Genomic DNA, 56193 nt, shown 5'->3' with positions numbered 1-56193 from the left:
CACAACGTTGTCAAGGCGGCTTTTGCTGGACTCAAGTCGCTTCGCAGCCCAGAAGAGATCATGGCACGCCGTGGCATGACCGACTAGTAGTGCTCTTAAATCAGCAAGGAGAACTGATATGTCGCAGGATCTTAAAATTACTCTGGTAAAGAGCCATATTGGCACACCAGCTAGCCAGCGCGCCGTTTTGAACGGGATGGGGCTGAACAAAATGAACAAATCAGTAGTGCTTAAAGATACTCCGGAAATAAGAGGGATGATCCGCAAAGTCTCCCACATGGTAAACGTAACAGAGTAATTTCCCTTGAGGTGCATACATGGAATTGAACAGTTTAAAACCTGCGATTGGTGCTAGTAAAAATAGAAAAAGAATTGGCCGGGGGCCTGGTTCAGGTCATGGCAAAACAGCGACCAAAGGGCATAAGGGACAGAAGGCAAGAAGCGGCGGGAGTATAAAAGCTGGGTTCGAAGGCGGTCAGATGCCAATGCATCGCCGCTTGCCGAAACGTGGCTTCACGCCACTTACCCGCAAAGATTACGCGATCGTGAATCTTGGGCAGTTAGATATATTTGAGTCGGCAAGTAGTGTTGATGCTGCAGCGCTTTTGAAGAGCGGTCTAATCAGCGGTGTGCGCGACGGCATAAAAGTTCTTGCAACGGGTGACCTCACAAAGGCCTTGACGATAAAAGCTCATAAATTCAGCGCTGCTGCTAAGGAAAAGATTCTGGCTGCGGGCGGTACTGTCGAGGAGATATAATCTTGCTCGAAGCCTTCCAGAACATATTCAAAATACCTGAGCTGAAGAAGCGCGTATTGTTTTCTCTGGGGATGCTTGCGGTGTACCGTGTAGGGTGTCATATCCCGACACCTGGTATAGACGGGCAGGCGCTGTCGCATTTTTTCAAACAGGCTCAGGGGACACTTCTCGGCCTGTTTGATATGTTTTCAGGCGGCGCATTGGAAAAATTGACCGTCTTTGCACTTGGTATCATGCCGTACATCTCTTCCTCGATTATTTTTCAGCTTCTTACGGTCGTTGTTCCTGCCATTGAAAAACTCTCCAAAGAAGGTGAAGCTGGTCGCAAGAAAATTATCCAGTATACCCGCTACGGCACTATAGTACTGAGCGTTGTCCAGGCTTCCGGTATTGCTGTCGGGTTGGAAAGTATGCGTGGTCCTGCCGGTGAACTGGTAGTTCCGAATCCTGGATGGGGATTTCGTATTATGACAGTTATTACTCTGACGGCTGGGACCGCATTTATAATGTGGCTTGGTGAGCAAATGTCAGAGAAGGGGATTGGTAACGGCATTTCCCTTATCATCTTTGCGGGTATTGTTGCACGCATCCCTGTTGCATTGATCAACAGTACACGACTGTTGAAGTCAGGGCAAATTTCACTCTTTGTCCTTCTATTTGTTGCTGCACTCATGTTTCTCGTTATAGCTGCTGTTGTGTTCGTGGAGAGGGGGCAACGGCGCGTACCGATACATTATGCGAAGCGTGTAGTCGGACTAAAGACTTTTGGGGCGCAGACATCACACCTGCCGCTCAAGGTAAACATGGCGGGAGTAATACCTCCTATTTTTGCTTCGTCAATTATAATGTTCCCTGCAACTATCGGTAATTTCATCAATGTCCCATGGGTACAGAACGCTGCAAAGAGTTTGACGCCAGGGAACTGGGCATACAATTTATTATATGTTGCTTTCATAGTCTTTTTCTGTTATTTCTATACGGCTGTGACTTTTAACCCAGTGGATGTTGCTGAGAACGTGAAAAAGCACGGCGGATATATACCGGGGATTCGGCCTGGCAAAGAGACGTCAGACTATCTGGATCGTGTGTTGACCAAGTTAACATTCGCCGGGTCTATCTATATTTCACTGGTGTGTGTACTCCCGTCAATACTGATCGGTAAATTCAATCTTCCATTTTATTTTGGCGGTACAGCACTCCTCATAGCAGTTGGGGTCGGTATGGATACTGTTTCGCAGATAGAATCGCACCTCATCACAAGAAGTTATGAAGGTTTCATGAAGGGTGTTAAGATCAAAGGAAGACGGTAGTTGAGGACAGTGTGGTATGAATATTATCCTGTTGGGACCTCCGGGCGCCGGTAAGGGAACCCAGGCAAAGATACTTGCAAAAAAATTCAAGATTCCTCAGATTTCCACAGGCGACATACTACGTGGTGCGGTCAAAGACCAGACACCTATGGGGATAAAAGCCAAAGGTTTTATGGATGCAGGTGCTCTTGTCCCCGATAGTGTCGTGGTCGGCATTGTAGAGGAGCGCTTGGCAAAAGAAGACTGCTTCGATGGCTTCATTCTCGACGGGTTTCCCCGGACGGTTGCACAGGCGGACGCCTTAAAAGAAATGCTTGTTTCTCATGGTAAAGCCGTTGAGCACGTTATTTCTGTCGATGTTAACAAGGAAGAGCTGTTGCAACGCATTACCGGTCGACGGACATGTAAGGGGTGCGGCAGGGGATACCATACTGTCTTTGACCCGCCCAGGGTTGATGACAAATGCGATGAGTGCGGTGATGGGCTCTATCAGCGCGACGATGACAGCGAAGAGACAATGCGAAAACGGCTGGATGTTTACGAGGAGCAGACGGCGCCACTAGTGACCTATTATAGCAATGAATCTCTCCTCAGGAGCATACGGGGGACAGGTTCCATAGAAGAAATACAGCAGGCCATTCTGAGAATACTTGAAGGCGTGCGGGAGTGATAATCCTGAAATCTCCGCAGGAGATTGACAGGATGCGGGTTCCCTGTAGGATCGTTGCGGAGATTCTCGAACTGCTCAGGCAGGAGATACGGCCCGGTGTTACAAGTTTGACATTGAACGATCTTGCAGAACGAGAAACAAGAAAGCGCGGTGCGTTGCCCGCTTTCAAGGGGTACAGCGGTTATCCCTATACTCTCTGTTGTTCTCTTAATGATCAGGTTGTTCACGGCATGCCTAGCAATCGCGAGCTAGCACAAGGGGATATACTAAGTATTGATTTTGGCGTTGTTTATGACGGTTATTATGGGGACGCAGCTATCACCGTGCCCCTTGGGGAAGTGTCAGATAGCGCCAGGCGACTCATAGAAGTTACCGAAGCTTCGCTCTGTAACGCCGTCGCGGCAGCTACACCCGACAATAGGCTATTCGACATATCTCACGCAGTGCAAAGTTATGTGGAGGCAAGAGGTTTTTCAGTAGTCAGAGAGTTTGTTGGTCACGGTATTGGTAAAAACCTTCATGAAAGCCCTCAAGTCCCTAATTTTGGTTTACCAGGTAGGGGTGTAAAGCTTAAACCAGGGATGGTTCTTGCGATTGAACCGATGATTAACGAACGTGGTCCTGATGTGAAAGTTCTGAAGGACGGTTGGACAGCGATTACCTGTGATGGTGGTTTATCCGCCCATTTTGAGCACACGGTGGCAATTACTGAGCACGGTCCAGATATTCTGACAAAGCTTTAGTTTTTCTAGATACGAGGAAGCGAAAGGATAAACCATGAAGGTAAGAGCATCAGTTAAAAAAATCTGTGACAAATGCAAGATTATCAAGCGCAAGGGTATTGTCAGGGTGATATGTGACATTCCCAAGCATTCCCAGAGACAGGGCTAAGAAGTAATAACACTCAGGAGGAGCGGGCATTGGCACGTATCGCGGGCATAGACCTACCTAGGAACAAACGGATTGAGATCGCCTTGACCTATATTTATGGTATAGGGCGATCTATGGCGCAAAAAATTCTTACTGAATCCGGTGTGGATATGAACACCAGAACAGACAATCTTACCGAGGCAGAAGTTGCCCGGATTAGAGAGAATATTGACAAAAATGTCAAGGTCGAGGGAGACCTGCGCCGTGATATTTCCATGAACATCAAACGGCTCATGGATCTTGGTTGCTACCGTGGTCTGCGTCATCGCAAAGGATTGCCGGTACGCGGACAGCGGACCAAGACCAATGCCAGAACAAGAAAAGGGCCGGCCAGAACGGTCGCTGGCAAGAAGAAATAGAACAAGTGATCTGGAGGAATAATGGCTAGCCCTGCAAAAAAAGTCGTCAAGAAGAAAAAGGAACGCAAGAATATCCCCAGTGGAGTGGCGCACATCCAGGCCACTTTCAACAATACCATTATTACCATAACCGATCCGGTCGGTAATGTGGTCGCGTGGTCTACTGCCGGAAGCAAGGGATTCAAGGGCTCTCGTAAAAGCACCCCGTTTGCTGCCCAGATGGCTGCCGAGGATTGTGCCAAGAAGGCACAGGAACACGGGATGAGAAGTGTGGAAGTGTATGTTAAAGGTCCTGGATCCGGCAGGGAGTCTGCTCTCAGAGCTCTGCAGGCAGCAGGTTTCAGCATAAGCTTTATTCGCGACGTTACCCCCATTCCTCACAATGGTTGTCGTCCGCCAAAGAGAAGAAGAGTTTAATAGTAAGCTAACAATAGTTAAGGAGGTCTTCATTGGCTAGATATACAGGACCCTCCTGCCGTCTGTGCAGAAGGGAAAACATGGAGCTGTTTCTGAAGGGTGAGCGCTGCTATACTGACAAGTGCGCCATCAAGAGGAGAAATTATCCGCCGGGCCAGCACGGACAAGGGCGGTCGAAGGTTTCCGCTTATGGTGTTCAGTTGCGTGAAAAGCAGAAGGTTCGTCGCATTTACGGGATACTGGAAAAACAATTCCGCTCCTATTTCGAGAAGGCAGACCGTATGAAGGGGGTAACGGGTGAAAACCTCCTTTCCCTCTTGGAGCGAAGACTCGATAATATCGTGTACCGGTCAGGTTTTGCCACCTCAAGAATTGAAGCACGTCAGCTGGTGCGGCACGGCCACTTTACTCTTAATGGCAGGAAAGTGAATATCCCTTCCATTCAGGTAAAGGTTGGTGATGTCCTTGAGTTGCGCGAGAAGAGTCGTAAGGTTGCCTCCATAAATGAATCCCTGGAAGGAGTGGTACGGCGGGGTATCCCGCAGTGGCTGGAACTGGATAAGGATGCTTATAAAGGTATGGTTAAATCCCTGCCGGTGCGGGAAGACATAACTATGCCGATCCAGGAGCAATTGATTGTCGAGCTCTATTCCAAGTAAAGGCTAACTACACCCGACAGGGAGGCACTACATGTATAAAAACTGGCGCGACCTGATCAGACCCAAAAAGCTGCAGGTTGAAGCGGATACGCTTACTAATACGTACGGAAAATTTTACGCTGAGCCATTTGAACGTGGATTCGGTACGACGCTCGGCAACTCTCTGCGCAGGGTGCTGCTTTCTTCTCTGCAGGGTGCTGCCATTACCTCCGTTAAGGTGAAGGGGGTACTCCACGAATTTTCCGCCATTCCGGGGGTTACCGAAGACGTTACGGATATCATTCTCAATCTTAAAAGCGTACGTTTCAAGATGCATGGACAGGAACCCCGCACCATCAGAGTCATCCACAAAGGGGAAGGAATTATAACAGCAGGCGATATCATTACTGATTCCAATGTTGAGGTGCTCAACGCCGATCATCACATCGCGACCTGTTCAAAGGATGCGAACCTGGAAATGGAAATGGTAGTAAAAATGGGGCGTGGGTATGTACCCGCAGACCGCAACCGTGATGAAAAGGCGTCGGTTGGTACGATACCGATCGATTCCATATTTTCACCGATCCAGAAGGTTAATTTCACGGTTACTAACGCTCGCGTTGGGCAAATCACTGATTATGACAAACTCACCCTAGAAATATGGACAGATGGTAGTGTCAAACCCGATGATGCGATAGCCTATGCTGCCAAGATACTCAAGGAGCAGTTGACCATCTTTATCAATTTTGACGAAGAATCGGAACCGTCTGAAGAGGGAGAACCCCTTGAGGAGCGTGAGAAGTTCAACGAAAATCTGTATCGCTCCGTTGACGAACTTGAACTTTCGGTGCGTTCCGCAAACTGTCTCAAGAATGCCGGTATCAAGCTGATTGGCGAGCTGGTTTCGCGGAGCGAAGCAGAAATGCTCAAAACTCAGAATTTCGGCCGTAAATCGCTCAACGAGATAAAGGATATTCTTGCGGATATGGGTCTTACGCTGGGTATGAAGCTGGAAGGTTTCCCCGATCCGGAAATCATGCGCCGACTCCGTGGAGACCGTAAAGAGGAAGAGTAATCCGCAAGGCTAAAAGAGAAAGGAACCCGTAGTCATGCGTCACAATAATGCAGGCAGAAGGTTGGGGAGAACAACAAGTCACAGAGTAGCCATGTTTCGTAACATGGTGACTTCGTTCCTCAATCATGAAAAAATTACGACCACCGATGCCAAGGCAAAGGAGCTCCGCAGCATCGCAGAGAAGATGATCACCCTCGGCAAGAAGGGTGATCTACATGCTATGCGTCAGGCAGCTGCCTATATCAGGGACAAGAAGGTGGTGACAAAGCTGTTTACGACCATAGCCCCTCGCTACAAAGAACGCCCCGGTGGCTATACCCGTATCATCAAGCTGGGAATCCGCCCCGGCGACAATGCTCCGGTTTCCATCATCGAGCTGGTCGAAGAAGAGCTAAAGGCAAAAAGCGAATCGAAGCCGGCTAAAAAGACTACCGCTAAGAAGGCTGCCCCTAAGCCTGCTCCGGCCGCAACTGTTCAGGCAGATGTGCTGAGTTCAGAACCGGTTGCGGAAGAAACACTCAAAACCCATGTTGTCGAGGGTGATGAAGCCTGTGAGGCAAAAGCAGATTAGTTAACATGATACACATGAAATCGTAAAGGCGAGGGGAACCTCGCCTTTTTCGTGGGCGCAAGCGGATTTTTAACAACTGTAGCTTGCTGCCAGGTCTCAGAGCAGTATCGACAGGGGCCGAACTAGCCGAATTTCCTCCGGGCTAACGAAAGCCTGGTAGGCGAGTGCTTCGACCCCACTCTTTACGGCCAGCCGAAGCAGTCTTCCATATTCAGGATCGATGGCGTCTGCAGGGCTCACCGTCTGGCAGTCTCCCCGTTGCACCACGAAGAAGATGACCCCCCGCGACCCATTCCGAACCACCTCCATAAGCTCCCGTAGATGCTTCTGACCCCGCGTTGTAACTGCATCGGGGAACAAGGCCTTATCACCTTCCCTCAGCGTCACGTTCTTCACTTCCACGTAGCAACATCCGCTTGAGCCACTCAACAGGAGATCTATCCGGCTGTTTTTCCCATAGGGAACTTCAGGCCTGATGGTGGTATACCCCTGCAACTCCTTTACAACTCCAGATTCGATTGCCTCACGCACGAGCCTGTTGGGGAGGCCGGTGTTGATGCCGACCCAATACCCATGGACAAAAACCAATTCCCACGTGTATTTGAGTTTTCGTGACGGATTATCGCTGCAGGAGAGAAGCACTGGACTGTCCAGGGTCTTGCACCCCAGCATGCTGCCGGAATTGGGGCAGTGGGCGATGACTGCCTCGCCACTGTCCAACTGTACGTCGGCAAGAAATCGCTGGTAGCGTTTGAGAAGACGGCCGGGGAAAAGGGTGGTGGGAAGTTGCATGGGTGAGTTGTAGCATGCGGCTGGCGTGTAAGCAACCTCAAACGATACTGAAAAGAGCTAAATTCTCACGACATGGACTGCGCAGGAGATGCATGGGTCGTAGGCGCGCACGAGCATTTCCAGCTGTCGTTTCAGTTCCGATTCGTCAGTTCCGGTAAGTGCAGAAGCGAGAGCGTAGAGGTCTCGCTCCATGGCAGCCTGGTTGATGGCGGTAGGGGTGACAATGTCAGCCGCAATGCAGATGCCGCGATTATCAAGCTCGTATCTGTGGATCAGTACGCCGCGCGGTGCTTCCAGGGCTGCCGTGCCGATACCCTCATGAATGTGTAAAGGTGCCCGTGGTTCACACGTTGCCGGATGATCGAGAAGAGTGTCGATGAGAGCTATACTTTGTTCCACGGAGTGGATCAGTTCAACCCCCTGCGCCAGAACATTAGCCGATATCGGTGCGCCAAGAAGTTGGGAGCGGGCATCGAAGAATGCCTGGGCGCTTCGCGAAGAGAGTTGGATCCCCAGGTTGAGACGGGATAGTGCTCCTACTGCCACGATCTCTCCTCCGGCACGACTCTGCTTGGCGTAGGAGTGGGGGACAACCTGTTCCGGAAGGAGTTCACGGTACCTTGTGATGTCGGTGCCCTGGCCGTTACTGGTGACAAGCTGTTTTACCGGTGATGATTCCGAGTCGTCACTCTGGACCGCCAGGTAGGTGGGAGGCGTGAAATTGGCCGGATGCAGGTGAGTGGGGCATGTAGCGAACAGTTCGCAGGCCTTAACCGCATCGGGAAGTACCTCCAGCAGTTCATCCCTGAGTCTCTTCAACTCGTCCCGGGCAGGACGCTTTCCCATCCCTCCCGGGACGAGATTGGCGGGATGGATGAGCCTTCCGCCGACGAGTTCCTGGATGCGGTTGCCTGCAGCCTTGATACGAAGTCCGGTCTTGAATTCTGCAGGGGCTTTTGTCGCCAGTTCGGCAAAACCGGCACTGTCAAAGTAATCGGGGAGGACGAGACAGAACAGATGCAGGCTGTGGCTTTCGATCTGTCCCCCTGCAACTATCAGTTCACGGTAAAGGGCGGTCGGTTCGGATATCCCGATGCAGAGTGCGGCCTCGATGGCTTGAAGAGAGGTTACCCGGTGCACTGACGAGCAGATGGAGCAGATTCGGCAGATGATCTCCGGCAGTTCATCGTACGGCTTCCCCACCAGGAGAGCCTCGAAAAGCCTCGGTGATTCGATAAGGTTGAGCTGGACCGATTCGACCTGGCGTCCGGCAATGGAAACCTTCACCGTCCCATGCCCTTCGACCCTGCTGAGCGGCTTTATCTCAAGAACGTTGCCCATAGTCCCACTCCGGGTAAAAGCGTCGCATACGACGTATCACTTCCTCCCGAGATATCCCCTTCTCCAGGAGTACCTCAAGTTCCGACGCCACGTTTGCTTCCGTTACCGGCCCCCTGCATCCCTCACATTTGATGGAGACTGCCGGACAGCGGGCGTTGCATCCGGCCTGGGTAATGGGACCAAGGCATGGTTCTCCCCGTTCGATAAGGAGACAGAGGCATTCCCGGTTGCGGCATTCGGTGCAGACAGGGTATTGGGGAAATACCGGCAAGGTCCCATGGAGAAGAGCCGCAAGGGTTGTCAGCAGTTCGTGTTTTTCCGGCGGGCAGCCGTTAATGGAGAAGTCGACGGTGACAAAACGGTGAAGGGGGCAAGGGTTGAAACTTCCTGTGGGCCCAGCTCCCTTGCCATAGACGGATTCAGTCATTGCCTCGCGGGAAAGGTGGTTGTTCATGGCGGCAACCCCGCCCCAGCATGCACAGGTGCCGAAGGCGACCAGGATGCGGCTCCGGCTCCTGAGTTTGACCAGTGTTTCCAGGTCGTCTGGTGTGGAAACTGACCCTTCGACGAGGGCTGCGGAAAATTCTCCCCCAATATCGTGTCTGCTGCTCCCCATGGGGAAGTAGGTGAAATCGAAACGCTCGGCGAGGGTTGGGAGTTCTGCCTCGCAGTTGAGGAGGGTCAGCTGGCAGCCGAAACAGGCGGTCAGTCCCGCTATGGCAAGGGTTGGTCGGGTCATAGGGCACCGGGGATGTCTTTGATGTCCCGGTAACGGAAGACCGGTCCGTCGCAACAGCAGAAAAGCTGGCCGATGGCGCAATGGCAACAGATGCCGACGCCACACTTCATCCGCCGTTCCAGTGACAGATAGATGTCATCTCCAGCTACGCCGGCCTGGAGAAGCTCGTCGATGGTGCAGCGGTAGAGTGCCGGCGGACCGCAGACGGCGGCACAGGAGAGGCTCGATTCCAACCGCACCCCCTTGAGCAGGGTCGGGAGCAGGCCGACATTGCATGCCGGTTCTTCCTGGCCGGTATCAGACAGGAAATCGACGGTCAATAGCAGGCGCAGTGAGCCAGTGGCGGCCAAGTCCAGAAGTTCGTCCTTGAAGAGCATGACGGCCGGTTCCCGCGCTCCGTACATGAGGGTGAGGGAGCGAATGTCGGAACGATGGCGCAGAAGATGGAAGAGGAGGGACCGGAGCGGCGCTATACCGAGCCCACCCGCGAGGAGCAGGACGTCTTTACCTGCCATTTCGTCGACGGGAAAACCGTTACCTAACGGTCCGCGAATGCCGAGTCGGTCTCCCACCCTGCTCTGGTGAAGAAGCGATGTGACATGACCGAAACGGCGCACGCACAGCTCCATGGTCCCATCCTCTGCAGGAAGGTCTGCAGGAGAGATGGGAACTTCGCCGCCGCCCGGTACTGACAGCTGGATAAACTGGCCCGGGATGAAGGGGAAAGCCTTGTCGTCATCCAATTGGAGGCGAAACAGGGAGGTGTCGGCGGTCAACTGCCGAATGGTCTGAATACGGGCGGGAATCGGGACAGAGTTGAGTTCAGGCGCAGACATCGTCGCCCTCCGCGAACAGCTCCGTCAGGTCAATTGCCACCGGGCATACTTCCCGGCAGCGGCCACAGCCGACACAGGCGGGTACTCCCGCCAATGCGCCGAACCCCAGGTATTTGTGCAGGTAGCGGTAGTGGAAGCGTTCCCGGCGGGTAGGGCGAAAGTTATGGCCTCCAGCCACCTCGCCGTGGGCCCGGAACAGGCAATTGTCCCACTCCCGGAGCCGGTCGGCGGTCATTTCGTCAAGGGCACCATTTTCCAGGACGTCGAAGCAGTAACAGGTCGGGCAGCAGACCGAACAGGCGCCGCAGGAAAGGCAACGTGCGGCAAAGCTTTCCCAGAGAGGGCTGTCGGGAAATGTTCTGCCGGTTACTGCCACGTCATTGAGCCGACTCATCATCCGGCTCTCGACAGGCGGTGGAGGAGCTGCTTCAGTTTTCGTCAGCAGCGGTTCGAGACCGGCAAGCATCCTCTTCCCCTTGGATGTTTCAGTGCTGACCAGGAAACCGTGCTCTATACGCTGGAGGAACAGGTCGGCATTGTGGGGAGCTTTTACAGGGGAGGCGCAGAAACAGAATGCATCCGGTTCGCAGGAGAGGCCGACCAGTGTGATTGCATCCCGGTAGCGACGATAGAGCTGGTCGGGGCGATCCCCCATGAACACGCGATCCAGATAGTCAATCCCTTGCAGGTCGCAGGGGTGTACTCCGAACAGGACGAGCTGCGGTGCAGGTCCAGTGGGCAAGGTGTAGCCGGTTGCAGTGGCGTAGTTCAGGATGGTCTGACGGGGGGGGATAAGGTATTTCTTGGGGGGGATGAGGGTGCGTCGGTAGTCGAGAAGCAGACCTTCTATACCGGCCTGGATTGGGCCGAAAACATCTACTCCGTCGGAGGTCCGGGTCGGTCCGTGAAGTGCCCCATATTGGGTGAGACAATCAAGGAATTGCCCCAGGGCGTTGTCTGCAAGGAAATGCTGCTCCACATCCGTCTCCTCGTCCATACTGGGTAAAGTTTAGCATGGTGAGGGGTGGTGGCAAGGCACAAAAAAGGGAGCTCATGGCTCCCTTTTTGTTGATATGGCGGGCGGCATGGGATTCGAACCCACGACCCCAGGCTTCGGAGGCCTGTACTCTATCCAACTGAGCTAACCGCCCGCGAACTATCTTTTCTACACTATTTCATCCTGTAACTCAAGACTAATCTTCCGTGCTTCCTGAAATGGCTTAGCCTCCATAGCTCTGTCAATTGGGAAAAAGTTCTGCTACAATCGAAAAAAATGACGGAGTTCCCATGCGCCGGTTCTATTCATTCGTAATATTCAGTGCTATTGTACTCTCCTTGACCCGACCGGCTGCAGCAGCAAATTATCAGGTCGAGAAGGTTGCCGATGGGGTATATGCCGCCATTGCCGTGCCGGGTGGGAAGGCGGCCAGCAATGCCATGATCATCATAACCAAGTACCAGGTGCTTCTGGCCGGTGCCCATTTTGTCCCCGAGGGGATCAAAGAGCTCCTGGCCGAGATCGCCCGGCTGACTCCCCTTCCTCTTCGCTACGTGCTTCTGACCCACCATCATAAGGGGTTCAATTTCATTGATTTCGATCTGCCGAAAAACGCGGAAATCGTCACTTCCTGGCAGACCTGGCAGTCGTTGAAAAATGAGTACCGTGAACTCCCCAACCCGGTCACGTTCTTCGACAAGGGGCTGACCCTGCAGCGGAACGGCGTTACCATTGTTCTCAGTAACACCGGGTTCGGCCACAGCGAGGGAGATGTGTTCGTCTATATGCCCGGTCCCGGGGTGCTGTTCACGTCGGATCTGGTTTACAACGATGTAATCGGCTACATGGGGGATGGCCATTTGCGGGAGTGGGCCGCCATCCTGGAGATACTGGGGTCACTGGGAGCAAGGACCGTCATCCCGGGGCTCGGCAAGGTTACCGATAGCACGGGAATCGAACGTTTTACCCGATTTTACCGTGAGTTCACGACGGAAGTGCTCCGCTATGTGGAGAAGGGGGCAACCCTTGCCCAGGTCAAGAGGGATTTCCGGCTTGCCGGCTATGAACACCTTCCCGGATACAAGACGTTCATCGATGTGAATCTTGAACGGGCATACCAGGAATTGCGCGAGAAGTAACCCGAATCAGTGTGTCAGCGAACCGTAAAGAGGTATCATGATTTCCTTGCGGGCCGGGTTGTCGGTGGTGATTGTCAGGTAGCCGCTCAGGAACCGATCCTCTGAACGTGGCGTGACGGTTACGGCCAGAGTGGTCGTTTCTCCCGGCTTCAGCTTGGTTTTGCCCGTCTTTATCGTCACTTGTGAAAGCGGGGATTTCACCGCCGTTAACTTTACAGCTTTACCACCCTGATTTGATACGGTGACGACCATCTCCTTGCTCACCGTCGGTTTTACCGTGCCGAAATTGAGCTGGCGAGGGGTCACGACGACTTCTTCTGCCACGCTTCCCTTGAGAGTGAGGGTAGTAACCGGTTTCTGCGGATCATTCGTTTCAAGATAAATGAGTTTGCTGATATTGCCGCCGAATGTGCTGGAGTCGAAAGTTACCTTCAGTTCGCTGCCTCCTCCCGGGAGTAAGGTTTTGGTCGTAACGTTCGCAGCGGTACAACCGCACGAAGTCCTGACACGAACCACGTTCAGGGGAGCATCTCCTCTGTTACGGAATTTGAAGATATGGTCGACTTTTTTCCCCTGCACCACGGTGCCAAAATCGTGGACGGGCTGGTCGACTGCCAGGTCCGGTGCGGCGAGGGCAGCGCTTGCGAAGCATAAGGAGATGGTAATAACGGTGAGGAGACGAATGGTTTTCATTGCTGTTCCTTTCAGTGGGTATGGGACCTCCAAATTATATAGCATAAGGCGGCAAAGGGGCCAGAATAAATTGACACGGGTACCCCTTTCTGTTATAGAAAAAACTGGTAATTTCAAGGTTGAAGCGGGTTTGTGAGGCTACTATGGATGCGGAACTGCAACTGGTATATTCCTCTGACCAGATTGCAGCGTCAGTTGAGAAGCTGGCACAGCGCATCGGACGGGATTACGCTGGCGAAGAACTGGTGCTGGTTGTCGTGCTCAAGGGGGCACTGTTCTTTGCTGCCGATCTTGCCCGTAGTATAGGGCTTCCACTCAGTATGGAGTTCGTCAAGCTGAAAAGCTACAGCGGAACCTCGTCAACGGGGACAGTTGTCATAACGAAAGACCTTGATGAACCCATTGCCGGGAAACACGTTCTGGTGGTGGAAGATATTGTCGATACCGGCCTGACCCTGCAGTTTCTCCTCGGCTACTTGAGCGATCAGGGAGCGCGCAGTGTTAAGATCTGCACCCTGCTCGACAAGAGTGGGCGACGTCAGGTTGAGGTGACCCCTGATTATGTAGGTATCTCCTGTGAGAACAGGTTCCTCGTCGGCTACGGTCTCGATTTTGACGAACGATACCGTGAACTGCCGGCCATTTATGAACTCATTTCCTAAATCTCCCCTGTGGAGGACACAATGATTGTCCAATGTGACCACTGTAATACCAGGTTCAAGCTGGATGACGCCAAGGTCAAGCCGGGCGGGGTCAAGGTCCGCTGTTCCAAATGCAAGGAAATCTTCCTGGTAAAGAGGGATGAGCCCGTTGAAGAGCCCGCAGCCGATTCCATGTTGGCTGGCGGTGTTTCTGCATCAGCCCCGTCTTCCCTTCAGCAACAAGATGTGTCCTCAACCCCGGCCAGCGAGGCACCGTCCGGCGCTGAGCAGGCGTCGGCAGGAGATTTATCCTCCGAGGGTTTCGCGTTTCCGGGTGAAGAACCGTCGTCTTTCGACCAATCCTTCACAGACCAGGCACCACCTTCGACGGAGACGTCTGCAACCAGTATGGACTTCGACGAATTCTCCCTTTCCGAAGAGTCGGCAGCACCGAAAGCGGAATTTGCTCCTTCTGCCGACGAAGGGCCCGATTTTGGAGAGGTTGCGTTTGATCAGCAGGTACCGGAAGAGGTATCGGCAGCTCAGCAAATGGCATCCGGCGATTTCGAGTTCGGTGAAACCCCCTTTTCCGAGGAGCCGGCTGTTCCGCATGGTGGACCTGCTACCGAATCCGCGTCCGATAGTATTGATTTCAGTGAGTTCGATTTCAGTTCCGAAGAACCGGCATATTCACCGACGCCGCCGGAGCCGGAACCATCTTCAACTTCCGACTTCGACTTTGCGTTTGCTGCCGACGAGCCGTCGCCGACAGCTGGCGGGATGACGCCTCCCCTCCAGGAGGAGGATTTAAGCGGTGGGATTGCCGAGGACTCCTTTAGTTTCGGAACCGGGGCAGAGCAGGCCGTTCCGGAGCCGTCTTTGGAAGGCTTCCCTGCCAGTTTTGACGAAGATTCCGCCCTGGAGCAGGGTGCAGCAGACAAGGAACTGCAGCCGGCCGCGAACGATTTCTCCGACGCCTTCGGGAGTCCTGAGGAGAGTGAACTTACCTCCCCGCCGGCGCAGGATCAGCTGTTCAGTTTCGAATCGGACGTCCCGGAAGTGGGAGAACCTGCTGGCGCGACCAAGAAAGCGGCAGAAATGGAGCCGCTTGATTTTGGCGATATCGACTTCGGGGGGCACGCCGAGAAATCTCCGCCTCCGAAAAGAGAGGGCGTAAGCTGGGAAATGCCCGTAGCGGCGACCGCCGTCGCGGCAGGTGCTGCAGTTGTTGCGGCGGGAGCTCTCCATGCAAAGGGAGGAGTTCCCGCAGCTGACGAGGACCTCCCCCCCCTTTCCATCGCTTCCCGTCGCAAAGGCTCCTCGATCGTTTCGATTGTGCTGATTGCCATTGTCGTGTTGATGGTAGTCGCTATCGCTGGACTCGGTTTCTATGTGTACCAGGAGGGGCCGGTTGCGCTCAAGAAAGTTGGACTGGGGTTCATGGCCGACTGGTTCGGTATGGAAAGCAAGGAAGCGGGCGCAATTGCCATCCGCAACACGTCGGCGAGCTTCGTTATGAACAAGGAAGCGGGCGAACTGTTTGTCATCACCGGCGAGGCGCTCAACGCCTACAAGAAACCGCGGGCTTCCATCCAGGTTAAAGTTGCCGTGTTCGGAAACAAGGGAGAGGTCTTGGTGCAGCGGACCGCGTACTGCGGAAACCCCCTCACCAAGGAGCAGTTGGCGACTCTTCCCATGGCCAAGATAGAGGCCGCCATGAACAACCAGTTTGGCGACTCCCTTGCAAATCTTGGTGTCGAGCCGGGCAAGTCGATACCCTTTGTGGCGGTGTTCAAGGACCTCCCCAAGAATGCCGGTGAGTTTGGTGTGGAAGTGGTTAACTCGACGGTCGCCAGTAAATAGTGACGGTAAAATCTTCTTCTCGAAACTGACTTCATCCCGGGGCCGGCATTTATGCCGGCCTTTTCCGTTTCCGGACACAAACTGCGGGGCCAGAATGTCATGAAATCAAAGAGAAGTTTTGCAGGGACAAGGTAAGTGAGCGATACAAAGGGTTTTTGTCGAGAAAAATTTGGGGGTGATGGGGAAGGGACCTGGCGTGGGTGAAAAAAATCGGCCGGCGTCGGTCAATGACCGGACGCCGGCAGAACAGAAACAGCTGAATAATACTGATTAGGCATGGATTGCATTTACGGGGCAGGTATCCACACAGGCGCCGCAGTCAATGCAGGTATCCGCATCGATTTTGCGCTTGTCACCAGCTTCGCTGATGGCGTTCACCGGGCAGGATTCGTCGCATGCACCACAGTTAATGCACTCTTCGGTAATGGTATGAGCCAAAGTATTCACCTCCTTTTTCTTGATTTGTGAATAATTAGTTGAAACTCTTAACTAGCACACACCATTGGAAATGTCCAGCAGAAAGGTATACAGAAAAAGTGTTGAAAACATCTTGAATTGACACTAATACTACGGTATTATAAAAAACAGTTTTATTTGTGATAAATTTTCTGTCGATAATTTTTACCGCTACCTAAAAATCTGATAGCGGTAATTGATTTTCTGAGACTACAGGTCAGGAGGAATACATGGATATTCTAGCTCTCAACTGCGGGAGTTCCTCGGTCAAGTACCAGTTGTTTGACTGGGAGAAGAAAGTGGTCATCGCCAAGGGGATGGTGGAGCGGGTTATTATTGGCGACTCCTTCATCATGCATGAAGTCCCGGGGCGCGAGACCTACCGTGAAGAGTCCGAGTGCCCTGACCACCAGGTGGCTATCGACTTGATCATCCGGACCCTGACCGACCCGGTCCATGGTGTGCTTAAAGACATCAACCAGATATCTGCCATCGGTCACCGTGTCGTGCACGGCGGGGAGAAATTCACCTGCTCCGTCATGATCGATGAAAAAGTATTGGATGCGGTCAAGGAAGTGCAGCATCTGGCCCCGCTCCATAATCCTCCCAATATCGCGGGAATAGAGGCCGCCCAGGCCCTTCTCCCCAGCGTGCCGCACGTGGCGATTTTCGACACCGCTTTCCACCAGACCATGCCGGAGCATGCCTACCTCTATCCGCTCCCTTACGACTGGTATGAGAAGTTCGGCGTGCGCCGCTACGGTTTCCACGGCACCTCCCACCTCTACGTCTCCAAGCGGGCGGCGGTGCTCCTCGGCAAGTCTCCCAAGGAGTGCAACATCATCACCATGCACATCGGCAACGGTGTCTCCCACTGCGCCATCAAAAACGGCATTTCGGTGGATACCAGCATGGGGCTTACTCCGCTGGAAGGGGCAGTCATGGGGACCCGCTGCGGCGACATCGATCCTGCCATCCCCGCCTTCATGATGCAGAAGGAAAACCTCTCCGCCAAGGAAATCGACAGTATCCTCAACAAGAAGAGCGGGGTGCTCGGCATCACCGGCCGGTTCACCGACCGCCGCGACGTTATCGAGCACGCCAACAACGGCGACAAGCTCTGCAAGCTGGCCCTCGACATCGAGGCCTATCGGCTGCGCAAGTACATCGGTTCCTACATGGCTGCCATCGGCCGGCTCGATGCGGTGGTCTTCACCGCCGGCGTCGGCGAGATGGGGTGGCCGATCCGTGAGCGGACTATCGAAGGGCTGGAGCACCTGGGGATCAAGCTGGACAAGGAGCGGAACAAGTCGGCCATGACCCGCAAACGGGAGACCCTCATTACCACCGACGACTCGCCGGTCAAGGTCTATGTCATCCCCACCGATGAGGAACTGGTCTTCACGGAAGACGTGGCCGCCATCCTGGCCGGTACCTACACCGACCACATGCAGTTCGAGTATTCCTTTTCCCGATCGGATTTCGTCAGAAAATAGGACTCACGGAGTAAAACGTATAAAGGCCGACGGTAGCGTTACCGGCGGCCTTTTTGTTTGTCTGATGTGTGGTGTCACCGTTCCGCCAGGGCCAACCTCATTCCCAGCGACGCGAAGACCCCGGCGGTTAGCCAATCGAAGTACTTGGCGATGCGGGGACGGGTCAGGATGAAGCTGCCGATGCTCCCCGCAAAATAGCCGATAAGGGAGAAAATGATTACCGCCTGCACCATGAAGATCAGCCCCAGGAGCAGCATCTGGAATGGGACATGATCGGTGCCGGTGGTGACGAACTGGGGGAGGAACGCCAGGAAGAACATGGCCACCTTCGGATTGAGGACGTTCATGATGAAGCCCCGCTTGAACAGGGCGGCGGCAGGGCGGTCGTCGGCCGCGGAGAGCCTGACGGAGGAGCGTTCTTTCAAGGTCTTCCAGGCCAGGTAGAGGAGGTAGGCAGCGCCGGCGTACTTGACGACATTGAAGGCGACTACCGACGAGTAGAACACCGCCGAGATGCCGAACGCCGCTGCCGTCGTGTGCACGCTGATGCCGCTGCACATGCCGAGGGCGGTCACGATGGCCGGCTTCCTTCCCCGGGCGATCCCCTGGGTCATGACGAAGATGTTGTCCGGGCCGGGGGCCAGGGTCAGGGCGACGGATGCGCCCAGGAAGTAGAGCAGGGTGGATAGGGTCATGGGGGGCCTTTCTTAGAGAGTGATGAGTTAGGGCGAGGCAGCTTGTCTGCTGCCGCTGGTGGTTCGGCAAAGCTCCTATGGAGAACTCCCTCGTCAAGTCTGCCGTCCAGAGCTTACCATGGTTACCGTCATTCACGCCTTCTTGACGAACTCCGATTTCAACTGCATAGCGCCGATGCCGTCGATCTTGCAGTCGATATCGTGGTCTCCCGAGACAATGCGGATGTTCCTGACCTTGGTGCCGACCTTGACCACCGACGACGATCCCTTGATTTTCAGGTCCTTGATGACGGTCACCGAGTCGCCGTCATTGAGCACATTGCCAAAGGCGTCACGCACGACACTGTCAGCCTCCGTGCCCTCCGCTGCAAACTTTGCCCACTCATGGGCGCATTCTGGGCAGACGTACATCTCTCCGTCTTCGTAGGTATATTCCGAACTACATGAGGGGCATTTGGGCAGGGTTGTCATGTGGTGTCCTTTGCATGGTTGGTAACGGTGTTGCGGGCTATGCCGCATATGTCATATCTTCTTTTTTGAGATTTCATTCGGGAGATGATTTCTTTGCGAACGTTTGTAATCTTTCTGGCTGTAGGTGTCAAGGTGGATATGGGAGGTGGGATATGGTGAGATGTATCCCGGAAACGCAAAGAGCCGACAGCTTCCGCTGCCGGCTCTTCCTGCATCTATACTCGCTAGAGTCTTACCCCTGCGCCTGGACCGCCGTGATGGCGACGACGTTGACGATGTCCTCGACGGAGCAACCGCGGGAGAGGTCGTTGACCGGCTTGGCGAGTCCCTGGATGATGGGGCCGACCGCTTCGGCACCGGCTACTCGCTCCACCAGTTTGTAGGCGATGTTGCCGGCGTCCAGATCGGGGAAGATGAGGACATTGGCCTTCCCCGCCACCGGGCTCCCCGGCGCCTTCTTCTCGCCCACTTTCGGGAGGAGGGCGGCGTCCGCCTGGAGTTCTCCGTCGATCTGGAGGGCCGGGTCGATCCCCTTGGCGATTTCCACCGCCTTCAGCACCTTGTCCACGTCGGCGTGGCTGGCGCTCCCCTTGGTGGAGAAGGAAAGCATCCCCACCCGTGCCGGCACGTCGAGGAAAGACTTGCAGTTGCGGGCGGTTGCCACGGCGATCTCCGCCAGTGCCTGGGCATCCGGGTTGGGATTGACCGCGCAGTCGGCGAACAGAATGATGCCGTTCTCGCCGAAGCTGGGGGTCTTGGTGATCATGAGGAAGAAGGAGGAAACGGTCTTGATGCCGGGGGCGGTGCCGACGGTCTGGAAGGCGGCCTTGAGGACGTTGCCGGTGGTGCCGGTGGCACCGGCCACTTCACCCCCCGCATCTCCCTCCCTGACCATCATCCCCGCGTAGTAGAGGTTGTCAGGGGCGGTCAGGGTCTTTTCCGCCTCTTCCCGGGTCATCCCCTTGCTCTTGCGCAGTTCCACGAAGGCGTCGACGTAGGCCCCGAGTTTCGGGGACGTGGCCGGCTCCAGAATCTCCACGCCGGCGAGGTTGACCCCTTTTGCCTGGGCAGCACTCTGTACGGCCCCGGGATTGCCGAGAATGACGATCTTCGCCAGTCCCTGTTCCGTCACCTGCTGGGCGGCGAACAGCATCCGCTCATCGTAACTTTCCGGCAGGACCACCGTCTGCAGACTCTTCTTTGCCTTCGTCTTGATCTGTTCAACCAGATGCATGCCATCCTCCTTGGAAGTAGTTATGCCAATTCCACATCAAGGAGCTATCTGCGTTGGCTCGTCTTCGGCTCCTCTACGTACTGTCTGTACGCCTGCGTCGCCTCAATCCTCGCCGCCTTGATTTCATCCTTGATCTGAAATTGGTATGTTCACAACGTCGTCATCGACTGTTCACCGCGTCTGTTCGTGACCGTCTCCGACAATGACGCGGTTATTGTTTCTCATGTGTAAAACAAGATTATATTTTAGTGTATGTACCGCCACGGGTCAATAAAAAAAGCCCGGAAAAGCGCGCCGGGCCTTATTTTACTTGTGGTAAAAATTTTATAATATTGCGAAACAGTGGAGTCGTCAGGCAGTTTCTGCTACGGGTTGCCCATCTCGAACTGCCGGTCCAGCAGGATTACTTCCAGTGGGGTGCCGGTGGGGAAACGGTCCCCTTCCGGCGGTAGCAGGGCAAGTCCATTGGCATGGACGAGTGTTTTGAGGATGCCGGTGTTCTGGTCTCCGGACGGCTGGATGAGGTAACCGTCATCGGCCTTTTCCACTCGCACCCGGATGAAATGGAGCCGTCCCGGTTTCTTCTTCACTTCGTCCTGGAGAAGCGCCGAAACGGTCGGCTTGATGACCCCCCCGTGCCCCATCATCCGGAGCAGGGCAGGGCGGACGAACAACTCGAAGGTGACGAGGCTCGCCACCGGGTTGCCGGGGAGGGAGAAGACCGGCTTGCCGTCCTTGAGCCCGAAGGCGGTTGGGCGTCCCGGCTTGATGTCCACTTTCCAGAAGAGCTGCTTCACCCCGAGCTCCGCCAGCACGTCCCGCACCAGGTCCCGGTCACCGGCCGAAACTCCTGCCGATGTTATGAGCAGATCGGCCTGGAGACCCTCTTTCAGCTTCTCCCTGTGGCTCGTCAAGTCGTCACGGGCGATGCCGATGATGACCGGTTCTGCCCCTGCTTCCTGCACCGCCGCCGCCAGGGCGAGGGTGTTACTGTTGATAATCTGACCCGGCGCCAGAGGCTCTCCCGGCTCCACCAACTCGTCCCCCGTGGAGACGATTGCCACCCGTGGCCGGCGATGGACTGGCACGAGGAGGCGACTGCAGGAGGCGAGCATGCTGATCTCGGCCGGCCGGATCAGGGTGCCGGCCGGGATGACGGGCTCGCCACCCGTCACGTCCTCTCCCCGGTAACGAATATGCTGCCCTTTCTTGACCGGTTCGATGAGGGTGACTCGATCGTCCGCCGGGTCGGTCTCCTCAATGGGGATGATGGCGTCGGCGCCGGGAGGGATGGGGGCACCGGTCATGATCCGGATGGCGCTACCGACCGCCAGCGGTATTGTGCCCGACTCGCCGGCCGGCAGAAAGCCGGTCACGGGAAGGGTTGCGCCCGGCCGGCAGTCGGCGGCCCTGACGGCAAAGCCGTCCATGGCCGAATTGTCCCAGAGTGGTATGTCCCATGGTGCGATGATGTCTTCCGCGAGCAGGCGCCCGACAGCCTGGTTCAGCATGACCCGTTCGCTTCCGAGGGGTGAGATGTTGTCGAGAATGATGGACCGCGCTTCCGCAAAAGTTGTCATGGTTTTCCCCGTAAGATGATGTGCTGTACTGTCGTTACCTTGTACCCGAAGAAACCGTGGCGGTCAACTCCCGATGTCCTTCCCCGGGGGATCCTGGCTTAGCGGGAGGAGGACCCGGAAAGTGGTGCCGCTGTCGACCCGGCTCGTCACCTCGATGGTCCCGTGATGTTCCTTGACGATGCCGTAGGAGACCGACAGCCCCAGCCCGGTCCCCTCGGGACGGGTGGTGAAGAAGGGGTTGAATATCTTTTCCAGATCGGCGGAGGGGATTCCCCTGCCGGTGTCCCGCACCTCTACCCCCAGTCTCGCGTCATCGGCCGGTTCCGTTGTCACGGTCAGGGTTCCCCCCTCCGGCATGGACTGGATGGCGTTGAGGATGAGATTGGTGAAGACCTGGCGCAGCTGCTCCTCGTCCCCCTGCACCTCCGGCAGGGATGGGACCAGCTCCTGCCGGACCGTGATCCGTTCCAGAGGGACCTGGTGTCCAACCTGGCGCAGGATCTCCGCCAGGACCTGGTTGATATCCACGCGTCCGAGGCGCTTGCGCTCCTGGCGGGCGAACTGGAGGAGGCCGCCGACGATCCGCTCCATCCGGACCACCTGTTGGGCGATGGTGTCCACCTCTTCCCGGGAGGAGTCGTCAGGGGGGATGCCCATCTGCAACAGTTCCGTGTTTCCCCGTATGATGGCGAGGGGGTTGTTGATCTCGTGGGCCACCCCCGAGGCGAGGATGCCGATGTCCGCCAGCTTGGCGGCCCGTACCAGCTCTTCCTGGGTCCTGACGAGGAGTAAATTCTTTTCTTCCAGCTGGGCGGTCCGCTCCCGTACCTTTTGTTCCAGGTCCCGGTTGAGGGTGCCGATCTCTTCCTCCCGCTGGGCCAGAGCCCGGGTCATCTCGTTGAATTCCGCCGCCAGGTCGCCGACCTCGTCCCGGGACGTCACGGTCAGGCGCAGGTCACGCTCGCCGGTGGTGACGCGCCGGGCCATGGTCTCCAGTTCACGGATGGGGCGTGCCAGCCGTGAACCTATGAACCACGATACCGCCAGCCCGAGGAGAGTTCCCATGAGAAGGACGCTGCTGAAGAGGAGACTCATGCTCAACTTGGTGGCGGTGGCGGGTTTCTCCAGCATGCCGGTGTAAATGGCGCCTATGGGGACCCCTTCCGGGGAGAGGATCGGCTCGTAAGCGGAAAAGTACCAGTCGTTGACTACGAAGGCCCGGCTGAACCATTTCTTCCCCCCCAGAATGACACGATTGTAGACCTCTTCCGACATTCTGGTGCCGATGGCCCGTTCGCCGCTGGTGGTCTGGACGTTCGTGGCGATGCGCAGGTCGTGCAGGAAGATGGTGGCGCTTCCCACATCCTGACCCTTGTATTTGTTCCCTTCGTAGACGGTCTTCTTGATCCTGTCCACCAGGGTATTGTCGTTGTTGAGGAGGACGCCGCCGTAGAGTGCCCCGAGTATGTTGCCGGCTTCATCCCTGACCGGTGCAGCGGCCGCCATCAGCATGCCTGCCCGCTCAATGTCCGTGTCGTTCGGCCGTGCATGGGGTGTGGCCACGACTTTGATGGCGACCTGTCGGGAAAGCTCTTCCCCTTCCCGTGCCATCTCGGCGGGGGGGATGACAATGGTGCCGGTCAGCACCTCTCCTTTGAGGGCTCGTGCCACAAGAGGGTCGCGGGAGCGGTCGTCTCCCCGTGCCTGCGGATTGCTTGACCGGAAAAGGACCACGCCGTTTGCGTCAACTACGGTGAGGATGTGGAGGTTTTCGTTCTTCCTGAGCGGGCCAAGGAGGGTGGACAGGTTCGGCAGGTCGTTTCTGGCGAGGGCTCCGGCCGTGTAAGGGGCGCTGGCAGTGAACTTGACCACGTCGCGGATGTGGTCGAGTTCGTGGTTGTAAATCTCCCGTGCCGAATTGAGATCATTGCGCACCTTCTGCCGGGCCTGGTCGGTAATCCTGTTGTTCATGATGATGATGCCGGTCAGCCAGCAGCTGATGATGGCAACGGACAGGGGGAGGAGGGTTGCGACGGTCAGCTTCAGCTTGATGGGAAAACGGAGGCCCGGCATCAGGCGTCATCCCCGTCCGGTTGCCAGCCGGCCGGCCGGGCGAAGGAAAGACCGTACTCAACGATCTTCCGGTCCAGGGTCTTGCGCGAAATGCCGAGCAGTTCGGCGCTCCGACTCTTGTGAAAGCCGGTGCTGGCCAGTATCCGCTCGATATGTTCCCGTTCCAGGGTTTCCAGGGAGACCAGGCGGGTAGGGGGGGGCGGGGCAGTGGGCAGGATGTCGGCAGATCTGACCGGCAGGACGTCGGCAGTGATCAGGTTCCCCCGTGCCAGGATCACGGCGCGTTCCATGACGTTTTCCAGTTCCCGGACGTTGCCGGGCCATTGATACTCAACGAGGAGCTGCAGGGCGTGTTCGCCGATGCCGGCGATCTCTTTCTGCATGCGCCGGGCATATTTCCGGAGGAAATGGAGAGCGAGCGGCTCGATATCCTCCTTCCTTTCCCTGAGTGGCGGGAGGTTGATGGTGATGACGTTGAGCCGGTAGTAGAGGTCCTCCCGGAAACGTCCTTCCCGGACCTCCTTTTCAAGGTCCTTGTTGGTGGCGGCCACGAAGCGGATATCCACCTGCTTCGGCCTGGTGGCGCCGACCGGGATGAAGTCCCGCTCCTGGATGACCCGCAGGAGCTTGGCCTGCACGGCCGGGCTGATGTCGCCGATCTCGTCCAGGAACAGGGTTCCGCCGTCGGCCTCCTCTAGAAGCCCCTTCTGTGCCGTGACGGCGCCGGTGAAGGCCCCTCGCACATGGCCGAAGAGCTGGCTTTCCAGGAGGGTATCGGTGAGGGCAGCGCAGTTCAGGGAGAGGAAGCGTTGCCCTTTGCGGGTGCTGTTGTCGTGGACGGTGCCGGCGATCAGTTCCTTGCCCGTCCCCGATTCCCCCAGGATCATGATGTTGGCGGAACTCGCCGCCACCCGCAGGGTGAGGTCGTACACCTCCCGGAACTTCTGACTCGTGAAGACGATATGCTCGGGCATGCCGGGGCGATTTAGTTCCTCCTTGAGCACCTGGTTTTCCCGCCGGAGCATCTCCCTCTCCAGGGCGTTGTCGATGACGCTGAGAATCTTCTCCTTGGGGAACGGCTTGGTCACGTAATCGTAGGCGCCGAGTTTGATCGCCTCCACCGCCGCATCGATGGTGCCGTAGGCGGTCATGATTACCACCGGCAGGGCCGGCCGGAGCTCCTTCACCCGTTTGAGCACCTGGATGCCGTCCATGTCGGGCATCCGCACATCCTGGAGAAGGAGGTCGGCGTCATCCGTCGTGCCTCCCGCCAGGCGTCCGAGGAGGCCTGCACCATCGCCGAAGGTCTCGACCCGGAGACCGCGGGCCGCGAATATCTTCTGCAGGTACCGGCAGATACCCGCTTCATCGTCGCAGATCAGAATGTTTGCAGATGCCATAGAGGCAGACTCCTTAGGTACTCGTCAATTGTGGCCAAAATGATACATTGTGTGACAAAAGGAATCAAGTGGCTTTGGCGGACTTTTTTTACCGATTTTGCCGATTCGGACAAACGGTACCTCATTCCGGCGTGTTACAGCCGGCTCCCCCATCGCCGTCTGTACGCGGAGAATTGGCACGACTGTTGCCGTATACGCCACGGATATGAATTTGCGAGGAGGTGCTATGAAGAAGAAAGAAACCGATCTGTTGTGCGCGGGGGTGACGCGCCGAGATTTCATCAAGACCTGCGTGACGGCGACCGCCATGATGGGGCTGCCGTTTGCCATGCACACGCGCATTGCCGAGGCTGTGGAAACCAACAAGAATCCTGCAGTTATCTGGCTTCACTTCCAGGAATGCACCGGTTGCTCCGAGTCGCTGCTCCGCTCGAGCCATCCTACCGTGGCATCTCTCATTCTCGATATGATATCGCTGGACTACCACGAGACCCTTATGGCCGGTTCCGGCCACCAAGCGGAGAAGTCGCTCCACGACTCCATGCAGGCCAACAAGGGTAAATACCTGCTGGTGGTGGAGGGGGCGATCCCGACAAAGGACAATGGCATCTACTGCAAGGTGGCGGGGAAGACCGCCATCGAGTCCTTGCACCATGCTGCCGAAGGGGCGGCGGCGATCATTACCGTCGGCACCTGCGCCGGTTACGGCGGCATCCAGTCGGTCGCCCCCAACCCGACCGGCGCCGTGGGGGTGCGAGATATCATCAAGGACAAGCCGATCATCAATATTCCCGGCTGCCCCCCCAACCCCTACAATTTCCTCTCCACCGTGATGTACTACCTCACCTTCAACCGGCTTCCGGACCTGGACTCCCTGGGACGGCCGAAGTTCGCTTACGGCCGGAAGATTCACGAACACTGCGAGCGGCGCCCTCACTTCGACGCCGGCCGCTTTGCCAAGGCCTACGGCGACGCAACCCATGCCGAGGGATACTGCCTCTACAAGCTGGGGTGCAAGGGGCCGGAGACCTTCGCCAACTGTTCGGTACAGAGGTTCAACGACGTGGGGGCCTGGCCGGTTTCCGTGGGGCACCCTTGCATCGGCTGCACCGAGCCGGATATTCTCTTCAAACTGCCGATTGCCGAGAAGGTGCAGATCCACGAGCCGACGCCGCCGGACACCTACGCGCCGGTCAACCTGCGCGACAAGGGGAAAGGTGCCGACCCGCTGACCACTGGCATCCTCGGTCTGGCCGCCGGCGCGGCACTGGGGGCAGGGGCCATGATGGCCAAGAAGCTTCCCAAGGACGGTCCCGCCGAGGAGGACAAGCATGAAAAGTCAGAGTAGGCGCGATTTTTTCAAGCTCCTCGGCCTCGGGGGGGCGACCCTCCTGGCGAGCAGCGTGCCGGCCATGGGGTCCGAAAAGGGGGGGGCCAACAACGAGGCTCTCGGCATGCTCTACGACGCCACCATGTGCGTCGGCTGCAAGGCGTGCATGGCGACCTGCAAGCGGGTCAACGGCGATTACGGCAGCCTCTCCTATGAACGGGCCTCCTTCGACCCGGACGGCCTCTGGGATGCCCCCCAGGATCTTTCAGGAAGCACCCGCACCCTGATCAAGCTCTGCAAGGAGTCGGACAGCCGCTGGTCCTACGTCAAGTATTCCTGCATGCACTGCCAGAAGCCGTCCTGCGTCTCCGTCTGTCCGGTGAGCGCCATGACCAAGGACAAGGTGACCGGCGTGGTGGACTACAACAAGGATACCTGCATCGGTTGCCGCTACTGCCAGGTGGCCTGCTCCTTCACCATCCCCAAGTTCCAGTGGGAGAAAACCCTTCCCCAGATCGTCAAGTGCGATCTCTGCAGGAACACCAACCTGCGGGAGAAGGGGATCACCGCCTGTGCCGAGGTCTGCCCCGTGGGGGCAATCACCTTCGGCAAGCGGAAGGACCTCCTGGCGATTGCCCACGACCGCCTCCAGGACAATCCCGGTCGCTATATCCACCACGTCTACGGCGAGCATGAGCTGGGGGGGACCAACCACCTCTACCTGTCGGCGCTTTCCTTTGAAAAGCTCGGCCTGCCCACCCTGCCGGACAACGCCCCGGCGGAGTTCTCGGAAAAGATCCAGCACACCATCTACAAGGGGTTTGTGGCGCCGGTGGCGCTCTATTCCACACTCTGCTTCATCGCCCTGAAGAACCAGAAGGGGCAGGAGAAGAACGGACACAAGGAGGATGGTGAATAATGGCCGGTCATCACGATGAATTCATCAGGCTGGAGGGAAAGATCTTCACCAAGTCCTTCTTCGTCCTGCTCACCCTGGTTATTATCGGTTTCTACTACATCGGCGTCCGCTACGTGAAGGGGATCGGCGCTGTCTCCAACATGTCCGACGGCTATCCCTGGGGGATATGGATCGCCTACGACGTGGCGACGGGGACCGCCATCGCCTGCGGCGGCTATGCCATGGCGATCCTGATCTACATCCGCAACCATTGGAAGTTCCACCCCCTCATCCGCTCCGCGCTCTTGACGAGCCTGTTCGGCTACTGTCTGGCCGGTTTCTCGGTCATGGTGGACCTGGGGCGCTACTGGAACTCCTACGGTTTCTTCATGCCGGCCCGCTGGCAGATCAACTCCGCCATGTTCGAGGTGGCCCTCTGCGTCATGGCCTACTCCACGGTGCTTGTCATCGAGTTTCTGCCGGCGGTGCTCTGGTCCCTGGAGAACAGCCGGGGGGAGACGCTCCGCAAGGTGTCCGCCTGGCTCCATCCCCGCCTGGTGCCTGACGAAGCGAAGCTGGCGTCGGGGCTGGAATGGGTGCGGGCGGCAGCAGCCTGGCTCCGGCCAAGGCTCGACAAGGTGCTGGTCTTCTTCATCGTACTCGGCATAACCCTGCCGACCATGCACCAGTCGTCCCTCGGTTCGCTGCTTCTCATCGCCGCCACCAAGCTCAACCCGCTCTGGCATACCGGCTTCCTGCCACTCCTGTTCCTCATCAACTGTATCTACATTGGCTACGCCATCGTCATCATGGAGTCGATCATATCTTCGTATGCCTTCAAACGTGAGATCGAATACAACGAGCTGGCCGGTCTTTCCCGGATTATCCCCTGGCTCACGGTTATCTGGCTGTCGGTGCGGATCGGCGACCTGGTCCATCGGGGGCAGATCGTTAATGCCCTTAAGTTCGACTTCTACTCCTGTTTCTTCCTGCTGGAGTTCTGCCTGGTGGCCGGTGGCTCCATGATCCTCTTCAGCCGGCGGATGCGTCGTTCACCCCGCTGGCTCTTCATCACCGCCACCATGATCATCCTGGGGGGGGGGCTCTATCGCTTCAACGTCTACCTCATCGGCTTCAACCCTGGTCAGGGGTGGCATTACTTCCCCTCCTTTGCCGAAGTGATGATCACCGTTGGCGTAATCGCCCTGGAAATCCTCGGCTACCAAGTGCTCGTGAAGGTCTTCCCGGTCCTTCCCAACCCGCATAAGCACGGAGCCAACGGCCATGCCCAGGAGCCGGTCGGCCTCCCGCCGGGGGCGGTGCCGCAGGGGAAGTAGTCCGGGACCCGGGACTGGGGACCGGTAACACCTTTTTCATAATCAAAAATTCTGTTTCTAAGGAGCATATATGTCCAAACGCATTACGCTAGACCCCATCACCCGCATCGAGGGGCATCTCCGCATCGACGTGGAGGTGAATGGCGGGCAGGTCTCCAAGGCCTGGTCGTCGGCCCAGATGTGGCGCGGCATCGAAACGATCCTCAAGGGGAAGGACCCCCAGGACGCTTGGAGCTTCGCCCAGCGCTTCTGTGGCGTCTGCACCACGGTTCACGCCATCTCCTCCATCCGCTCGGTGGAGAACGCCCTCAATGTGGAAGTGCCCCTCAACGCCCAGTACATCCGGAACATCATGATCGCCCAGCACTCGGTGCAGGACCATATCGTCCATTTCTACCATCTCTCGGCCCTGGATTGGGTGGATATCGTCGCCGCCCTGAAGGCGGACCCGAAGAAGACTGCCCAGCTCGCCCAGAGTATCTCCGACTGGCCGGGGAACAGCGAGAAGGAATTCCGGGCGGTACAGGAGAAGCTGAAGGCGTTCGTGGCGGGAGGGAAGCTCGGCATCTTCGCCTCCGGCTACTGGGGGCACCCGGCCATGAAACTCCCCCCGGAGGCGAACCTGATGGCGGTGGCCCACTACCTCAAGGCCTTGGATTACCAACGAAAGGCGGCCCAGGCGGTGGCGATCCTCGGCGGAAAGAACCCCCACATCCAGAACCTAGTGGTGGGTGGGGTGGCGACTGCCGTCAACCTGGAGAACATGGCGACCCTCAACATGGAGCGGATCGTCTATCTGCGGACCCTCATGGAAGAGACCCGGGACTTCGTGCAGAAGGTCTACTACCCGGACATGGTGGCCATTGCCTCTGCCTACAAGGAGTGGTTCAAGTATGGCGCCGGCGTGACCAACTACCTGGCGGTCCCCGAATTCCCCGAGGATACGAAAAACACCAAATTCACCCTGAACGGCGGGACCATCATGGGGGGGAATCTGGCGAGTTTCAAGGCGATCACCACTCACCAGGACCCCTACCTGATCAACAACATCAGCGAGGGGGTGGCCCACGCCTGGTACGAAGGGGCGGGTACCCATCATCCCTGGGAAGGGGAGACCAAACCCGAATACACCGATTTCCAGGAGAACGGCAAGTACAGCTGGTGCAAGTCCCCCCGTTTCGAGGGGAAGCCGGTTCAGGTCGGGCCGCCGGCCCAGCTGCTGGCCGCTTACGCCGGCGGCAACGCCCGGGTGAAAAAGCTGGTGGATGCCACCTGCGCCAAGATCGGCGTGCCGGTCAGCGCAATCCACTCTACCATGGGGCGTCTCGGAGCCCGGGCCATCCGTGCCCATCTCCTGGCGGACATTTCCCTGGAGCAGTTGGACAAGCTGGTGGCCAACCTGGGCAAAGGGGACAAGACCTATGCCAACCACACTGAGATCCCCAAGGGGGAGTACAAGGGGGTCGGGTTCCACGAGGCGCCCCGCGGTGCTCTGTCCCACTGGATGGTGATCGACAACAAGAAGATAAAGAACTACCAGGCGGTTGTCCCTTCCACCTGGAACGCGTCACCCCGCGACGAGAAAGGGGTCATGGGTCCCTACGAGGCGTCCCTGGTGGGGAACCCGGTCGCCCAGGAAGATATGCCACTGGAGGTACTCCGCACTATCCACTCCTTCGATCCCTGCATTGCCTGCGCGGTGCATACGATTGATCCGGCGGGGAAAGAGATTACGAAAATCAAGGTACTGTAGGGTCGTTTATAGGACCTATGGGACCTATACGTCCTATAACTGGCTATCCACGAGGTAACACTATGAAAACACTTATATTCGGCGCCGGCAATCTCCTCCTCTCCGACGAGGGGTTCGGCGTCCACTGTCTCCGCTATCTCCAGGAACATTTCGTCTTTCCCGACAGCGTGGAGCTCTATGACGGGGGAACCCTCGGCATCATGGTTACCCATAAGTTCGAGGAGGCGGAGCAGGTCTACATCCTCGATACGGTGGAGGCGGAGGGGGGGCCGGGAGAGGTCTTTCGCTTCAACCTGGACGACATAATGCTGAGTCGGCTGCCGGTCAAGCTCTCACCCCACCAGATCGGCATTCAGGAGATGCTCCTCATCAGCGAGATGCGCGGCTTTTGTCCCGAACGGCTGACCCTGTTCGGGGTGATCCCCGATTCGCTGGATGCGGGGCACGAACTGTCCCCCCTCCTGCATGACCGTCTGGAGCAGGTCGCTGGCCAGCTGGTGGAGGAACTCCGGGCAAGCGGGGTGGATGTGCGGGAGCAGTCTCTGGCAGCGTAGGGCATTCGGGTAGGGGCGGGCCTTGCTTCCGCCCGGATGGGCACCCGCAAGGGGCGCCCCTACATCAATTCAATGAGGAGAATGGATATGTTTGGAATCGGCATGCCGGAATTGGTTATTATAATGGTCATCATGCTGGTGGTCGTTGGCCCGGGAAAACTTCCCCAACTGGGGCAAGCCCTGGGGAGCGGCATCAGGAACTTCAAGAAGGCGAGCAGCGGCGAGGACGTGGTGCAGCTCAACGAAAAAAGCCAGTAGCGATTTACTCCGTATGATCGCCCCTAACGGCCTGCTGCATCTGCGGCGGGCTTTTTTGCGTTTCAGAAAGGAGGTGACGTTCCAGCCGTGGACAATGTGGTTGTACTGGCAATAGCCATACCTTTCTGATATAGTTTTGCCCATACTGACAATGACCACGGAGGCTGCGATGGCGACGACATTTGATGAATATCTGGCGCAGGGGATATCCTGTCTGGAGGCGGGGGATCATGGGGGAGCGGCTGCGGCGTTTGGTAGCTGCATCCAGTTGGAGCCATCTAACCCGGAGGGGCACTTCAACCTGGGAGATGCCCTATCCGCCGCAGAGAAGCCGGAAGAGGCAATAGTGGCATACGAGAAGGGGCTCAAACTCGCACCGGAGGATACGGATGCGCTCACCGCCCTCGGCGATATCTATTTCGAACTGGGTCGCCACAAGGAGGCCCTCAAGGTCTACAAGCGGATTACCGAGATTGCGCCCAAGGAAGCGGACGGCTACGTGAACATCGGGCTGGTGTACAACAGCATGGAACGGGGCGAAGATGCCATCAAGGCATACAACAAAGCGCTGGAGATCGATCCCACCAACGTCTTTGCCTACAATGCCCTGGGGGACGCATGGTACGGGCTGGGTGACCGGGAGAAGGCCGTCGCCACCTACCGGAAGGGGATCGAAATCGACCCGGAGGACGCGGCAGCCCGTTTCAACCTGGGCGAACTGTACTACGACCTGGGTGATTTCGACGAGGCGGAGAAGGAGTGCCTGGAGGCGATCCGTCTCGACCCTCATTTCACGCTGGCCTACCTCACCCTTGGCAGCCTCTATATGGACCAGGAACACGTGAAGGATGCCATCAAGTACCTGGAACTCTACCTGAAGATGGAAACCTCCCCCCAGGCCGCCGAGATGGTGGCGGAGGTAAAGGCGGTGGTGGAAGGGTTGAAGGAAGAGTTGAAGGGCTAGGGTAAAGAAAACGAAAGGGGGCTGGTCATCCAGTCCCCTCTATTTATGTACGTGTCATCAGGGCGGAGGAACAGCTAGTCCACCACATTCCCCCTGGTCTCGACATCGAAAATTTCGATCATCGATTTCGGTGTGTAGGGGCAGGTCCTGACCCCTCCCTTGGTATCCCATTCGATGAGCGGTTCCCCTGATTTCTGGGTCTTCATGATCCGTTTCCCACAGACGCCTTCCAACCGTTCCCACATCTGCTCCGTAGTAAGCAGTTCGTATCCCCCCACTTCCCTGTTCTGTCCTGCATTTTCGAGGAACCGATCGATGAGGTCGTAGTCGAGGAAGTCCTCTTCTTTCCGCCACCAGCTGATAAACTGCGTGTCGGACGTACGTTCGTTCCTGATGTTCTTGGCGATCTCGGTGGTTGTCATGGGATCCCTCCCCCTTTCCTGCTGACTGTTGGGTGTTTTACCTGCTATAATTATATCCCCGTTTTTGGAGTACCGCAACTTCCGGCAGTGGCATGCCCAACCGCTACAGGTGCGGAACGAGAGAGAAATGATGCCCATCGGCAGCCTAAGAGGGGAGTTGTCTCATGTACGGAAAAAATTGCATGGCTCCTTTGCATGTGAGATATTCGGGGATATAGTTAAGGCACGACATCAAAAGGAGGAGAGGCAATGGCTGACAACGAAAACAAGGTAGCGGCAGGCGCGCTCATGCTGGTGGCTGGCGGGGTAATCGGGGCGGGGCTTGCTCTGCTGTTCGCACCCCAGTCCGGGAAAAAGACCCGGAAGGATATTACCCGCTACGCCAAGAAGGTAAAGCATAAGACGGAAGACATTGTGGATGATTTCTCCGACACCATTTCGGATATGGTGGATACGGTCGGAGAAAAGGCTGCCGACATCCTCGACAAGGGGAAAGACATGGCCTACGATGCGAAGAAGGACCTCCTTAAGGCGATCGAAGAGGGGCAGGCCCGACTGGAAAAGCAGCGGGTCAAGTTGTCGAAGATCATCGGCTGATCCCCCCCGATTCACTGCTACGTGCACGCCCCGCCCGGTTTATCCCGGCGGGGCTTTTTATTTTACGTGGAGATGAACTTCAGCTCTTATCCCCCCCAATACCCCTTAGCTGGGAGGAGCAACCGTTATTCCCCGCCCTCTCGGGTAGGCGCAGGGTGGAGAAAGGAAAATTCAGGGTGAAGACGGTCCTGCAACCGAAATATCCCCGTACCAGGCGTTCACTTCGTCCTTCGTGTCGTCCGTGTCGGTCATGATGGCGATGCCTCCGATTGGGGGTGGGTCTTCGCCGAAAACCTTGCGGTAATCCTCAAAAATGTTTCGTTCTTCGCTTATCCACTGCCCGGCCTTTTCGTCTCCCGATTCGACCGCCACGATAATGGCATTGGAGGTATAGGGGCTTGGTGTTGAGGAACCTTTCGGCATTTTGTGTGCCCACACATAGCTGATGGTCCGCATCCGCCAGAAAAAGGTGCGCGGAAAGATTACATAGACTCGCGCGGCAAAGTCATCCCCGGCTTTCTTCGTGACGTCTTCATGTTTGAGGGTGTGTTCCACTTTCCAGGACCAGCGAAGGAGGGGGTATTGCTTCAGGTCGAGCACTATTTTTTTTACGAGTCCGGAGGCTGAGTTGCGGCTGTGGGCCTTGAGAACCTTCTTTTCCCCGTCCGTGACCTTCGAATATTCGGTCTTCCCCGAGAAGGTTTTGTCGCTCCATCCAGTCAGGTCTCCAGCGCTGAAGTTGCCGATGGTCAACTCGGCAGCCTGGCAATAATCGGCTGTGCTTACCAGCATGAAAAACATCACGATTCTGCGCATGGATTGAGTCCTTTGGGCGTCGATTGAAGGGGGTGTACCGTCAACAAATGGCATGGACGGCCAGTGTTCAACTATACCATGAAATGTCCGTGATGGGTGGATGGCGCCAGCGCAATCTCTGGTATAGTTATGCTGGAAGGCAACGACAGTGGTGGAATGGATGAGTGATGAAAGGCACTGATTTCCGGGGCGATGGCAATGCCGTCGTGCACCGGCATGTGAATGTGGATAGGCGAGGGCTTCCCCTTGACGGGGGAGAGCGCTTCAATCGGTTGATCTTCGCCACCAGTCCCTATCTCCTCCAGCATGCCGAGAACCCGGTGGACTGGTACTCGTGGGGGGATGAGGCGTTTGCCAGGGCTGCGGCGGAAGATAAGCCGATCTTTCTTTCCATCGGCTATGCCACTTGCCACTGGTGCCATGTCATGGCTCACGAATCCTTCGAGGACCCCGATGTGGCGGCGGTCATCAACCGACATTTCGTGGCGATCAAGGTGGACCGTGAAGAGCGGCCGGACATCGATGACCGGTACATGACTGTCTCCCAGATGATGACCGGCAGCGGTGGCTGGCCCCTCACTATCGTCATGACTCCTGACCGGCGGCCGTTCTTCGCCGCTACCTATATCCCTAAAACACCACGGCAGGGGATGCCGGGGGTGATCGAACTCCTGGAGAAGCTGGCGGAGCTCTGGCGCACGGGGCGGGACCGGATCGAGGAGAGTTGCGCATCGGTCATGGTGGCACTGACCCGGCTCGGCGGTCCATCCCCCGCTGAACTGCCGGGAGATGGCGTGCTGGCGGAGGCATATGGGCAATTGCGCCAGATGTACGACGAGACCTGGGGCGGATTCGGGACCGCTCCCAAGTTCCCCATGCCCCATTACCTCCAGTTCCTGCTCCGCATCTGGCGGAGCACCGGCGATGCCACCCCGCTCGCCATGGTCACGGCGACCCTTGCCCGTATCCGGCAGGGCGGCATCTTCGACCAGATCGGCTTTGGGCTCCACCGTTACAGCGTCGATCGGCAGTGGCTGGTCCCCCATTTTGAGAAGATGCTCTATGACCAGGCCATGGTAACCCTTGCCTGCATCGAGACATTCCAGGCCACCGGCGGCCGGGATTTCCTAAAGATGGCGGAAGAGATTGCCAGCTTTGTTCTGGCGGAGATGACCGGGCCTGGAGGGGGATTTTACGCGGCCCAGGATGCGGATACGGAAGGGGAGGAGGGGAAGTACTACGTCTGGACCCCTGCCGAGATCGGAGCGGTTCTGGGGGATGACGCCCCTCTCTGCTGCCGGCTGTTCGGTGTCACGGAGTCGGGAAATTTCGAGGAGCGAAATATCCTCAACCTCCCGCTTTCCCTGGAGGAATCAGCCCGACGGGAAGGGGTGAACTCGGACCTGCTGGCGGCTGACCTGGCAAGGTGGCGGGAGCGGCTCCTGGCGGCCCGGAACGAACGAGTCATACCGTTCCGGGATGAAAAGGTGCTGACCGCCTGGAACGGTCTCATGATTACCGCCCTGGCACGGCTTTATGGGGCGACCGGCGAGGTCCGCTGGCGTGTGGCGGCGGAACGGGCATCGGACTTCATCCGGTCGCGACTTATGGACGGCAATGGCCGTCTGTTCCGTAGTTACCACGGGGGGCGGGGAGACGTTCCCGGTTTTCTTGAGGATTATGCGGCGTTTGTCTCAGGGCTAATCGCTCTTTACGAAGTGACCCTTGCCTCGGACTACCCTGAGGAAGCGGTCCAGGTTAGCCGGCAGATGCTGTCACTCTTCCGGGACCCAGGATCAGGTGGACTGTTCGATACGGGGAGCGACGCGGAGGCGGCGCTCGGGCGAAGCGTGAATCCCTACGATGGCGTCACCCCATCCGGGACCTCCCTGGCAGCCCTGAACCTCCTCAGGCTAGGGGTGATTACCGACGCCAACGACCTGGCCGCGGCGGGGGAGGCGGTTCTTCGCTCCGCCATGGGAAAGGCGATCCGCCAGCCGGTGGGCTACCTTTGCCTACTCATGGCATACGACTACCTGCTCGGCCCCACCGTAGAGATCATTCTGGCCGGGGACCGCGACGACCCGGAGATGCTGGCCATGCTTAGGGTCATCGGTCGTTGTTTCATCCCCCGACTGCTGCTGCGTCACGTAGCAGGTGACCCGTCGTTCAGGGAACTGGATGGACGAGTAACGGCTTACGTCTGTGCGAAAGAGGCCTGCCGGCCGCCGGTGACGGGAGCAGAGGCTTTGAGGCGGCTGCTGGACGAGGTCGTCTGACAGCGATCAGGGGACGTAGACCGTGTACCCCCGCGGTGGCGCTTCCACCTCCACCCATCCCTCGCTGCCGGTTGTCTGCTGCCTTGGTTCGCCGAGCGAATCCTTTCCACGCCAGGCCCGGGGGTGCAGGGTCGTTTCGTTCCACCGGGTACGGACCCATTTTTTTTGCCATTCCCTACCGTTGTTCAGGACGAAGACAAGCCCCGGCTGTCGGTTGAACCCCTCCCGCTCCATGACGTAGAGAGTGTCGTCCAAGTGGAGGGTCGTCGTGTTTCCGCCGGCATATCCCTCGTGCACCCGGACAAGTGCCTCAATGCCGCTGGCTTCACCCGTCAGGCCGAGGCCATACCGGTAGTAATCCTTCCAGTAGACGCAGGGGTATCCTTCGTGAGTCAGGATGACGGCGTAGGCAAGCATCTTGTCGTTGGCAATTTCCGGTTGTTCGTCGCGGAAATCGTGGTTGTCGACGAAGGTCACCGCCTCGAATGGGCGATCCTCCATGAGGGTCCCGCCGGCGACCAGGTTCCGGAGGCTGTAACCGTAGCTGTCGCAGAGATCTTTCAGCCGGTACCGCAGCGGAAAGTCGAAGGCTCCCGCCTGGTGGGGGGACCAGGGGTTGACCGAGTCGAGCCACCGGTCAATGGAAAAATCATCATCCCAGCACTCTCCCACCCCGAAGATCGTGACCGGCTCTCCTCCCCGTTTGTACTCCATGTCATGGATCGCCCGGATGATCCAGCCGCTGAACCCCTTGACGAAGTCGTAGCGGAAGCCGTCGTACCCAACATCCTCCACGAGCCAGCGGGCATACTCCAGGATACCGGCGCTTACCCGGGGGTTGATGTGACAGAGGTCGGGCATGTCGCCGAACCTGCTCGGATCGGCGGCCTCATAGGGGGAGGGGTGAAAATGAGTCCAGTCACGGGGGAACCTTCCACTTGCCGGACGGAACCGGGTCCAGCGCATGGTACCGATGATCGGGTTGTACTCCTGCTCGTCGGCACCGTTGTTGTGGTTGAGGATTATGTCCGCGTACCCTTTCATCCCGTGGTCGTGGAGAGTCCGGAGCACCCCCCTCAGTTCCTCCTCGGTGCCGTACCAGGTCGGGATGGACCCTTTCTGGTCGTACTTCCCGAGGTCGAAATAGTCGTAGACGTCGTACCCCATGGACATCCCGCCGATGTTGGCCGCCTTGCTGGCGGGTGGGAGCCAGAGGGAGGTGAACCCGGCCTGCTTCAACTCGGGGACCCTGCGTGCAACTTCTTTCCACCATGCCATTTCCCGGTTCTCTTCCCGGGGACAGTTCCAGTAGAATGCCTGCATCATGACGCCCATGGAATACCTCGCTTGTTTATCGCTGCATAATTAAACCGTTATTGCTAACTCTCATATCATATCCGATTATGGGGCTATTACCAGGTTTTCAATCGGATGTCGATTACACATAGGCCTGTCCGTTTTCAAACTTTGCGCAGACTAACTTGATCGGATTCCCCGTGGCAAGCTGGAAGTGGGGGAGGTCCTTGAAGCTTTTCCAGTCTCCGCCCCATTCGAGGCTGTCGACGAGGCCGATACGGGCGGCTCGCTCGTAGAGGTCCGGCTTGTCCAGATACTGCCCGTTTTGGAAGATGCCGATGTCCCAGGCGATGCCGAAATTGTGGTTGCTCTGACCCCCCTTGGCCTTGGTGACGACCGGCGGTGGATTCCCGAAGCGTCCCTTGCGGTAAAGGGCATTCTGCTCGGCGTAGGTGCGGGTCCCCGAGACGATACGGATGCCGCCGATATCGGCGTCGCGCACCTTCTTGAGGAATGCCCGTGCCGCTTCCTGAGCCTTGGGATTGAGTGTGAGAATGGACCGTTCCGACAGCGAATCGAACGTGCCAAGAGCGGCTGTTATCTCCCGTGATTTCTTTTCGAATGACGTCATTGCCCCATCGGTGAGCGGTCCCCAATCCCCGTCCAGGTCCCCGGTATAAAATCCTGCGGCCTTGAGAAAACGCTGCTGAAAAAGGACGTCGTTTCCGAAAAGTATCATGCTCATGTATGGCTTCTCCCTATATGGAGCGTTTCGCTCCCGAATGGCTACTCCTTGACGATGGTCGTGAAGAGAATGAACTGCCGCAGGAATTCGAGAAACGTCGGATTCCAGATGTCGCCATGGCCGTCGATAATCCGTTTGTCTACCGACACCACATAGAAGGGGTTGCGGGAAACGGACGTGCCGAGGTGGCTGAGTTGCGCCCCTCCCAGTTCCAGAGACCAGCCGTTGCGGGAGGAAAGATCGATCCACTGCTGCCGCGCCGACTGGACGGCACGGAAATCGGCGGTCTTCTGCTCGGCCTCAGCCATTGGCGAGGCAGGCTTCCCTTTCTCCGGGCGTGGGCGCAGTTCGTGGGTCCGGTATGGCTGGAAATGTCCCACGGTCTGCCGGTCCGCCAGTTCCTGGTTTGGATCGCGGTAGTTTTCGAACAGGGTTGAGAACCACCGCCCCAGGGGGAACGCCACCCCGGTCGCCTGGTCCGATTCCGACGTGAAGAGCGTCACGAGGGGAAGCTGCCCGTCGGGGTACCATTTCCGTACGCCGGCCAGGTCGTGCAGCGGGGTGAAACGGGCGGCCTCGAAGGCGGGGTTGACGAGGATTACGAGGTCGCCGAAGGTCTGGGGCTCCTCTCCCTCCACACCTGAGAACCGGTCGATGAGGATCTGGGAGAGGGCGGAGTAGACCATCTGCCCGCCGAAGCTGTGCCCGACGACGATCAGCTTGGTTCGGGCCAGCCGGTTCTTCCCTTCATCGTAGACCGCGAGGTGGGAAAGTTGAACCTCTTCAAGCCGCACCATGAGGTCGGTCAGGGCACCGTGGCCGATCTTGTCGGCCGTGTTCTTGCGGTCCCAGAAGGAGAGGGTCGTGATCGGCTCCAGATCGGCGGAGAGTCCCCGCCAGCCGACGTAGATTCCGGCCACTTTCCGCTCCTGGCGCCCCTCATTCTGGCTGGCAATGTGCTCATAGGCGTGGATGCGCCGGAGGGTTTCCCGGAACGATGCCACGTTGTCGTCGCCGGGGGAGGCGTTGTGGCGCCAGCCGTGAACGTAGACGACCATGAGGAGCCCCGACTCCAGGGCATCACGGGCGAGAAGCCGGTCCACCACCGCGTCGGCCTGTTTTCGGTCCCAGAGCCATCCCTGATCGTCGAACTCCACGAAGCCAAGAAGGTAGTCGTCGTTTTCCTCGAGGGACGCCGTCTCGCACGCCCCCTTCTCCGCGGTGATCGTGCATGGCTGGTAGGAGGTGCGGTACTGGCCGTTGCCGACGCACCCCGCCAGAGTAGTGGACAGCATCAGGATGACGAGGCAGCGGATGAAAATGGTGGTGTGAAGCGCTTTATTCATGAGTTTTTCTCCCCACCGCCGGACCCCTCCTCCCCCCTGCGCATCGTCCCGAAGAGGTAGCCGGCGACGGCTCCAATGATCCCCATGGAGGCTGTCAGCTGCGATTCCGAATCGGTGAGCAGGACGAGGAAGATCGTCCCGAAGATGATGAAAATCAGCCCAACGGCATTAACGATGTGAGTTGACGAATAGATGGGCTTGGAGGTGATGAACCGCAGGACGATGACCAGCGAGATGAGGAGGCAAACGCTGAGCATCGCGCATTCGTAGAGCTTGTTGTGGTCCTGCTCGTGGCGGTAATTCACCAGCATCTCGAATTCCTTTTCGTTTCGGGGTGCTTCAATGCCTAACTGCTGGGCAGTCTTGGCCACCTCGCCGTAGCTGTATTTCTTTTCGATCTCCTCCGCCGTCTCTCCGTGGGCGGCGACGGCGGCCACAAACCCGAGTGAGATGAGCAGGAGTGTTACCATCGTTTTCATGGGGCTTCCTCCCTACTTTTTCAGGATTTCCAGGAGCCTCTGGTAGTGCAGGCTCTGGTCCGCCTGCCGGTTTCGTATGGCCCTATCCCGTTTCGCTGAGAAGTTCGCGATCAGCTTCTTCTTCCGCTTCGCGGTCATCCCGCTTACCTCCCGGGCAAAGTTCTCGTAGATCGCCTCGTCCACCCCCTGCTGCGTCTGCTGGGGAGGCGGCTGGTATTGCTGGTAGGGTGAAACCGACTGCTGTGGGAGCTTGAGGGGCCTGAACTCCTCGCTTGCTGCGGTGGTCGTTAGGAAGCCGGTAATGATTGCAGTTGCCGCAAAGGCTAAGAAAACCCTAGGAGAGATGGGGGTTCCAATGCCTATGTCGTTCAAACGTGTCGTGTCCATGGAACGATCCTCCCTAGATCGGTTTGAACTCTTCGTTGAAGCTGTCCTGTTTCTCCCGCCGTTTGGCCGCAGTGCTGCCGGTGTCGATGGATGCACTGGTCAGTTCGTAGGAGTCGTTCAGCATTTGTACGAAACGTCCTTCGATCTCTTTTTGCTCACCCTCGTTCAGCTTCCGGTCGACCCCATACTTGGCCAGGATCTGCCGGAATGTCGCCAGGTCCTCCTGGAGGATCACGTCGCGGGGGGTGGTGACGAAGTAGTCGTTGAGCTTCCTAGCCCGTGCCGGGTCATCCAGAATCCCCTGGACGAAAGCGAGGTACTCCTTCACAAAGCCGGGGGCGTTTCGGACGAGCATGACGTTGTTGCTGTCCATCATGAAACTGCGGACGTCGGCATTGGCCGAGCCGATGGTGACGTCGTCCCCGAAGACCGAAACCTTGGTGTGGAGCGAGAGAGGTTCCTCCGGCCGGGGCTGGTATTCGAAGTAGTCGAACTTCGCCCGTTTCGCCGGGTCACTCTTCTGCTGGTAGAACTCGGAGAACGCCTTGAGGGAGTGCCGGGCGGCCAGGTTCACCACGTTGAGATCGGTGGTCTGGATGGAGTTGGTGAGGACCGTAACGGTGACATTGGAGCAGTCGTAGTCGCCGTTCACCATCCGGCTCAGCTCATGGGTGAGGTTGGCGGGTGGGAAGAAGTAGGCGTTGTGGAGGACGATCCGCTTCGGCGCATCGGGGGTGGCCACCGCGCAGACCGCCGGGATCTCCTTGATCCAGATGTCGTGGATGTACTTTCCGTTTTCGGCCTCCTTCCCGACAGGGGCACCGTAGGTGCGGACCCGCTTTTCTGGGGGAAGTGCCCGGTCAAACGGGAGGTTTTCCAGGTAGGCGAGGACGCTGCCGCTGTCAAGGGCGAAACCCGGTGCAGGCTGCTGCGGGATGGTGGGGAGGTAGGTCTCGCGGTAGGCGCGAGCGTTCTCCTCCATGGTCGTGCGGCAGTCGGCCATCCGCTCGTCCAAGGTGTGAACGCTTTCCTGCTGTTCCTTCCGGATACAGGCTTCACGTTTCTCTTTCCCCTCAATGATTCGGCATCTGTTCTCGGCGTATTTCAGGTTGATGACGAAGTCGTTGGGAGCGTGGTGACGTACCTCATCCAGAGTGGCGACCATGGTGTCGAAGTTCCAGAGGGAGTCGAACGCCTGTCGAATGGCGTCGCTCCCTGTGGCGAGGACAACGTGGATGTCGGTATCCATGAAGACGTATTTGCTGGTCAACGGGTTCGGCCGCATGTGGTAGGAGTTCTCCACGTTCCTTCCCCCCATCTGGGCCGTCATGCCGTCCACCAAGAGGAGCTTGTGGTGGAGGTAGTCGGTAAGGTGGTCCCAGTCCCGCACCTCGTCGTCGGAGAATTTCCTGTCGATGGGGAGGAGCGAGGAGACGGTCTCCTTGATGGGATTGAGCTGGCCACCGTACATGGTGAAGGCGAAGAAAAGCTCGGCATTGGCCGTCAGCCGCTGGAACGGCGCGCCGGTTCGCGACTCCCAGTAGACCTTGCTGAATTTTTTCATCTGCTCCTTCTGGTCGGCAGTGGGCGGGGCTCCCCCCTGCATGCTCTGGACGTCGATCTGCTGGCCGCTCTGGCTGGCGAGCGCCATGACGTCCCCCCGCTTGGAGTAGAGCCCCGACAGGAAGAGCCCCGAATTGCCGATGTTCAGGTTGGAGATATTCCGGTCCGTTGCCGGCCTGCCATCGATGGTCTCGTCGGCGAAGAGCCGGTCGATGGCGGCGAACTTCTCGGCGCTGCATGCCTCCGGTTTTGCCGCTGCGGTCTCGCGGGAGCATCCCATGGTCAGATAGACGGCATCTTTGATAATGTTCCGCGTCGGCCGGTTGTAGAACCTCACCCGGAGGTTGCCGTTACTCTCTTTTTCCACAAGGGAGAAGAGGTCGAGGTGCCTGTAGTTGGTGTGGTAGTCGACGAGGAGCCTCACCGTCACCCCCCGACGGGCCGCGTCGATGAGCGCCTTGGTCAGCACCGACGAGCTCTGGTCGTCCGCGTAGATGTAATACATCAGGTCGATGGAAGTGCGGGCTCCTTCGATCATCCGTAATTTGGAGAGAAACGCCGCGTCGTTATCGGTGATGATGCGGGCTTCGCTGGCCGAGAGCGGGCCGGCGGAGGCTTTCTGCGTTATCGTATCGAGGGGGAGTCCGGAAGGCTTCTGCCCGGCGCAGCCGGACAGGGCGATGCCGAGGAGCAGAGCTACGAGGAAACGTGTTTTCATGGGTACCTCCGGTGGTTGGTAGGTATGCCGGCCCCTTAGGCTTCCGTGCCCGGCTCCCTTTGACGGTTCGATTATTTCTGCGCCGATGCTGCAGCAGTACGGGCCCGATAGAGCTTGTTGAGGTGAATAATCCCCTTTGCCTGGCGGATATAGCGCTGCCAGACGAAGGTCAGGTCGAAGAGGAGCGCCGCCAGCCACCAGAGGTAAAGAAACGCCGCCGCGGCCGGGAAGATCGGCCACACTGCCTTGTGGTCCGCATCTCCCGAAACAACTGCGGCGACGATGGCTGATACGGCGCATCCGCCGCCGATGAGCAGTGGTTTCATACCCCCCTTCGGGAATGCGCCGCCTATGAGGGTGGTGAGGGTGAGGATGGCGGTGGCTAGGATGAGCACTCCGGAAGTAGGATCGATGCCGAGGGGGACGAAGAATTCCCCCAGGCGCTGTCGTAGCCCTTCGCTGACAAGAAGGGGGTAGAGGAGCACTGCGCCGAGAAAGAGGGCCGGCCCGACCAGGTAGAGACTCCGCTTGCGGGTGAGCCGCGGGATGCGGGCCGAAACTGTGATTCCCGCCAGGAGCAGGGAGATACCGGTAATGTCCCGGATGATTGCCATCGGAGCGGTTTCGGTGACAATGCAGGATGCGACGCTCTTGTACAGAAGGTAGACCGCTCCGAAAAGGAGGATGGCGATGACGGCATAGGGAACCAGATAGGTTGCCAGTCTGGCGCCGGGGGCGTTTTTCGGGCGCGCTTCGTAGCGCTTTTCCGACGGCACCGGAGCGACGATTCTGCTCAGGAAATGACCAAAGAGGTAATCATCGTCCCAGTAGTCCATATGGGCCTTGCCGGGGAGATAGTACCTGCTGTAGCCGAAATCGTCCCCCTCGCCAAAGGCGAAGCCGGTGCCGCCGTGGAGTTCCAACCAGAGACGGGCGGTGTCGAGCATGAATCCTACGGGATCGCCGTAGTCGTAATAGTTGAGCCACCTGATCCGCTCTTCCGGTCGCGGGTTCCACTGTATCCCTTCGAGGGGGCGCCAGAGCTCGGGCCAGAGGAGGAGGTGTTTATCGATGGGGGAGCCGATGGTCATGAGCCCCCGTACTTGGGAAAGCCAGGCGGGGCGGCTCGCCGGATCTGCGCACATGGCTTCCAGGAGGGCGAGGAAGGTGACCACCGTCCCCTCGCTGTGTGAGACGATCTGGATCTCCGCGTCGGGGTCGGCGGTGTGAATCCCCTCCATGGTGACGAAAAAGCGGTCGAGGATTTTCTGCCGGTGAAGCGTGAATTCGGTCACGAGTTGCACGTCCCCGAGGTAATCGTCGAGCAATTTTTTCAAGTCGAAGCGGAAGAGCCCCGCCTTGTCCGCCAGGAAGAGGAGCCGCTCCAGCACGGCGATGGTGTCGATCATCTCCTCCAGGACCCGCTTGATGGTCCGGTAATCCCGGGGAGTGAAGCTGCCGGGGTAGTTCAAACGGAGGCGGTCAACGATGGTCTTTGCCCACCGTTTTGCCTCCTCCAGGGTGTATCCCCTTTTCGCCACGCAGCGCGGGATATCGGCCCAGTAAACTTCGGCGAAGCCGATGGGGTGGGGGAGCAGTGGGTCTGGCGGGTTTTGGGGGAAGAAAGGGGGTGGTGCAGGAGTGTTTCTTGACGGTTGGAACCGCCCCAGGGGGATAGCCCCCGGCGCCTGATAAAACTTGCAGACCTGGCGGGCGATGGCCTGAATCGTCTCGAAGGAACTCTGGTCCCCGATGCCGTGCACTCCGACGATAATCGTACGTCGTTCCATCTCTTCTCCCTGTCATCTCCCGTTGTCGGTGGGTATCCCACTCCGTGGCTCCGGCCTTGGAGGTCGGTCAGCCGGCATCGCCGTGTATCCCTCACGAGCTTTTCTCATGCGCTTTTTGTTGTTCAAGGCACGGGTTTCGCGCTGTTGAGAGACCCTCTGTATGACCAGGCCGATGGATTCGCCCTTACAGGAAGTGAAAGCAGTTCCGGCCGTCTCCCAACTCTTGTGTGCCAGGCATTTAGCAAAACAAACATATGGTGTGCAGACAAGAGGACGAAAGGGTATTTTTTATAACTAAAAACGGGTTAACCCGTTGAGTTAACCCGTTTTTAGTTATGCTCGTGCCACGATATCGCTTGACCGCAATGGTCAAGGCAATCCGAACTGTCCGCTGTCCGCCCATTCTCCCTTGAGCATGGACCAGCAGTCCACCGCAAGCCCTTTGAGGATGTAGTCGTAGGGGAGCCAACCGTATCCCCCGGCACCCCATCCTGTTCCCCACGAGTTGCGGATCAACAGGGCTCCGGTGGTTTCAACGCCGCCCGGATTGGTGTTCTTGATCTTCATGGTGTCGTCATAGCCAACGATGACGATGGCATGTCCGCCGACCACCTTGTCGGTCCGGACGGGGAAAGGTATCTTGCCTGTTGTTGCTGCCTGGTTATAGGAGTTGTAGACGGTAAAGCCGATGATGGAAACATAGCCGGCCGCGAGGTAGTTCTTTATGGTGTTGAGAAATGCTACAGGGGTAGTGCCGGGAGGGTCAAGGCGGTAGTACTGGAGCGCCTGGTAATTCTGGGCATAGGCGTAGCAGAAGGCGCTCGGTTCCTTATCGAAGTCGGGGACGTTGTACGGCCAGAATTTTTCCGGCGGTGTGCCGAAGAGCGCGAGCGCTCCCATGGTCGTTCTCAGGTAGGCACCGGTGTCGCCTGTCCAGCCGAGCAGGTTCCTGGTCACCTTGTAGAGGAAAAGTCGCGACGCGTCCAGATGTTTGCCGAAGGAACGCCGCTCGAAATATTCGTACATCCCTACGCCGGCATTGGCGGTGCAGGAGCCGAGATTGAGCTGGTTCTCGATCGGAGGGCACCAGGGTCGCAGATCGACAGAAGCTGCCAGCTTTACCGTTTTCCCCCCCGCGGCCTTGACCCTGCTTTGCAGTGCTTTGATACTTTCGTGTTCCGGAGTGAAGTCCCGCAGGTCCGGATAGTCTCGGACCCATCCCATTCCCAAAATGTCATCCATTGTCAATTCTCCTTCCTGTGGGTTTCTCGGCAATGTGCCGGATTGCAGGTTCTCTTGCCGCTATTTGCGTTGTGCATGCAGAGAACGCAGAATTCATAACTGTCAGATACGAAGATTTTCATCTCGATGTACCATGTGGGCATACGAACCAAACTACCGACAGAGACCCTACTGTCGGCTCTTTTGTTGTTTAACATGACGGTGCGCCGCGTAGCATTGAGTCTTGACGACTCGTTAAAGGCGTCAACATTGTAGTGTGGTGATGGTGTGGGGACAATCCGCCGAACGGCCATTTATTTCACGGTCGGAATGATTAACCTGCCGGGTTAATACGAACGTGGAGCTTTTGTCTCGGTAGGGAAGGAATAACGAGAATGGGTGAAGGGGTTACAGCTTGTATTTCAGGGCGAGGGGAACCAGTTGGGAGCGGCTGGTGACATGGGCTTTCTTGAAAATGCGACTGAGATGGGTCTTTACCGTCTGCTCGCTGATGCAGAGCTGGTCTGCGATTTCCCGGTTTCTCTGCCCTTCGGCTACGAGGAGCACGATTTCCCGCTCTTTTCTGCTCAGGCTTTGGGAAGGATGGGGGGGAAGCGATGCAGGGCGGTGATGGAGCATGGCCTTGAGCTTCCTGTTGTCGACCCAGACCTGCCCGCCATGAATTGCCTGCAGTGCCTTTCTGAAGAGGTCGATACCGGCCCACGTGGAGATGACGCCGTCAAGTTTATGGGACAAGAGGAGCCGGATCACTTCTTCCTCGGCCAGCCCGGTGTCGATGAGGATGATGTTTGCACCGTCCCACTCCGGCGGAAAGAGATGGTCGAGGGTGGTGGCATCGACGAGAACTTTGTCGGGAACAAAGCCAACGGCGGAATCGGAAGTGTATACCGTAATCGTCTGGCAGACATCCTTGTCCTGGGCCAGGAGCCCTTTCAGCGCCTCGTTGAGGAGTTTGCTGCTGAGGTTTACCACGATGTTCATCCGGGGTAGGGTCGGCTGTCTGTCCATAGCTGCCTTTCTCACTATATATCTGCACGGCGGAGCCTGACGGTGCGGCGGGCTCGCCGGAAAAGGGGGTCAGAAGGTGCTGGTGAATATAACCTGCTGAAATCATTAATTCAAGTAAAATATTTATTTCGTCTAATGTTAGAGGTATCGTTCTCCCAGGTGAAACTGTGAAAAAAATACCACTTGAACCGAGGATTATGGTAATAACCTCCCTTGGTTGCACTTCGTTTCAGGGGATACCATGTCGGAAAAGAAGAACATAGCCCGGGCCGCCGGGGTGCTGGGTTTTGCCACGGTGCTGTCGCGCATCATGGGAATGGTGCGGGACATGGTGGTATCGCGCCTGTTCGGCGCCGGACTTGCCACCGACGCCTTTTTCGCCGCTTTCCAGATACCCAACATGCTCCGCCGCTTCTTCGCCGAGGGTGCCCTCACCTCCGCCTTCGTCCCCACTTTCTCCGAATGGTACACGCGGAAAGGGGAGGAGGAGGCGCGGGAACTGGCCAACATCTGCTTCACTCTCCTGACCATCGTGATGGCGTTCATTACCCTTCTGGGGATCATCTTCTCACCCCAGATCGTTGCCTTCATGTTTCCCGGTTTCAAGGCCTTCCCGAACAAAATGGAATTGACAGTGTTTCTCAACCGGCTCATGTTCCCCTACATCTTCTTCGTCAGCCTGGTTGCCCTTTGCATGGGAATACTGAACACGGTACGACACTTCTTCACCCCTGCCATCTCCACCGTGTTCCTGAACCTTGCCATGATCGTCTGCGCCGTATTTCTCCACCAGAGCTTCCAGGTGCCGATCGTTGCCCTGGCGGTGGGCGTTCTCGTGGGGGGGGTACTCCAACTCCTCCTTCAGCTTCCTACCCTCTACCGCAAGGGATTTATCCTCCGCCCTCGTTTCGACCTGCACCACCCCGGAATGCGCAAGATCGCACTTCTCATGGGACCATCGGTATTCGGGGTGGGGGTCTACTACCTGAACCTGACGGTCGGCAACATCCTCGCCTCCCTCCTCCCCCAGGGGAGCGTTTCCTATCTCTACTATGCCCAGCGCCTCTTCGAGTTTCCCCAGGGTATATTCACCGTCTCCGTGGCCCAGGCGGTCCTTCCCTCCATGAGCAGGCAGGCTGCCGCCGGGGAGATGGGGGAACTGAAGGAGTCACTCGGTTTCGGTCTGCGCCTGACCCTGTTCGTTACCATCCCCGCCATGGCGGGACTGGCGGTCTGCGCCACCCCTATCTTCAGCCTCCTCTTCATGGGGGGGGAATTCGACTACGCGAAGGCGGTCAACTGCGCCGTGGCGCTCGTCTATTACTCCATGGGGCTCTCCTTTGTGGCGATGGTGCGCGTTCTTGTCCCCGCATTCTACGCCCAACAGGATACCCGCACCCCCGTAGTGACGGCGTTCGTTGCCTTTCTCCTCAACTTCCTCTTCAGTCTCCTCCTCATGGGACCTCTTCTGCATGGGGGGCTGGCGCTGGCTTCATCTCTCTCCGCCTTTTGCAACATGGCCATGCTCCTCTATTATCTGCGCCGCAAGATCGGTCCCTTCGGCGGCCGGCGGGTTTTTTTGACCGGAGGCAAGACCCTTCTGGCATCGGTTCCCATGGCATTGACTGTAGGCTGGGGTATGGGGCTGATCGACTGGTCTCTGGCCGGCCACAAACTCATGAAGGGGTGGGTACTCGGGGGGACAATACTGGCAGGGATGGGTATTTTCATGGTAACGGCGCATCTTCTGCGCATAGATGAAGCGCAGGATGCAGTCAATCTTGTTCGAAGGAGGTTGAAGCGATGAACAGGAGGAGAAATCCCGCAGCAGGGAAATACCGTTCACTGTATGAAACGTCCCTTGGAACAGGTGCGGTGGTGGCAAGCGAGGCGGGAGTCCTGGAGGTGTTTCTCCCCTTTGATGGAAAAGGGAAAGGGGAACTGCTGGCCGAAATGTCCGACCTTTACCCCTTGGCTCTTGCGGAGAACCGGGTTACGCGGGAGGCTGCCGAGCTCCTGCGGCGGTATTTCGCCGGAGAACGGGTCCTGTTTGCCATCCCCCTCGACCTGGGGGGGTGTACCGAATTCCAGACCGCTGTCTATGAGGTGGTGGCGGCCATCCCTTACGGTGCGGCAAGAACCTACGGTGAGGTGGCTGCCCGCCTGGGGCGTCCCCAGGCTGCGCGCGGGGTCGGTTCGGCCATGGCAGCCAACCGGCTCCCCATCGTGATCCCGTGTCACCGGGTGGTCGGGGCTGCAGGCGCGCTCACCGGCTATTCGGCACCGGGAGGGGTGGCGTCAAAAAAATGGCTACTGGAGATGGAACAGGGGAAAACTGGTGAATTTTGAAGAGGCAGGTGGAAAGATTTCGGTGCTTACTACACACCGGGTCCGTATCTCATGTTAATATATTAATCCATAACAGATTGGTTCGGTGACATACTGTGCGAGTAACTGGCAATATGTTGTATATTATTGATATTACAGGGTTAAAAAAGCTGCACACAAAATAGGCAGAACGCAAAAACCGTTTATACCTTTATTTCTTTATCTCATTTTCCACACCGTTGTTCACAGTTTATCCACAGCTATTGTGGAGAATCGGTTACAGGTGTGAAAACCTGTAACATTTCCGTTTAGTAAAGGGCTTTTCCCCGCTGAGCGTCATTCCTCTGACGCCCGCTCCCGCCTCTTGGCCTCCTGCCAGAGTTGTTCCATCTGCTCCAGGGTTGCTTCCGTCAGCTGTATCCCCCTGGCGTGGAGTGTCGTCTCGATATGTTCGAACCGCCGGGCGAAGCGGGCAATGGTTTTGCGCAGTGCTTCCTCCGGGTTGAGTGCGAGAAACCGGCCGAGATTGACGATGGAGAACAGGAGATCTCCCAGTTCCGCCTCCATCCGTTCCTGGTCGCCCTCCAGCATGGTCTCCTCGAATTCGTGCAACTCTTCCAGTACCTTGGCGAATACCTCGTCGGTGCGGCTCCAGTCGAAACCGACCCGGGCGGCCTTCTCCGTAATTTTGTGGGCCTTCATGAGGGCAGGGAGATGGGGGGGGACACCAGACAGCGCGGAGCGGCGCTCTTCCCCCTTCTCCGCCTTCTTGATCTTCTCCCAGTTTTCCACCTGGGCCGCACTGTCCCTGATCTCCAGGTCGCCGAAAACGTGGGGGTGGCGGCGGACCAGCTTGTCGCAGATGGCGGCGATGACATCGTCCATGGTGAACTCGCCCCGCTCCTCGGCGATGGCGGCGTGGAAGATCGGCTGGAGGAGCAGATCCCCCAGCTCTTCCTTGAGCATCTCCGGTGAACCGGCGTCGATGGCCTCGATCACCTCGTAGCACTCCTCCAGCAGGTAGCGTTTGAGGCTGTCGTGGGTCTGCTCCGCGTCCCAGGGGCACCCTCCGGGGGCGCGCAAGCGGCGCATGATTTCCAGAAGGCGGTCGAAGCCGGCCGTTTCATTCTGCATGTGGTATCTCCTCAAGGGGAACGTCCGCCCCACTATTTTTTCTTTTCGCCTTTCAGGTAACCTTCCAGGAACGTCCGCTTGAACTCGCTGAACCGGTCCTCTTCGATTGACCTGCGGATATCCGCCATCATGGTGAGGTAAAAATGGACGTTGTGGATACTGGCGAGGATGGCCGAGAGGACCTCGTTGGCGTTGAAGAGGTGGTGGAGGTAGGCCCGGGTGAAGTTTCGGCATGTGTAGCAGCTGCAGGTCGGGTCAACCGGGTAGAAGTCACGCCGGTAATTCTTGTTGGTGAGACGGATGCGACCGCGATTGGTGAACAGGGTGGCGCTTCGCGCATAGCGGGTGGGAATGACGCAGTCAAACATGTCCATCCCCCGCTCTACGCTTTCCAGGATGTCCTCGGGGAGCCCCACCCCCATGAGGTAGCGGGGCTTGTCCTCGGGGAGAAAGGGGGCGGTCATGGCGACCACCTTCTTCAGCAGCTCCAGCCCTTCGCCGACAGAAACCCCGCCGATGGCGTAGCCGGGGAAGTCCATGGCGACCAGTTCACGGGCGCAGAGGGCGCGCAGGTCCTCGAAGACGCTCCCCTGAACGATGCCGAACAGGGCCTGATCCTTGCGGGTATGGGCCTTTTTGCACTGTTCCGCCCAACGGATGGTTTTGCGGGTTGATTGTTCAGCGTACCGCTTGTCGCAGGGATAGGGGATGCACTCGTCGAAGGCCATGATGATGTCCGCCCCCAGCGATTCCTGGATCGCCATGGCCCGAGCCGGGTCGAGGAATACCTCTTCGCCGGTGATTTCGTGTTTGAAGTAGGCTCCATCTTCCGTAATACGCTTGTTGGGGAGGGAGAATACCTGGAACCCGCCGGAGTCGGTGAGAATAGGGCTGTCCCAGGCCATGAACCGGTGCAGTCCCCCGGCTTTCTCCACCAGCCCTTCACCAGGACGGAGGTGGAGGTGATAGGTGTTACTGAGGATGATCTGGGCACCGCACTCCTTTACCTGAACGGGGGTCATGGCCTTCATGGCGGCGTGGGTGCCGACCGGCATGAATATGGGGGTTTCGATGGTACCATGGGGGGTAGTGAGGGTTCCCCGCCGGGCGCCGCTGGTGGCATCCTTCTTCTTGAGCGTAAATTTCATAGTGCCTTTTCCCGGGAATTTATGATAAAAACCCCCTTGGATTAAGAAATGTTTATTCCTGTTGTCGCTGCTAAGTATCTGAGACGAAACCACTTTTTGTATCAGAAAAGCTGCCCGATTGCAATGCTCCTTTGTCTGCAACTGCCGCTGGGGCTGCCGGCCGGTCGTTGCATGGCGGGCAAGCCGATGGAGAGAGGAGAAAGAATCCCTGTGCTCCCGTTAATTTCTTATTGCATTTTGATATAACGACGTTTAGTATACAGTATACATTATAGCAAATTAGGACAATTTAATTTATAGGCTCGTTTGCATGTGAACTACCATGAAATCCATCTCAAGGAGGAGTAGGGACGATGCAGACTCATAACGAATGGCGGGCACCCCCGGGCCAGAACGAACTGCCCGGAAGGCAGATCGGGAATGATTGCCCCTGATTCCTGTGACTGCAGACTCGGAATGTTCGGAACCGGTTGGCCGGCGAAGTTCGGTCCCGGTAGAACCCAAAGGCGAATAATAAACACAAAAGGGATGAAAACATGCAACTACTCAAAAGCACTGTAGGTAGAAAGATCCTGATGGCGATCACCGGCCAGCTCATGGTCCTTTTCGTCATCGTCCATCTGTTGGGGAACTCGACGATATTCGTCGGGGCTGACTGGCTCAACGCCTATGCCAAGCATCTCCACGATCTTGGGCCGTTTGTCTGGGTTTTCCGCCTTGCCATGCTGACGTTCTTCGGCGTCCATGTCATCTTTGGTACCCTGCTCACGCTGGAGAACAACACGGCCAACCCCCAGAAGTACGCGGTCAACAACAAGCTTGAGGCTACCTTCTCGAGCGAGAACATGATCTGGACCGGCCTCCTCATGGCGGCATTTGTCGTGTATCATCTGCTCCACTTCACGGTTCGCGTCACCAACCCGGAGATATCCCAGGGGATCGACGCAGTCGGACGCTTTAACGTCTATGCCATGGTGACCGGCAGCTTCCAGCAGGGGATCATCGCCTTTATCTACATAGGCGCCATGATCGCTCTCTTCCTCCATCTGTCCCATGGTGTCCAGAGCTTCTTCCAGACCATGGGGTGGAACAACGCATGCACCCGGCCGGTGATCAGCACGATAGGCAAGGTTGTCGCCGTTGTCCTGTTGGTCGGCTATGCATCCATTCCGCTGTTCATCTTTACCGGCATTCTGAAAGGTTAGGGGGTATATAGTGATACTCGACGGAAAATGTCCAACCGGACCCATTGAAAAAACGTGGGACAAGCATCGCTTCGATCTGAAGCTGGTGAATCCCGCCAACAAGAGAAAGTACACCGTTATCATGGTGGGTACCGGCCTTGCCGGTGGCGCCGCTGCTGCTTCACTCGGTGAACTCGGCTACAACGTCATGGCTTTCTGCTACCAGGATTCGCCCCGCCGCGCCCACTCCATCGCCGCCCAGGGGGGGATCAACGCCGCCAAGAACTATCCTAACGATGGCGACTCCATCTATCGCCTCTTCTACGACACCATCAAGGGTGGCGACTTCCGCGCCCGTGAGGCCGACGTCTGGCGCCTTGCCCAGGTGTCCAACAACATCATCGACCAGTGCGTTGCCCAGGGCGTTCCCTTTGCCCGTGACTATTCCGGCTACCTTGATAACCGCTCCTTCGGTGGTGCTCAGGTTTCCCGTACATTCTATGCTAGGGGCCAGACGGGTCAGCAGCTGCTCCTCGGCGCCTATTCCGCCCTTTCCCGCCAGATCAAAGCCGGCACGGTGAAGATGTACAACCGCCGCGAGATGCTCGACCTCGTCGTGGTGGACGGTGTTGCCAAGGGGATTACCTGCCGTAACCTGATCACCGGCGAGATCGAGTCCTATGCGGCCGACGCCGTCTGCCTCGCCACCGGCGGTTACGTGAACGTCTTCTACCTTTCCACCAACGCCATGGGGTGCTCGGTCACCGCAAACTGGAAGGCGTACAAGAAAGGGGCATTCTTCGCCAACCCCTGCTACACACAGATCCATCCGACCTGTATTCCCCAGGCCGGCGATTACCAGTCCAAATTGACCCTCATGTCCGAGTCGCTCCGTAACGACGGCCGCTGCTGGGTGCCGAAGAAGAAGGAAGACCTGGGCAAGCATCCCAGCGAGATACCCGATGAAGACCGGGATTACTATCTGGAGCGGAAGTACCCCTCCTTCGGCAACTTGGCACCCCGCGACATCGCCTCCCGCGCTGCCAAGGAGCAGTGTGACGACGGCCGTGGCGTCGGACCGGGTGGCCGTGGCGTCTATCTCGACTTCTCCGATTCCATAAAACGCCTCGGCGAGAGCACCATCCGCGAGCGCTACGGCAACCTCTTCGAGATGTACGAGAAGATCACCGACGAGAACGGCTACAAACGGCCGATGCGCATGTACCCGGCTCCCCACTACTCCATGGGTGGTCTCTGGGTTGACTACAACCTCCAGAGCAATATCCCGGGGCTCTTCGTGCTCGGTGAAGCGAACTTCTCGGTCCACGGGGCCAACCGTCTCGGCGCTTCCGCCCTCATGCAGGGTCTGGCCGACGGCTACTTCGTCATCCCTTACACCATCGGCGGCTACCTCGCCACGGTTAAGCCGGGAACGGTCACGACGGCAAATCCCGAGTTCAAGAAGTCGGTGGAAGATGTCAACGGCTACGCGAACAAGCTACTCTCCATCAACGGCAAGAAGACGGTTGCCGAGTTCATGCGCGAACTGGGCGGGCTCATGTGGGAAAACTGCGGCATGGCCCGCAGCAAAGAGAGCCTGGAAACCAACCTGAAAAAGATCCCTGCATTGCGCGAGGAGTTCTGGAAGAACGTCAAGGTTACCGGTACCGGTGCCGAGCTCAATCAGGACCTGGAGAACGCCGGTCGTACCGCCGACTTCCTCGAGTTCGGCGAACTCCTCTGCCGTGATGCCCATCATCGCGAAGAGTCCTGCGGCGGCCATTTCCGCGTGGAACACCAGTACGAGGACGGCGAGGCCATGCGTGACGATGCCAACTTCTGCTACGTCGGCGCCTGGGAGTACAAAGGGGACGGCAAGGAGCCCGAGCTGCACAAAGAGCCGCTCAAGTTCGAGAACGTACATCTTGCGGTAAGGAGTTATAAATAATGAGCGATCACAAGACCATGACATTGACTCTTATTGTCTGGCGGCAGAAGGGGCCGAATGCCCCTGGGAAGTTCGAAACCTACACCGCCAAGGGAATCACCGAACACCACTCCTTCCTCGAAATGCTCGACGTGGTCAACGAAGACCTCATCAAGTCCGGGAAAGAGCCGATCGTCTTCGATCACGACTGTCGCGAGGGGATCTGCGGCATGTGCTCCCAGGTGATCAATGGTGTTCCCCACGGCGGCCAGGAGCGGACCACTGTCTGCCAGCTGCACATGCGCAAGTTCAAGGACGGTGACACGATTTATATCGAGCCGTGGCGCGCCAAGGCCTTCCCGATCCACAAGGATCTGGTGGTCGACCGCAGTGCATACGACACCATCATCCAGGCGGGTGGATACACTTCCTGCCATACCGGTGGAGTGCCCGACGGCAACGCCGTGCTGATTCCCAAGCCGGATGCCGACTACGCCATGGATGCAGCCGAGTGCATCGGCTGCGGGGCCTGCGCTGCAGCATGCCCCAATAGCTCGGCCATGCTCTTCACCAGTGCCAAGGTGGCCCAACTGGCCGCCCTGCCGCAAGGAAAGGCGGAGGCTGCCGAGCGTGTCAAGAACATGCTGGAAACCATGCAGGAGTGCGGTTTCGGCAACTGCTCCAACCACTACGAATGTCAGGCCGCCTGTCCCAAGGGGGTCAACGTGAAGTTCATTGCCAAACTGAACAGGGAGTATCTGAAGTCCCTGGCATCATAGGCATGAAAATGGTATGAATGGAAAGGGCAGGGATGCGAATCTCTGCCCTTTTTTTGTGGGAGGTGTCGTGGAGTTCAATCTTGTCAGGCTGGTCATAACCCTGCGCCTGGATTCGGACATTGCCGACCCTCTGGCCCTGTTCGGACTCAATTCCTGTTTTGCGGAGGCTTTTCGCCGCACCAGCAAGTGCGAGGGGACGCACGATACAGAATGTCCTTACTCTCGCAGCTTTTCCCAGTCACTCAGTACCGACCCTGCTGCTGTCAGGCGCCACCAGAAGCCACCCCTGCCGTTTGCCTTTTCTCTACCGTTATTGCCGTCACCCCCGAATCGGGGGGGGCAGGTGGAGATTTCCCTGACCCTGGTCGGGGCTGCCATCCAGGATGTGTCCTTCTACCTGGACGCTCTTGCTTGCGCATTCAGCCGTTTCGGACCGGCGGGCAGGTACACCGCCGTGCCCCTCAGGGCTGACACCGTTGATTACTATGGGGCGCGTACCCTTTTCTGGGAACTGGGGAAAAGGGTGTGTGACGAGAACCTGATCCTCCTTTCCGCAGAAGGTATTCAACAGATAGGCACCCTTGCCGCGGACGAAGTAAAGCTGCGCATCGTTACCCCCTTGCGGCTTTTGAGCGGCGGGAAACCGGTTCGCGAGCTGACGTTTTCTTCCCTGGTTCGCTGTCTGTTCAGGCGCATTACGTCTCTCGCCTATTATTATGGCGGCCATGAAACCGGTC

Annotated in this window: 57 protein-coding genes and 1 tRNA gene (2 of these 58 running past the window's edge); 31 read left to right on the top strand and 27 right to left on the bottom strand. The window is 57.6% G+C overall.

Going from position 1 to position 56193, the window contains the following annotated elements; genetic code table 11:
* The 12 genes in view from rpsE to rplQ are tightly spaced (at most 34 nt apart) and all read left to right on the top strand, a layout consistent with a single transcriptional unit that may run on beyond the window.
* Nucleotides 1–87 carry the 3' end of a 30S ribosomal protein S5 gene (rpsE, locus tag LDN04_RS15760; protein ID WP_223912800.1) on the top strand. It extends 402 nt beyond the left edge of the window, so the window shows 87 of its 489 coding nt (coding positions 403–489); its start codon lies off the left edge, out of view; the stop codon is at nt 85–87.
* A gap of 31 nt (nt 88–118) precedes the next feature.
* Complete coding sequence (gene rpmD, locus LDN04_RS15755) at nt 119–298, top strand: 50S ribosomal protein L30 (protein WP_223912796.1); 180 nt, start codon at nt 119–121, stop codon at nt 296–298.
* A gap of 19 nt (nt 299–317) precedes the next feature.
* Nucleotides 318–758: a 50S ribosomal protein L15 gene (rplO, locus tag LDN04_RS15750; RefSeq protein WP_223912790.1), complete on the top strand. Its 441-nt coding sequence runs from the start codon at nt 318–320 to the stop codon at nt 756–758.
* Between the two features lie 2 nt (nt 759–760).
* The gene (secY, locus tag LDN04_RS15745) at nt 761–2068 is read left to right on the top strand and encodes a preprotein translocase subunit SecY (protein ID WP_223912787.1); all 1308 of its coding nucleotides are present in this window, start codon (nt 761–763) and stop codon (nt 2066–2068) included.
* Between the two features lie 16 nt (nt 2069–2084).
* Nucleotides 2085–2738, top strand: a complete 654-nt coding sequence (locus LDN04_RS15740) for an adenylate kinase (RefSeq protein ID WP_223912784.1) — start codon at nt 2085–2087, stop codon at nt 2736–2738.
* Complete coding sequence (gene map, locus LDN04_RS15735; RefSeq protein WP_223912782.1) at nt 2735–3481, top strand: type I methionyl aminopeptidase; 747 nt, start codon at nt 2735–2737, stop codon at nt 3479–3481. The genes LDN04_RS15740 and map overlap by 4 nt, the downstream gene beginning before the upstream one ends.
* Before the next feature lie 34 nt (nt 3482–3515).
* Entirely contained in the window at nt 3516–3629 is a 114-nt protein-coding gene (gene rpmJ, locus LDN04_RS15730) for a 50S ribosomal protein L36 (protein WP_214176486.1), read from the top strand.
* A gap of 29 nt (nt 3630–3658) precedes the next feature.
* Nucleotides 3659–4027 carry a 30S ribosomal protein S13 gene (rpsM, locus tag LDN04_RS15725; RefSeq protein WP_223912779.1) on the top strand — a complete coding sequence of 123 codons (369 nt, stop codon included), beginning with the start codon at nt 3659–3661 and terminating at the stop codon, nt 4025–4027.
* Between the two features lie 21 nt (nt 4028–4048).
* Nucleotides 4049–4444, top strand: a complete 396-nt coding sequence (gene rpsK / locus LDN04_RS15720) for a 30S ribosomal protein S11 (RefSeq protein WP_223912776.1) — start codon at nt 4049–4051, stop codon at nt 4442–4444.
* Nucleotides 4445–4476: 32 nt separating this feature from the next.
* Complete coding sequence (gene rpsD / locus LDN04_RS15715; protein WP_223912773.1) at nt 4477–5103, top strand: 30S ribosomal protein S4; 627 nt, start codon at nt 4477–4479, stop codon at nt 5101–5103.
* A 31-nt stretch (nt 5104–5134) separates the two neighbouring features.
* Nucleotides 5135–6157: a DNA-directed RNA polymerase subunit alpha gene (locus LDN04_RS15710; protein WP_223912770.1), complete on the top strand. Its 1023-nt coding sequence runs from the start codon at nt 5135–5137 to the stop codon at nt 6155–6157.
* 34 nt (nt 6158–6191) lie between these two features.
* Nucleotides 6192–6728, top strand: a complete 537-nt coding sequence (rplQ, locus tag LDN04_RS15705) for a 50S ribosomal protein L17 (RefSeq protein ID WP_223912767.1) — start codon at nt 6192–6194, stop codon at nt 6726–6728.
* Nucleotides 6729–6824: 96 nt separating this feature from the next.
* Here the strand turns inward: rplQ and sfsA are convergent, their stop codons facing one another.
* The 6 genes from sfsA to LDN04_RS15675 form a co-directional block, all read right to left on the bottom strand.
* Complete coding sequence (gene sfsA / locus LDN04_RS15700) at nt 6825–7520, bottom strand: DNA/RNA nuclease SfsA (protein ID WP_223912764.1); 696 nt, start codon at nt 7518–7520, stop codon at nt 6825–6827.
* A 57-nt stretch (nt 7521–7577) separates the two neighbouring features.
* Nucleotides 7578–8861: a Ni/Fe hydrogenase subunit alpha gene (locus LDN04_RS15695; RefSeq protein WP_223912761.1), complete on the bottom strand. Its 1284-nt coding sequence runs from the start codon at nt 8859–8861 to the stop codon at nt 7578–7580.
* Nucleotides 8845–9600, bottom strand: coding sequence for an NADH:ubiquinone oxidoreductase (locus tag LDN04_RS15690; RefSeq protein WP_223912759.1), 756 nt, complete (start codon nt 9598–9600; stop codon nt 8845–8847). The genes LDN04_RS15695 and LDN04_RS15690 overlap by 17 nt, the downstream gene beginning before the upstream one ends.
* A complete protein-coding gene (locus LDN04_RS15685) occupies nt 9597–10436 on the bottom strand; it encodes an FAD/NAD(P)-binding protein (protein ID WP_223912757.1) in 840 nt (279 codons plus the stop codon). Before LDN04_RS15685 ends, LDN04_RS15690 begins: the two co-directional genes overlap by 4 nt.
* Nucleotides 10423–11415: a 4Fe-4S dicluster domain-containing protein gene (locus LDN04_RS15680; protein ID WP_223912756.1), complete on the bottom strand. Its 993-nt coding sequence runs from the start codon at nt 11413–11415 to the stop codon at nt 10423–10425. The genes LDN04_RS15685 and LDN04_RS15680 overlap by 14 nt, the downstream gene beginning before the upstream one ends.
* Before the next feature lie 95 nt (nt 11416–11510).
* Nucleotides 11511–11587, bottom strand: a tRNA-Arg gene (locus LDN04_RS15675).
* A 136-nt stretch (nt 11588–11723) separates the two neighbouring features.
* On the opposite strand from LDN04_RS15675, the gene LDN04_RS15670 reads away from it, so the two are divergent.
* On the top strand, nt 11724–12572 hold the full coding sequence (locus LDN04_RS15670; protein WP_223912754.1) for an MBL fold metallo-hydrolase: 849 nt from the start codon (nt 11724–11726) through the stop codon (nt 12570–12572).
* Nucleotides 12573–12578: 6 nt separating this feature from the next.
* On the opposite strand, the gene LDN04_RS15665 is transcribed toward LDN04_RS15670, so the two are convergent.
* A complete protein-coding gene (locus tag LDN04_RS15665) occupies nt 12579–13265 on the bottom strand; it encodes a DUF1573 domain-containing protein (RefSeq protein WP_223912752.1) in 687 nt (228 codons plus the stop codon).
* 143 nt (nt 13266–13408) lie between these two features.
* Here LDN04_RS15665 and hpt point away from each other — a divergent pair, with 143 nt between their 5' ends.
* Nucleotides 13409–13927 carry a hypoxanthine phosphoribosyltransferase gene (gene hpt, locus LDN04_RS15660; RefSeq protein WP_223912748.1) on the top strand — a complete coding sequence of 173 codons (519 nt, stop codon included), beginning with the start codon at nt 13409–13411 and terminating at the stop codon, nt 13925–13927.
* Between the two features lie 21 nt (nt 13928–13948).
* Complete coding sequence (locus LDN04_RS15655; RefSeq protein ID WP_223912745.1) at nt 13949–15769, top strand: DUF3426 domain-containing protein; 1821 nt, start codon at nt 13949–13951, stop codon at nt 15767–15769.
* Nucleotides 15770–16039: 270 nt separating this feature from the next.
* Here the strand turns inward: LDN04_RS15655 and LDN04_RS15650 are convergent, their stop codons facing one another.
* Entirely contained in the window at nt 16040–16207 is a 168-nt protein-coding gene (locus tag LDN04_RS15650; RefSeq protein ID WP_214176501.1) for a DUF362 domain-containing protein, read from the bottom strand.
* Between the two features lie 248 nt (nt 16208–16455).
* Here LDN04_RS15650 and LDN04_RS15645 point away from each other — a divergent pair, with 248 nt between their 5' ends.
* Nucleotides 16456–17721: an acetate kinase gene (locus tag LDN04_RS15645; protein WP_223912743.1), complete on the top strand. Its 1266-nt coding sequence runs from the start codon at nt 16456–16458 to the stop codon at nt 17719–17721.
* A 74-nt stretch (nt 17722–17795) separates the two neighbouring features.
* Here the strand turns inward: LDN04_RS15645 and LDN04_RS15640 are convergent, their stop codons facing one another.
* The 6 genes from LDN04_RS15640 to LDN04_RS15615 form a co-directional block, all read right to left on the bottom strand.
* Nucleotides 17796–18416 carry a LysE family translocator gene (locus tag LDN04_RS15640; RefSeq protein WP_223912740.1) on the bottom strand — a complete coding sequence of 207 codons (621 nt, stop codon included), beginning with the start codon at nt 18414–18416 and terminating at the stop codon, nt 17796–17798.
* Nucleotides 18417–18548: 132 nt separating this feature from the next.
* Nucleotides 18549–18887, bottom strand: a complete 339-nt coding sequence (locus LDN04_RS15635; RefSeq protein ID WP_223912737.1) for a zinc ribbon domain-containing protein YjdM — start codon at nt 18885–18887, stop codon at nt 18549–18551.
* 232 nt (nt 18888–19119) lie between these two features.
* Nucleotides 19120–20121 (bottom strand): phosphate acetyltransferase, encoded by a 1002-nt coding sequence (gene pta, locus LDN04_RS15630; RefSeq protein ID WP_223912734.1) that lies wholly within the window; start codon nt 20119–20121, stop codon nt 19120–19122.
* Between the two features lie 365 nt (nt 20122–20486).
* Nucleotides 20487–21701 carry a gephyrin-like molybdotransferase Glp gene (glp, locus tag LDN04_RS15625; RefSeq protein ID WP_223912733.1) on the bottom strand — a complete coding sequence of 405 codons (1215 nt, stop codon included), beginning with the start codon at nt 21699–21701 and terminating at the stop codon, nt 20487–20489.
* A gap of 63 nt (nt 21702–21764) precedes the next feature.
* A complete protein-coding gene (locus LDN04_RS15620) occupies nt 21765–23774 on the bottom strand; it encodes a cache domain-containing protein (RefSeq protein WP_223912731.1) in 2010 nt (669 codons plus the stop codon).
* Nucleotides 23774–25174, bottom strand: coding sequence for a sigma-54 dependent transcriptional regulator (locus LDN04_RS15615; RefSeq protein ID WP_223912729.1), 1401 nt, complete (start codon nt 25172–25174; stop codon nt 23774–23776). The genes LDN04_RS15620 and LDN04_RS15615 overlap by 1 nt, the downstream gene beginning before the upstream one ends.
* Nucleotides 25175–25400: 226 nt before the next feature.
* Between LDN04_RS15615 and LDN04_RS15610 the strand changes: the two genes are divergently transcribed.
* From LDN04_RS15610 to LDN04_RS15580, 7 genes are all read left to right on the top strand, one after another.
* On the top strand, nt 25401–26522 hold the full coding sequence (locus LDN04_RS15610; protein WP_223912727.1) for a hydrogenase small subunit: 1122 nt from the start codon (nt 25401–25403) through the stop codon (nt 26520–26522).
* A complete protein-coding gene (hybA, locus tag LDN04_RS15605; RefSeq protein ID WP_223912726.1) occupies nt 26506–27423 on the top strand; it encodes a hydrogenase 2 operon protein HybA in 918 nt (305 codons plus the stop codon). Before LDN04_RS15610 ends, hybA begins: the two co-directional genes overlap by 17 nt.
* Nucleotides 27423–28739, top strand: a complete 1317-nt coding sequence (gene hybB / locus LDN04_RS15600) for a Ni/Fe-hydrogenase cytochrome b subunit (protein ID WP_223912724.1) — start codon at nt 27423–27425, stop codon at nt 28737–28739. The genes hybA and hybB overlap by 1 nt, the downstream gene beginning before the upstream one ends.
* Before the next feature lie 70 nt (nt 28740–28809).
* Entirely contained in the window at nt 28810–30492 is a 1683-nt protein-coding gene (locus LDN04_RS15595) for a nickel-dependent hydrogenase large subunit (protein ID WP_223912722.1), read from the top strand.
* Between the two features lie 62 nt (nt 30493–30554).
* Entirely contained in the window at nt 30555–31046 is a 492-nt protein-coding gene (locus tag LDN04_RS15590; protein WP_223912719.1) for a HyaD/HybD family hydrogenase maturation endopeptidase, read from the top strand.
* Between the two features lie 87 nt (nt 31047–31133).
* Nucleotides 31134–31304: a twin-arginine translocase TatA/TatE family subunit gene (locus LDN04_RS15585; RefSeq protein WP_223912710.1), complete on the top strand. Its 171-nt coding sequence runs from the start codon at nt 31134–31136 to the stop codon at nt 31302–31304.
* A gap of 169 nt (nt 31305–31473) precedes the next feature.
* Nucleotides 31474–32268 carry a lipopolysaccharide assembly protein LapB gene (locus tag LDN04_RS15580; protein ID WP_223912707.1) on the top strand — a complete coding sequence of 265 codons (795 nt, stop codon included), beginning with the start codon at nt 31474–31476 and terminating at the stop codon, nt 32266–32268.
* 74 nt (nt 32269–32342) lie between these two features.
* On the opposite strand, the gene LDN04_RS15575 is transcribed toward LDN04_RS15580, so the two are convergent.
* Complete coding sequence (locus LDN04_RS15575) at nt 32343–32690, bottom strand: hypothetical protein (protein ID WP_223912703.1); 348 nt, start codon at nt 32688–32690, stop codon at nt 32343–32345.
* Between the two features lie 249 nt (nt 32691–32939).
* Here LDN04_RS15575 and LDN04_RS15570 point away from each other — a divergent pair, with 249 nt between their 5' ends.
* A complete protein-coding gene (locus LDN04_RS15570; protein ID WP_223912699.1) occupies nt 32940–33287 on the top strand; it encodes a YtxH domain-containing protein in 348 nt (115 codons plus the stop codon).
* A 171-nt stretch (nt 33288–33458) separates the two neighbouring features.
* On the opposite strand, the gene LDN04_RS15565 is transcribed toward LDN04_RS15570, so the two are convergent.
* Nucleotides 33459–34103: a DUF3047 domain-containing protein gene (locus LDN04_RS15565; RefSeq protein ID WP_223912695.1), complete on the bottom strand. Its 645-nt coding sequence runs from the start codon at nt 34101–34103 to the stop codon at nt 33459–33461.
* A 167-nt stretch (nt 34104–34270) separates the two neighbouring features.
* On the opposite strand from LDN04_RS15565, the gene LDN04_RS15560 reads away from it, so the two are divergent.
* Entirely contained in the window at nt 34271–36382 is a 2112-nt protein-coding gene (locus tag LDN04_RS15560) for a thioredoxin domain-containing protein (protein WP_223912690.1), read from the top strand.
* A 6-nt stretch (nt 36383–36388) separates the two neighbouring features.
* Here the strand turns inward: LDN04_RS15560 and LDN04_RS15555 are convergent, their stop codons facing one another.
* The 9 genes from LDN04_RS15555 to LDN04_RS15515 all read right to left on the bottom strand — a co-directional run bounded on the left by LDN04_RS15555 (nt 36389) and on the right by LDN04_RS15515 (nt 46929).
* The gene (locus LDN04_RS15555; RefSeq protein WP_223912684.1) at nt 36389–37717 is read right to left on the bottom strand and encodes an alpha-amylase domain-containing protein; all 1329 of its coding nucleotides are present in this window, start codon (nt 37715–37717) and stop codon (nt 36389–36391) included.
* A gap of 103 nt (nt 37718–37820) precedes the next feature.
* Nucleotides 37821–38423 (bottom strand): M15 family metallopeptidase, encoded by a 603-nt coding sequence (locus LDN04_RS15550; RefSeq protein ID WP_223912681.1) that lies wholly within the window; start codon nt 38421–38423, stop codon nt 37821–37823.
* A gap of 41 nt (nt 38424–38464) precedes the next feature.
* Nucleotides 38465–39769 carry an alpha/beta hydrolase gene (locus tag LDN04_RS15545; protein WP_223912679.1) on the bottom strand — a complete coding sequence of 435 codons (1305 nt, stop codon included), beginning with the start codon at nt 39767–39769 and terminating at the stop codon, nt 38465–38467.
* Complete coding sequence (locus LDN04_RS15540; RefSeq protein ID WP_223912676.1) at nt 39766–40248, bottom strand: hypothetical protein; 483 nt, start codon at nt 40246–40248, stop codon at nt 39766–39768. The genes LDN04_RS15545 and LDN04_RS15540 overlap by 4 nt, the downstream gene beginning before the upstream one ends.
* Before the next feature lie 12 nt (nt 40249–40260).
* Entirely contained in the window at nt 40261–40635 is a 375-nt protein-coding gene (locus LDN04_RS15535) for a hypothetical protein (protein WP_223912674.1), read from the bottom strand.
* 13 nt (nt 40636–40648) lie between these two features.
* Nucleotides 40649–42916, bottom strand: coding sequence for a hypothetical protein (locus LDN04_RS15530; protein ID WP_223912672.1), 2268 nt, complete (start codon nt 42914–42916; stop codon nt 40649–40651).
* A gap of 71 nt (nt 42917–42987) precedes the next feature.
* Nucleotides 42988–44706, bottom strand: a complete 1719-nt coding sequence (locus LDN04_RS15525; RefSeq protein ID WP_223912670.1) for a hypothetical protein — start codon at nt 44704–44706, stop codon at nt 42988–42990.
* Between the two features lie 369 nt (nt 44707–45075).
* Nucleotides 45076–45948 carry a C1 family peptidase gene (locus LDN04_RS15520; RefSeq protein WP_223912668.1) on the bottom strand — a complete coding sequence of 291 codons (873 nt, stop codon included), beginning with the start codon at nt 45946–45948 and terminating at the stop codon, nt 45076–45078.
* A gap of 387 nt (nt 45949–46335) precedes the next feature.
* Nucleotides 46336–46929, bottom strand: a complete 594-nt coding sequence (locus tag LDN04_RS15515) for a response regulator transcription factor (RefSeq protein WP_223912665.1) — start codon at nt 46927–46929, stop codon at nt 46336–46338.
* Between the two features lie 268 nt (nt 46930–47197).
* Between LDN04_RS15515 and murJ the strand changes: the two genes are divergently transcribed.
* Nucleotides 47198–48763 (top strand): murein biosynthesis integral membrane protein MurJ, encoded by a 1566-nt coding sequence (murJ, locus tag LDN04_RS15510; protein ID WP_223912662.1) that lies wholly within the window; start codon nt 47198–47200, stop codon nt 48761–48763.
* Nucleotides 48760–49305 (top strand): methylated-DNA--[protein]-cysteine S-methyltransferase, encoded by a 546-nt coding sequence (locus tag LDN04_RS15505; RefSeq protein WP_223912660.1) that lies wholly within the window; start codon nt 48760–48762, stop codon nt 49303–49305. Before murJ ends, LDN04_RS15505 begins: the two co-directional genes overlap by 4 nt.
* A gap of 315 nt (nt 49306–49620) precedes the next feature.
* On the opposite strand, the gene mazG is transcribed toward LDN04_RS15505, so the two are convergent.
* Both mazG and tgt read right to left on the bottom strand, forming a co-directional pair.
* Nucleotides 49621–50418: a nucleoside triphosphate pyrophosphohydrolase gene (mazG, locus tag LDN04_RS15500; RefSeq protein WP_223912657.1), complete on the bottom strand. Its 798-nt coding sequence runs from the start codon at nt 50416–50418 to the stop codon at nt 49621–49623.
* Between the two features lie 32 nt (nt 50419–50450).
* Nucleotides 50451–51566, bottom strand: coding sequence for a tRNA guanosine(34) transglycosylase Tgt (tgt, locus tag LDN04_RS15495; protein WP_223912653.1), 1116 nt, complete (start codon nt 51564–51566; stop codon nt 50451–50453).
* A gap of 536 nt (nt 51567–52102) precedes the next feature.
* Between tgt and LDN04_RS15490 the strand changes: the two genes are divergently transcribed.
* The 4 genes from LDN04_RS15490 to cas6 all read left to right on the top strand — a co-directional run.
* Nucleotides 52103–52771 carry a succinate dehydrogenase cytochrome b subunit gene (locus LDN04_RS15490; protein WP_223912650.1) on the top strand — a complete coding sequence of 223 codons (669 nt, stop codon included), beginning with the start codon at nt 52103–52105 and terminating at the stop codon, nt 52769–52771.
* A 10-nt stretch (nt 52772–52781) separates the two neighbouring features.
* On the top strand, nt 52782–54698 hold the full coding sequence (locus tag LDN04_RS15485; protein ID WP_223912647.1) for a fumarate reductase/succinate dehydrogenase flavoprotein subunit: 1917 nt from the start codon (nt 52782–52784) through the stop codon (nt 54696–54698).
* Nucleotides 54698–55456: a succinate dehydrogenase/fumarate reductase iron-sulfur subunit gene (locus LDN04_RS15480; protein WP_214176536.1), complete on the top strand. Its 759-nt coding sequence runs from the start codon at nt 54698–54700 to the stop codon at nt 55454–55456. The genes LDN04_RS15485 and LDN04_RS15480 overlap by 1 nt, the downstream gene beginning before the upstream one ends.
* 67 nt (nt 55457–55523) lie before the next feature.
* On the top strand, nt 55524–56193 hold the 5' portion of the coding sequence (gene cas6 / locus LDN04_RS15475) for a CRISPR system precrRNA processing endoribonuclease RAMP protein Cas6 (protein WP_223912644.1). The gene runs 236 nt beyond the window's last position; the window shows 670 of its 906 coding nt (coding positions 1–670); its start codon is at nt 55524–55526; its stop codon lies off the right edge, out of view.

The sequence above is a fragment of the Geobacter sp. AOG1 genome (assembly GCF_019972315.1).
GTDB lineage: Bacteria > Desulfobacterota > Desulfuromonadia > Geobacterales > Geobacteraceae > Geomobilimonas.
Note: the sequence above shows the minus strand (reverse complement) of the source record. Positions and strands in the feature narration are given on the sequence as shown.

Bases quoted from the DNA above. Each gene is read 5' to 3' on its own strand.
- LDN04_RS15595 (WP_223912722.1), top strand. From the start codon at position 28,810: ATGTCCAAACGCATTACGCTAGACCCCATCACCCGCATCGAGGGGCAT.
- LDN04_RS15560 (WP_223912690.1), top strand. From the start codon at position 34,271: ATGAAAGGCACTGATTTCCGGGGCGATGGCAATGCCGTCGTGCACCGG.
- pta (WP_223912734.1), bottom strand. From the start codon at position 20,121: ATGCATCTGGTTGAACAGATCAAGACGAAGGCAAAGAAGAGTCTGCAG.
- LDN04_RS15550 (WP_223912681.1), bottom strand. From the start codon at position 38,423: ATGAGCATGATACTTTTCGGAAACGACGTCCTTTTTCAGCAGCGTTTT.
- LDN04_RS15635 (WP_223912737.1), bottom strand. From the start codon at position 18,887: ATGACAACCCTGCCCAAATGCCCCTCATGTAGTTCGGAATATACCTAC.
- hybB (WP_223912724.1), top strand. From the start codon at position 27,423: ATGGCCGGTCATCACGATGAATTCATCAGGCTGGAGGGAAAGATCTTC.
- LDN04_RS15505 (WP_223912660.1), top strand. From the start codon at position 48,760: ATGAACAGGAGGAGAAATCCCGCAGCAGGGAAATACCGTTCACTGTAT.
- hpt (WP_223912748.1), top strand. From the start codon at position 13,409: ATGGATGCGGAACTGCAACTGGTATATTCCTCTGACCAGATTGCAGCG.
- LDN04_RS15520 (WP_223912668.1), bottom strand. From the start codon at position 45,948: ATGGATGACATTTTGGGAATGGGATGGGTCCGAGACTATCCGGACCTG.
- LDN04_RS15695 (WP_223912761.1), bottom strand. From the start codon at position 8,861: ATGGGCAACGTTCTTGAGATAAAGCCGCTCAGCAGGGTCGAAGGGCAT.
- LDN04_RS15610 (WP_223912727.1), top strand. From the start codon at position 25,401: ATGAAGAAGAAAGAAACCGATCTGTTGTGCGCGGGGGTGACGCGCCGA.
- LDN04_RS15555 (WP_223912684.1), bottom strand. From the start codon at position 37,717: ATGGGCGTCATGATGCAGGCATTCTACTGGAACTGTCCCCGGGAAGAG.
- rplQ (WP_223912767.1), top strand. From the start codon at position 6,192: ATGCGTCACAATAATGCAGGCAGAAGGTTGGGGAGAACAACAAGTCAC.
- LDN04_RS15545 (WP_223912679.1), bottom strand. From the start codon at position 39,769: ATGAATAAAGCGCTTCACACCACCATTTTCATCCGCTGCCTCGTCATC.
- LDN04_RS15535 (WP_223912674.1), bottom strand. From the start codon at position 40,635: ATGGACACGACACGTTTGAACGACATAGGCATTGGAACCCCCATCTCT.
- LDN04_RS15655 (WP_223912745.1), top strand. From the start codon at position 13,949: ATGATTGTCCAATGTGACCACTGTAATACCAGGTTCAAGCTGGATGAC.
- LDN04_RS15670 (WP_223912754.1), top strand. From the start codon at position 11,724: ATGCGCCGGTTCTATTCATTCGTAATATTCAGTGCTATTGTACTCTCC.
- LDN04_RS15640 (WP_223912740.1), bottom strand. From the start codon at position 18,416: ATGACCCTATCCACCCTGCTCTACTTCCTGGGCGCATCCGTCGCCCTG.
- rpmJ (WP_214176486.1), top strand. From the start codon at position 3,516: ATGAAGGTAAGAGCATCAGTTAAAAAAATCTGTGACAAATGCAAGATT.
- LDN04_RS15490 (WP_223912650.1), top strand. From the start codon at position 52,103: ATGCAACTACTCAAAAGCACTGTAGGTAGAAAGATCCTGATGGCGATC.
- LDN04_RS15615 (WP_223912729.1), bottom strand. From the start codon at position 25,174: ATGGCATCTGCAAACATTCTGATCTGCGACGATGAAGCGGGTATCTGC.
- tgt (WP_223912653.1), bottom strand. From the start codon at position 51,566: ATGAAATTTACGCTCAAGAAGAAGGATGCCACCAGCGGCGCCCGGCGG.
- LDN04_RS15530 (WP_223912672.1), bottom strand. From the start codon at position 42,916: ATGAAAACACGTTTCCTCGTAGCTCTGCTCCTCGGCATCGCCCTGTCC.
- LDN04_RS15540 (WP_223912676.1), bottom strand. From the start codon at position 40,248: ATGAAAACGATGGTAACACTCCTGCTCATCTCACTCGGGTTTGTGGCC.
- LDN04_RS15645 (WP_223912743.1), top strand. From the start codon at position 16,456: ATGGATATTCTAGCTCTCAACTGCGGGAGTTCCTCGGTCAAGTACCAG.
- LDN04_RS15565 (WP_223912695.1), bottom strand. From the start codon at position 34,103: ATGCGCAGAATCGTGATGTTTTTCATGCTGGTAAGCACAGCCGATTAT.
- sfsA (WP_223912764.1), bottom strand. From the start codon at position 7,520: ATGCAACTTCCCACCACCCTTTTCCCCGGCCGTCTTCTCAAACGCTAC.
- murJ (WP_223912662.1), top strand. From the start codon at position 47,198: ATGTCGGAAAAGAAGAACATAGCCCGGGCCGCCGGGGTGCTGGGTTTT.
- LDN04_RS15575 (WP_223912703.1), bottom strand. From the start codon at position 32,690: ATGACAACCACCGAGATCGCCAAGAACATCAGGAACGAACGTACGTCC.
- rpsK (WP_223912776.1), top strand. From the start codon at position 4,049: ATGGCTAGCCCTGCAAAAAAAGTCGTCAAGAAGAAAAAGGAACGCAAG.
- glp (WP_223912733.1), bottom strand. From the start codon at position 21,701: ATGACAACTTTTGCGGAAGCGCGGTCCATCATTCTCGACAACATCTCA.
- LDN04_RS15570 (WP_223912699.1), top strand. From the start codon at position 32,940: ATGGCTGACAACGAAAACAAGGTAGCGGCAGGCGCGCTCATGCTGGTG.
- LDN04_RS15480 (WP_214176536.1), top strand. From the start codon at position 54,698: ATGAGCGATCACAAGACCATGACATTGACTCTTATTGTCTGGCGGCAG.
- LDN04_RS15710 (WP_223912770.1), top strand. From the start codon at position 5,135: ATGTATAAAAACTGGCGCGACCTGATCAGACCCAAAAAGCTGCAGGTT.
- LDN04_RS15585 (WP_223912710.1), top strand. From the start codon at position 31,134: ATGTTTGGAATCGGCATGCCGGAATTGGTTATTATAATGGTCATCATG.
- LDN04_RS15525 (WP_223912670.1), bottom strand. From the start codon at position 44,706: ATGGAACGACGTACGATTATCGTCGGAGTGCACGGCATCGGGGACCAG.
- LDN04_RS15740 (WP_223912784.1), top strand. From the start codon at position 2,085: ATGAATATTATCCTGTTGGGACCTCCGGGCGCCGGTAAGGGAACCCAG.
- LDN04_RS15665 (WP_223912752.1), bottom strand. From the start codon at position 13,265: ATGAAAACCATTCGTCTCCTCACCGTTATTACCATCTCCTTATGCTTC.
- LDN04_RS15580 (WP_223912707.1), top strand. From the start codon at position 31,474: ATGGCGACGACATTTGATGAATATCTGGCGCAGGGGATATCCTGTCTG.
- LDN04_RS15685 (WP_223912757.1), bottom strand. From the start codon at position 10,436: ATGTCTGCGCCTGAACTCAACTCTGTCCCGATTCCCGCCCGTATTCAG.
- LDN04_RS15690 (WP_223912759.1), bottom strand. From the start codon at position 9,600: ATGACCCGACCAACCCTTGCCATAGCGGGACTGACCGCCTGTTTCGGC.
- LDN04_RS15590 (WP_223912719.1), top strand. From the start codon at position 30,555: ATGAAAACACTTATATTCGGCGCCGGCAATCTCCTCCTCTCCGACGAG.
- mazG (WP_223912657.1), bottom strand. From the start codon at position 50,418: ATGCAGAATGAAACGGCCGGCTTCGACCGCCTTCTGGAAATCATGCGC.
- LDN04_RS15515 (WP_223912665.1), bottom strand. From the start codon at position 46,929: ATGAACATCGTGGTAAACCTCAGCAGCAAACTCCTCAACGAGGCGCTG.
- rplO (WP_223912790.1), top strand. From the start codon at position 318: ATGGAATTGAACAGTTTAAAACCTGCGATTGGTGCTAGTAAAAATAGA.
- hybA (WP_223912726.1), top strand. From the start codon at position 26,506: ATGAAAAGTCAGAGTAGGCGCGATTTTTTCAAGCTCCTCGGCCTCGGG.
- rpmD (WP_223912796.1), top strand. From the start codon at position 119: ATGTCGCAGGATCTTAAAATTACTCTGGTAAAGAGCCATATTGGCACA.
- LDN04_RS15620 (WP_223912731.1), bottom strand. From the start codon at position 23,774: ATGCCGGGCCTCCGTTTTCCCATCAAGCTGAAGCTGACCGTCGCAACC.